Source organism: Streptomyces sp. SudanB5_2050 (assembly GCF_964272335.1).
Lineage (GTDB): Bacteria > Actinomycetota > Actinomycetes > Streptomycetales > Streptomycetaceae > Streptomyces > Streptomyces rochei.
In genome coordinates this window covers 7100007-7155764 of sequence record NZ_OZ186760.1, presented here as the reverse complement: position 1 = coordinate 7155764, position 55758 = coordinate 7100007, and the positions used below count along the sequence as shown (strand labels likewise).

At 74.1% G+C, this 55758-nt stretch carries 53 protein-coding genes (2 of these 53 running past the window's edge); 26 read left to right on the top strand and 27 right to left on the bottom strand.

What is annotated here, in order from left to right:
• From ACFZP7_RS31420 to ACFZP7_RS31385, 8 genes are all read left to right on the top strand, one after another.
• Window positions 1-755: the 3' portion of a substrate-binding domain-containing protein gene (locus tag ACFZP7_RS31420; protein ID WP_385637338.1), read on the top strand. It extends 328 nt beyond the left edge of the window; 755 of the gene's 1083 nt are visible here — the last part of the coding sequence; its start codon lies beyond the left edge, outside the window; its stop codon occupies window positions 753-755.
• A gap of 126 nt (window positions 756-881) precedes the next feature.
• Window positions 882-2213, top strand: a complete 1332-nt coding sequence (locus ACFZP7_RS31415; protein WP_031015765.1) for an ABC transporter substrate-binding protein — start codon at window positions 882-884, stop codon at window positions 2211-2213.
• A 25-nt stretch (window positions 2214-2238) separates the two neighbouring features.
• Entirely contained in the window at window positions 2239-3225 is a 987-nt protein-coding gene (locus tag ACFZP7_RS31410; protein ID WP_385637336.1) for a carbohydrate ABC transporter permease, read from the top strand.
• On the top strand, window positions 3222-4085 hold the full coding sequence (locus ACFZP7_RS31405; protein WP_019327837.1) for a carbohydrate ABC transporter permease: 864 nt from the start codon (window positions 3222-3224) through the stop codon (window positions 4083-4085). Before ACFZP7_RS31410 ends, ACFZP7_RS31405 begins: the two co-directional genes overlap by 4 nt.
• The gene (locus ACFZP7_RS31400; RefSeq protein WP_030975920.1) at window positions 4082-5113 is read left to right on the top strand and encodes a hydroxyacid dehydrogenase; all 1032 of its coding nucleotides are present in this window, start codon (window positions 4082-4084) and stop codon (window positions 5111-5113) included. The genes ACFZP7_RS31405 and ACFZP7_RS31400 overlap by 4 nt, the downstream gene beginning before the upstream one ends.
• Window positions 5110-7008: a DUF2264 domain-containing protein gene (locus ACFZP7_RS31395; protein ID WP_385637333.1), complete on the top strand. Its 1899-nt coding sequence runs from the start codon at window positions 5110-5112 to the stop codon at window positions 7006-7008. Before ACFZP7_RS31400 ends, ACFZP7_RS31395 begins: the two co-directional genes overlap by 4 nt.
• Before the next feature lie 140 nt (window positions 7009-7148).
• Window positions 7149-7376 (top strand): hypothetical protein, encoded by a 228-nt coding sequence (locus ACFZP7_RS31390; protein WP_385637330.1) that lies wholly within the window; start codon window positions 7149-7151, stop codon window positions 7374-7376.
• A gap of 137 nt (window positions 7377-7513) precedes the next feature.
• Window positions 7514-9793 carry a catalase gene (locus tag ACFZP7_RS31385; protein WP_385637328.1) on the top strand — a complete coding sequence of 760 codons (2280 nt, stop codon included), beginning with the start codon at window positions 7514-7516 and terminating at the stop codon, window positions 9791-9793.
• A gap of 57 nt (window positions 9794-9850) precedes the next feature.
• Here ACFZP7_RS31385 and ACFZP7_RS31380 read toward each other — a convergent pair whose 3' ends face one another.
• Both ACFZP7_RS31380 and ACFZP7_RS31375 read right to left on the bottom strand, forming a co-directional pair.
• Window positions 9851-10732 (bottom strand): YegS/Rv2252/BmrU family lipid kinase, encoded by an 882-nt coding sequence (locus tag ACFZP7_RS31380; RefSeq protein ID WP_031015777.1) that lies wholly within the window; start codon window positions 10730-10732, stop codon window positions 9851-9853.
• A gap of 41 nt (window positions 10733-10773) precedes the next feature.
• On the bottom strand, window positions 10774-12411 hold the full coding sequence (locus ACFZP7_RS31375) for an FAD-binding oxidoreductase (protein ID WP_385637326.1): 1638 nt from the start codon (window positions 12409-12411) through the stop codon (window positions 10774-10776).
• A gap of 70 nt (window positions 12412-12481) precedes the next feature.
• Between ACFZP7_RS31375 and ACFZP7_RS31370 the strand changes: the two genes are divergently transcribed.
• Together ACFZP7_RS31370 and ACFZP7_RS31365 are read left to right on the top strand one after the other, a co-directional pair.
• The gene (locus ACFZP7_RS31370) at window positions 12482-13099 is read left to right on the top strand and encodes a TetR/AcrR family transcriptional regulator (RefSeq protein ID WP_385637324.1); all 618 of its coding nucleotides are present in this window, start codon (window positions 12482-12484) and stop codon (window positions 13097-13099) included.
• Window positions 13096-14682, top strand: coding sequence for a glycerol-3-phosphate dehydrogenase/oxidase (locus ACFZP7_RS31365; protein ID WP_385637321.1), 1587 nt, complete (start codon window positions 13096-13098; stop codon window positions 14680-14682). Before ACFZP7_RS31370 ends, ACFZP7_RS31365 begins: the two co-directional genes overlap by 4 nt.
• A gap of 354 nt (window positions 14683-15036) precedes the next feature.
• On the opposite strand, the gene ACFZP7_RS31360 is transcribed toward ACFZP7_RS31365, so the two are convergent.
• Window positions 15037-15291, bottom strand: a complete 255-nt coding sequence (locus ACFZP7_RS31360; RefSeq protein WP_030975901.1) for a hypothetical protein — start codon at window positions 15289-15291, stop codon at window positions 15037-15039.
• A 188-nt stretch (window positions 15292-15479) separates the two neighbouring features.
• Here ACFZP7_RS31360 and ACFZP7_RS31355 point away from each other — a divergent pair, with 188 nt between their 5' ends.
• Window positions 15480-15845: an STAS domain-containing protein gene (locus tag ACFZP7_RS31355; protein WP_030975899.1), complete on the top strand. Its 366-nt coding sequence runs from the start codon at window positions 15480-15482 to the stop codon at window positions 15843-15845.
• An 18-nt stretch (window positions 15846-15863) separates the two neighbouring features.
• On the opposite strand, the gene ACFZP7_RS31350 is transcribed toward ACFZP7_RS31355, so the two are convergent.
• Both ACFZP7_RS31350 and ACFZP7_RS31345 read right to left on the bottom strand, forming a co-directional pair.
• A complete protein-coding gene (locus ACFZP7_RS31350) occupies window positions 15864-16292 on the bottom strand; it encodes an ATP-binding protein (protein WP_031015787.1) in 429 nt (142 codons plus the stop codon).
• Window positions 16293-16486: 194 nt separating this feature from the next.
• Window positions 16487-17833: an endo-1,4-beta-xylanase gene (locus tag ACFZP7_RS31345; RefSeq protein ID WP_385637319.1), complete on the bottom strand. Its 1347-nt coding sequence runs from the start codon at window positions 17831-17833 to the stop codon at window positions 16487-16489.
• Between the two features lie 237 nt (window positions 17834-18070).
• Between ACFZP7_RS31345 and ACFZP7_RS31340 the strand changes: the two genes are divergently transcribed.
• Together ACFZP7_RS31340 and ACFZP7_RS31335 are read left to right on the top strand one after the other, a co-directional pair.
• Window positions 18071-20632, top strand: coding sequence for a SpoIIE family protein phosphatase (locus ACFZP7_RS31340; RefSeq protein ID WP_385637316.1), 2562 nt, complete (start codon window positions 18071-18073; stop codon window positions 20630-20632).
• A gap of 88 nt (window positions 20633-20720) precedes the next feature.
• A complete protein-coding gene (locus ACFZP7_RS31335; protein ID WP_385637313.1) occupies window positions 20721-23471 on the top strand; it encodes a SpoIIE family protein phosphatase in 2751 nt (916 codons plus the stop codon).
• A gap of 128 nt (window positions 23472-23599) precedes the next feature.
• Here the strand turns inward: ACFZP7_RS31335 and ACFZP7_RS31330 are convergent, their stop codons facing one another.
• Window positions 23600-23773: a CsbD family protein gene (locus ACFZP7_RS31330; protein ID WP_019327822.1), complete on the bottom strand. Its 174-nt coding sequence runs from the start codon at window positions 23771-23773 to the stop codon at window positions 23600-23602.
• A gap of 152 nt (window positions 23774-23925) precedes the next feature.
• On the opposite strand from ACFZP7_RS31330, the gene ACFZP7_RS31325 reads away from it, so the two are divergent.
• Window positions 23926-24072, top strand: a complete 147-nt coding sequence (locus ACFZP7_RS31325; RefSeq protein WP_019327821.1) for a hypothetical protein — start codon at window positions 23926-23928, stop codon at window positions 24070-24072.
• A gap of 3 nt (window positions 24073-24075) precedes the next feature.
• On the opposite strand, the gene ACFZP7_RS31320 is transcribed toward ACFZP7_RS31325, so the two are convergent.
• Entirely contained in the window at window positions 24076-25545 is a 1470-nt protein-coding gene (locus ACFZP7_RS31320) for an MFS transporter (RefSeq protein ID WP_062131188.1), read from the bottom strand.
• A 211-nt stretch (window positions 25546-25756) separates the two neighbouring features.
• Here ACFZP7_RS31320 and ACFZP7_RS31315 point away from each other — a divergent pair, with 211 nt between their 5' ends.
• Window positions 25757-27121, top strand: coding sequence for an FAD-dependent oxidoreductase (locus ACFZP7_RS31315; RefSeq protein WP_031015794.1), 1365 nt, complete (start codon window positions 25757-25759; stop codon window positions 27119-27121).
• 93 nt (window positions 27122-27214) lie between these two features.
• Here ACFZP7_RS31315 and ACFZP7_RS31310 read toward each other — a convergent pair whose 3' ends face one another.
• The 4 genes from ACFZP7_RS31310 to ACFZP7_RS31295 are packed head-to-tail and all read right to left on the bottom strand — an operon-like array spanning window position 27215 to window position 29401.
• Complete coding sequence (locus ACFZP7_RS31310; protein WP_031015796.1) at window positions 27215-27589, bottom strand: hypothetical protein; 375 nt, start codon at window positions 27587-27589, stop codon at window positions 27215-27217.
• 53 nt (window positions 27590-27642) lie between these two features.
• Window positions 27643-28167, bottom strand: a complete 525-nt coding sequence (locus ACFZP7_RS31305; RefSeq protein WP_019327817.1) for a roadblock/LC7 domain-containing protein — start codon at window positions 28165-28167, stop codon at window positions 27643-27645.
• A gap of 38 nt (window positions 28168-28205) precedes the next feature.
• The gene (locus ACFZP7_RS31300) at window positions 28206-28982 is read right to left on the bottom strand and encodes a hypothetical protein (protein ID WP_019327816.1); all 777 of its coding nucleotides are present in this window, start codon (window positions 28980-28982) and stop codon (window positions 28206-28208) included.
• A 23-nt stretch (window positions 28983-29005) separates the two neighbouring features.
• A complete protein-coding gene (locus ACFZP7_RS31295; protein ID WP_019327815.1) occupies window positions 29006-29401 on the bottom strand; it encodes a hypothetical protein in 396 nt (131 codons plus the stop codon).
• A gap of 233 nt (window positions 29402-29634) precedes the next feature.
• On the opposite strand from ACFZP7_RS31295, the gene ACFZP7_RS31290 reads away from it, so the two are divergent.
• Complete coding sequence (locus tag ACFZP7_RS31290; protein ID WP_385637307.1) at window positions 29635-30720, top strand: YihY/virulence factor BrkB family protein; 1086 nt, start codon at window positions 29635-29637, stop codon at window positions 30718-30720.
• Between the two features lie 54 nt (window positions 30721-30774).
• Here ACFZP7_RS31290 and ACFZP7_RS31285 read toward each other — a convergent pair whose 3' ends face one another.
• Window positions 30775-31569: an SDR family NAD(P)-dependent oxidoreductase gene (locus tag ACFZP7_RS31285; protein ID WP_385637305.1), complete on the bottom strand. Its 795-nt coding sequence runs from the start codon at window positions 31567-31569 to the stop codon at window positions 30775-30777.
• Between the two features lie 194 nt (window positions 31570-31763).
• Here ACFZP7_RS31285 and ACFZP7_RS31280 point away from each other — a divergent pair, with 194 nt between their 5' ends.
• The 4 genes from ACFZP7_RS31280 (at window position 31764) to ACFZP7_RS31265 (ending at window position 36755) form a co-directional block, all read left to right on the top strand.
• On the top strand, window positions 31764-32906 hold the full coding sequence (locus tag ACFZP7_RS31280) for a hypothetical protein (protein ID WP_385637303.1): 1143 nt from the start codon (window positions 31764-31766) through the stop codon (window positions 32904-32906).
• A 141-nt stretch (window positions 32907-33047) separates the two neighbouring features.
• Complete coding sequence (locus ACFZP7_RS31275) at window positions 33048-33611, top strand: (2Fe-2S)-binding protein (RefSeq protein WP_210952833.1); 564 nt, start codon at window positions 33048-33050, stop codon at window positions 33609-33611.
• Window positions 33608-34600, top strand: coding sequence for a xanthine dehydrogenase family protein subunit M (locus ACFZP7_RS31270; RefSeq protein ID WP_030975881.1), 993 nt, complete (start codon window positions 33608-33610; stop codon window positions 34598-34600). The genes ACFZP7_RS31275 and ACFZP7_RS31270 overlap by 4 nt, the downstream gene beginning before the upstream one ends.
• 25 nt (window positions 34601-34625) lie before the next feature.
• The gene (locus ACFZP7_RS31265) at window positions 34626-36755 is read left to right on the top strand and encodes a xanthine dehydrogenase family protein molybdopterin-binding subunit (protein ID WP_385637300.1); all 2130 of its coding nucleotides are present in this window, start codon (window positions 34626-34628) and stop codon (window positions 36753-36755) included.
• A gap of 73 nt (window positions 36756-36828) precedes the next feature.
• Here ACFZP7_RS31265 and ACFZP7_RS31260 read toward each other — a convergent pair whose 3' ends face one another.
• The gene (locus tag ACFZP7_RS31260) at window positions 36829-38241 is read right to left on the bottom strand and encodes a hypothetical protein (RefSeq protein WP_385637297.1); all 1413 of its coding nucleotides are present in this window, start codon (window positions 38239-38241) and stop codon (window positions 36829-36831) included.
• A gap of 208 nt (window positions 38242-38449) precedes the next feature.
• On the opposite strand from ACFZP7_RS31260, the gene ACFZP7_RS31255 reads away from it, so the two are divergent.
• The 3 genes from ACFZP7_RS31255 to tgmB all read left to right on the top strand — a co-directional run bounded on the left by ACFZP7_RS31255 (window position 38450) and on the right by tgmB (window position 40089).
• Window positions 38450-38773: a DUF1232 domain-containing protein gene (locus ACFZP7_RS31255; RefSeq protein ID WP_019327808.1), complete on the top strand. Its 324-nt coding sequence runs from the start codon at window positions 38450-38452 to the stop codon at window positions 38771-38773.
• A 121-nt stretch (window positions 38774-38894) separates the two neighbouring features.
• The gene (gene tgmA, locus ACFZP7_RS31250) at window positions 38895-39086 is read left to right on the top strand and encodes a putative ATP-grasp-modified RiPP (protein WP_019327807.1); all 192 of its coding nucleotides are present in this window, start codon (window positions 38895-38897) and stop codon (window positions 39084-39086) included.
• A gap of 16 nt (window positions 39087-39102) precedes the next feature.
• Complete coding sequence (tgmB, locus tag ACFZP7_RS31245; RefSeq protein ID WP_385637294.1) at window positions 39103-40089, top strand: ATP-grasp ribosomal peptide maturase; 987 nt, start codon at window positions 39103-39105, stop codon at window positions 40087-40089.
• A gap of 28 nt (window positions 40090-40117) precedes the next feature.
• Here tgmB and ACFZP7_RS31240 read toward each other — a convergent pair whose 3' ends face one another.
• Together ACFZP7_RS31240 and ACFZP7_RS31235 are read right to left on the bottom strand one after the other, a co-directional pair.
• Complete coding sequence (locus ACFZP7_RS31240) at window positions 40118-40333, bottom strand: hypothetical protein (RefSeq protein ID WP_003978167.1); 216 nt, start codon at window positions 40331-40333, stop codon at window positions 40118-40120.
• Between the two features lie 107 nt (window positions 40334-40440).
• Window positions 40441-40962, bottom strand: a complete 522-nt coding sequence (locus tag ACFZP7_RS31235; RefSeq protein ID WP_385637292.1) for a hypothetical protein — start codon at window positions 40960-40962, stop codon at window positions 40441-40443.
• A 205-nt stretch (window positions 40963-41167) separates the two neighbouring features.
• Between ACFZP7_RS31235 and ACFZP7_RS31230 the strand changes: the two genes are divergently transcribed.
• A complete protein-coding gene (locus tag ACFZP7_RS31230; RefSeq protein ID WP_385637289.1) occupies window positions 41168-42136 on the top strand; it encodes a GlxA family transcriptional regulator in 969 nt (322 codons plus the stop codon).
• Window positions 42137-42209: 73 nt separating this feature from the next.
• Here ACFZP7_RS31230 and ACFZP7_RS31225 read toward each other — a convergent pair whose 3' ends face one another.
• The 4 genes from ACFZP7_RS31225 to ACFZP7_RS31210 all read right to left on the bottom strand — a co-directional run bounded on the left by ACFZP7_RS31225 (window position 42210) and on the right by ACFZP7_RS31210 (window position 45819).
• Complete coding sequence (locus ACFZP7_RS31225) at window positions 42210-42473, bottom strand: DUF5133 domain-containing protein (RefSeq protein ID WP_031015812.1); 264 nt, start codon at window positions 42471-42473, stop codon at window positions 42210-42212.
• A 189-nt stretch (window positions 42474-42662) separates the two neighbouring features.
• The gene (locus tag ACFZP7_RS31220) at window positions 42663-44432 is read right to left on the bottom strand and encodes an ABC transporter ATP-binding protein (RefSeq protein ID WP_019327802.1); all 1770 of its coding nucleotides are present in this window, start codon (window positions 44430-44432) and stop codon (window positions 42663-42665) included.
• Between the two features lie 235 nt (window positions 44433-44667).
• Window positions 44668-45216: a hypothetical protein gene (locus tag ACFZP7_RS31215; RefSeq protein ID WP_019327801.1), complete on the bottom strand. Its 549-nt coding sequence runs from the start codon at window positions 45214-45216 to the stop codon at window positions 44668-44670.
• Between the two features lie 27 nt (window positions 45217-45243).
• Complete coding sequence (locus ACFZP7_RS31210) at window positions 45244-45819, bottom strand: ATP-binding protein (RefSeq protein WP_385637286.1); 576 nt, start codon at window positions 45817-45819, stop codon at window positions 45244-45246.
• A gap of 179 nt (window positions 45820-45998) precedes the next feature.
• Here ACFZP7_RS31210 and ACFZP7_RS31205 point away from each other — a divergent pair, with 179 nt between their 5' ends.
• Both ACFZP7_RS31205 and ACFZP7_RS31200 read left to right on the top strand, forming a co-directional pair.
• Window positions 45999-46226, top strand: coding sequence for a DUF397 domain-containing protein (locus tag ACFZP7_RS31205; RefSeq protein ID WP_031015816.1), 228 nt, complete (start codon window positions 45999-46001; stop codon window positions 46224-46226).
• Between the two features lie 153 nt (window positions 46227-46379).
• Entirely contained in the window at window positions 46380-47303 is a 924-nt protein-coding gene (locus tag ACFZP7_RS31200; protein ID WP_385637283.1) for a helix-turn-helix domain-containing protein, read from the top strand.
• A 105-nt stretch (window positions 47304-47408) separates the two neighbouring features.
• On the opposite strand, the gene ACFZP7_RS31195 is transcribed toward ACFZP7_RS31200, so the two are convergent.
• The 8 genes from ACFZP7_RS31195 to ACFZP7_RS31160 form a co-directional block, all read right to left on the bottom strand.
• Window positions 47409-48227 carry an SAM-dependent methyltransferase gene (locus ACFZP7_RS31195; RefSeq protein WP_031015817.1) on the bottom strand — a complete coding sequence of 273 codons (819 nt, stop codon included), beginning with the start codon at window positions 48225-48227 and terminating at the stop codon, window positions 47409-47411.
• A gap of 147 nt (window positions 48228-48374) precedes the next feature.
• Window positions 48375-49655, bottom strand: a complete 1281-nt coding sequence (locus ACFZP7_RS31190; protein ID WP_019327796.1) for an ABC transporter substrate-binding protein — start codon at window positions 49653-49655, stop codon at window positions 48375-48377.
• Entirely contained in the window at window positions 49652-50824 is a 1173-nt protein-coding gene (locus ACFZP7_RS31185) for a branched-chain amino acid ABC transporter permease (protein ID WP_385637280.1), read from the bottom strand. The genes ACFZP7_RS31190 and ACFZP7_RS31185 overlap by 4 nt, the downstream gene beginning before the upstream one ends.
• Window positions 50817-51716, bottom strand: a complete 900-nt coding sequence (locus ACFZP7_RS31180) for a branched-chain amino acid ABC transporter permease (protein ID WP_019327793.1) — start codon at window positions 51714-51716, stop codon at window positions 50817-50819. Before ACFZP7_RS31180 ends, ACFZP7_RS31185 begins: the two co-directional genes overlap by 8 nt.
• Window positions 51713-52510 carry an ABC transporter ATP-binding protein gene (locus tag ACFZP7_RS31175; protein ID WP_019327792.1) on the bottom strand — a complete coding sequence of 266 codons (798 nt, stop codon included), beginning with the start codon at window positions 52508-52510 and terminating at the stop codon, window positions 51713-51715. Before ACFZP7_RS31175 ends, ACFZP7_RS31180 begins: the two co-directional genes overlap by 4 nt.
• Window positions 52507-53307, bottom strand: coding sequence for an ABC transporter ATP-binding protein (locus ACFZP7_RS31170; RefSeq protein ID WP_019327791.1), 801 nt, complete (start codon window positions 53305-53307; stop codon window positions 52507-52509). Before ACFZP7_RS31170 ends, ACFZP7_RS31175 begins: the two co-directional genes overlap by 4 nt.
• A 556-nt stretch (window positions 53308-53863) precedes the next feature.
• Window positions 53864-55156 carry a PucR family transcriptional regulator gene (locus ACFZP7_RS31165; protein WP_385637276.1) on the bottom strand — a complete coding sequence of 431 codons (1293 nt, stop codon included), beginning with the start codon at window positions 55154-55156 and terminating at the stop codon, window positions 53864-53866.
• 193 nt (window positions 55157-55349) lie between these two features.
• On the bottom strand, window positions 55350-55758 hold the final stretch of the coding sequence (locus tag ACFZP7_RS31160) for a LuxR C-terminal-related transcriptional regulator (RefSeq protein WP_385637273.1). Its footprint extends 2648 nt past the window's final position; 409 of the gene's 3057 nt are visible here — the last part of the coding sequence; its start codon lies beyond the right edge, outside the window; the stop codon is at window positions 55350-55352.

The following is a 55758-nucleotide window of genomic DNA, read 5'->3' as shown; positions in this document are numbered from 1 at the left end:
ACATCGCGCCCCAGGCGGCGGGTGCCGAACGCCCGCTGGTCGAGCGGGCCCTCGCGGACGGCGCCCGGGGCCTGCTGCTCGCGCCCCGGTGGAACAGCCTGGCCGTCGAGGAGGCCGACCACGGGTGGCTGTCCGGGCTGGAGGTGCCGACGGTGCTCATGGAACGCCGGCCGCGACGCGGCAGCGCACCGCACGTGCTGGACTCGGTCTGCTCGGACCACTGGTACGGCGCGCACCTCGCGGTGGAGCACTTGGTGGGACTCGGTCACCGACGCGTCGTCTTCGCGACCCGGGACGACAGCCCGACCGCCCGCACCCTGCGGTCCGCGCTGGCCGAGATCGCGGACGCGCACCCGCTGGTGGAGGAGTGGGCGTGGGCGCTGAGCACCCCGGAGTCGGGTCCGGAGGGGCCGTACACGGCGGACGAGACCGCCGAACTGCCGGTGCTGCTGAGCAGGACGGGGGCGAGCGCGGTCGTGCTGCACGGTGACGTGGACGCGCTGATGATCGTGCAGCGGCTGGCGGCCGAGGGCGTGCGGGTGCCGCAGGACTGCTCGGTCGTGGCGTACGACGACGTGGTGGCCGGGCTCGCGACGCCCCCGCTGACGGCCGTGTCCCCGCCCCGGGCCGAGGTCGGCCGGGTCGCCGCCGAGCTGCTGCTGCGGCGTCTGCGGGAGAGCGCGCCCGGGCCCACGCGCCGCGTCGAGCTGCTGCCCCGGCTGATGGTGCGGGGATCGACCGCCCCACGGGAATGAGCGTTTGAGCGTTTCATTTTCTTCTGATCGATCTATTGACCGTTTGTGGCGGAGCCTTCAGGATTCCCGTGTCCCGAACAGTCGGGTCCGCACCGACGCGGGCCCGCAGGAGCCGCGGGAGGCGCCATGCCCGGACGACCCAGCCGTCGCTCCGTGCTCGCCGCGATGGCCGCCGTACCCCTGACAGGAGCCGTGAGCGCCTGCAGCGGGGGGAACGCCGCATCGTCGGCCCGCACGGGCACCACCACGCGCATCACCTTCTGGTCCGCCCTGCGCGGCAGCCAGGAGGTGGTCGACGCCTTCAACCGCACGCACCGCACCGTGCAGGTGGAGTTCCAGCAGATCCCCTCCGGCGGGCAGGGCGGCTACGCCAAGCTCAGCAACGCCGCCCGGGCCGGCAACGCGCCCGACGTCGCCACCATCGAGTACCCGCAGGTGCCCGGGTACGCCATCGACGGCGTCGCCCGGGACATCACCGACCTGGTCGGCGACGGCCTGCGCCGCAAGCTGCTGCCCCAGGCCCTCGGCCTGACCACCTTCGAGGGCAGGGTGTTCAGCGTGCCGCTGGACGTCGAGCCCATGGTCATGCACTACCGGGCCGACCTCTTCGACCGCTACGGGCTCCGGCCCGCGCGCACCTGGGACGAGTTCGCCGAGCAGGCCGCGGCCGTGCGCCGCAAGGCCCCCGACCGCCGGCTGGTGCTGTTCCCCACCGACGGGATGACGCAGTTCGCCTGCTACGCCTGGCAGGCGGGCGCCCGGTGGTTCGACACCTCGAAGGGCGCCTGGAACGTCTCCCTCGCCGACGCGCCGTCCCGGCGGGTCGCGGACTACTGGCAGGGCCTGATCGACCGGGACGACGTCTTCATGAACGCCGTCGAGAGCCGCCAGTCCGACGCGCAGATCGGCAACGGCCTGGTGCTGACCCGGCTCAGCGGCGCCTGGGACGCGGGCGCGCAGATGAACGCGCGGCCGGGGCAGAAGGGCCAGTGGCGGATCGCGCCGATGCCGCAGTGGGACACCGGCAGCCCCTCCGTCGGCACGCACGGCGGCTCCACCTTCGCCGTCACCGCGGACAGCAGGCACCCCGAGGCCGCCATGGAGTTCATCGAGTGGCAGGTCTCCCACCCCGACGCCCTGCGGGCCCGGCTGTCCAGCGGCACCAGCAGCCAGTACCCGGCCGCCCCCGGCCTGGTCTCCGTCGGCCGCGACGCCTTCGACCGGTCGTACTACGGCGGGCAGGACATCTACACCCTGTTCGAGCGGGAGGCGGAGAAGATCGGCGAGCAGTGGCTGTGGGGACCGCGGATGAGCGCCACCCAGAAGGTCATGCAGGACTCCTTCGCCCGCGTCAGCGGCGGCCAGGGCTCCCTCGTCGAGTCGTTGCGCACCGCCCAGGAGGGCACCATGCCCGACCTCAAGGCCCTCGGCCTGTCCACCACCCAGCACAGCACCTGAGCCGACGAAAGGCAGGTGACACCCCATGACCACGACCATCCGCACCCGGGTGCCGGCCGGCGCCTCCCCCGCCGCCGCGGCCCCCTCCGCGTCGGGCCCGCGTGCCCGCAGAGCGGCCAGGCGCCGTCAACTGACCGCGGCGTGCGTCCTGATGACGCCGTTCTTCGTCCTGCTGGTCACCGTCTTCCTGATACCCGTCGGCACGGCGGTCTACCTGAGCTTCTTCAGCGACGACCAGCCCGGCCTCGGCTTCGGCCCCGAGCGCAGGGTCTTCGTGGGGCTGCGGTCCTACGCGGCCGTGCTCACCGACCCGACCTTCCTCGGCGGGCTCGGCACGGTCGCCCTGTACTGCCTGATCTACATCCCGCTCATGGTCGTCGGCGCGCTCGCGCTCGCCCTGCTGCTGGACTCCGGCGTGGTCCGGCTGCGCGCCTTCGCCCAGCTCGGGCTGTTCCTGCCGCACGCGGTGCCCGGCATCATCGCGGCGCTGATCTGGCTGTACCTGTACACGCCCGGCATCAGCCCGGTCATCGAACTGTTCGCGCAGGCGGACGTCACCATCGACTTCCTCGGCGTGCACACGGTGGTCCCCTCCATCGTGAACATCGCGCTGTGGAGCAACCTCGGCTACAACATGGTGGTCTTCTACGCCGCCCTGCAGGCGGTGCCGCGCGAGGTGATCGAGGCGTCCGTGGTGGACGGCGCGGGGCCGGTGCGCACCGCGCTCCAGGTCAAGACGCCGCTGGTGCGCGCCTCCATCGTGATGGTCTCCATCTTCACCCTGATCTGGGCGCTCCAGCTCTTCACCGAACCGATGCTGCTCAGCCAGTCGTCACCGATGATCAGTTCGCGGTTCTCGCCGAGCATGTACATCTACGACGCGGCCTTCACCCGCAACAACTACGGCCTCGCGGCGGCCGCCTCGGTCGTCCTGCTCGTCTGCACCATCGCCCTGTCCTACGGCGTCACCCGCTTCACCAGTCGCGCCGACGTCTCCCGGGAGGCCCGATGAGCGCCGCCGACAGCTCCCTGCTCCGCCCCGGACTGCTGGGCCGGGCCACGGTCAACGTGGTCGTGGCGATCTCCGTGCTCTACACCCTGCTCCCGGTCCTGTGGCTGGTGCTCGCCTCCGCCAAGACCCGGGACGCGCTCTTCAGCAGCGACCTGCTCTCGCTGAGCGACTTCTCCTTCGCACGCAACCTCCAGGACCTGTTCGCCATGGACGGCGGACTGTACGGCCGCTGGTACGTCAACAGCCTGCTGTACGCGGTGGTGGGCGCGGCGATCGGCGCACTGGTGAGCGTGGCCTGCGGCTACGCCTTCGACAAGTACGGCTTCCGGCACAAGGAGAAGCTGTTCGGCCTGGTCCTGGCGGCGGTCATGGTGCCGCAGACGGTCCTCGCGCTGCCGCTGTACCTGATGGCGTCCGAGGCCGGCCTGGTCAACACCTTCTGGGCGGTCTTCATCCCGGTGCTGTTCAACCCGTTCGGCGTCTACCTCGGGCGGATCTTCGCGCGGGGTTACGTGCCCGACGAGGTGCTGGAGGCGGCGCGGGTGGACGGGGCCGGCGAGCTGACCACGTACTTCCGGGTGGCGCTCAGGATGCTCGGGCCCGGCCTGGTGACGGTCTTCCTCTTCCAGCTGACCGCGATCTGGAACAACTTCTTCCTGCCCATGGTGATGCTGTCCGACCAGGACCTGTATCCCGTCAGTCTCGGCCTGTACCAGTGGAACAGCGCGGCGTCCGTCTCGCCCGAGTACTACCCCGTGGTCATCATGGGGTCCCTGCTCGCCGTACTGCCGCTCATCCTCGCCTTCGTCCTGCTCCAGCGCTTCTGGCGGAGCGGGCTGACCGCCGGAGCCGTCAAGTGACCTCGCACTCCCCCGGTCCCGGATTCCGGCCCCGTGCCGCCGTGGCCATGTCCCGGGACGCCGCCTCGGCCGTCCTCGACCCGCAGTCCCTCGGCGCCTTCCGCCGGGTCTGCGACCTCGCGCCGTTCCCGGTGCTGGACGACCTGTCCACGCCCCGGGCCAGGTCGGTGCTGGCCGATGTGGACCTGCTGGTCACCGGCTGGGGCTGTCCGCGGCTGGACGAGGACGTACTGCGGGCCGCCCCGCGGCTGCGGGCCGTGGTGCACACGGCGGGCAGCGTCCGCGGGCACGTCACCGAGGCCTGCTGGGAGCGCGGGATCGAGGTCTCCTCGGCCGCGGCCGCCAACGCGCTGCCGGTGGCCGAGTACACGCTCGCCATGATCCTGCTCACCGGCAAGCGGGTACTGGAACGGGCCCGCGACTACCGGGTCTCCCGGGAGCGCGGCAACTGGCTGCGCACCCCGCGCGGCGTCGGCAACTACCGGCGTACGGTCGGCATCCTGTCCGCCTCGCTGATCGGCCGCAGGGTCGTCGAGCTGCTGCGCCCGCACGACGTCGACGTCCTCCTGCACGACCCGTACGTCGACGGGACGGACGCCTCCGCGCTCGGCGTCGAACTGGTGACGCTGCCCGAGCTGTTCGCGCGCTGCGACACCGTCAGCGTGCACACCCCGCTGCTGCCCACCACCCGCGGCCTGGTCGGCCGGTCCCTGATCGACGCGATGCGGCCCGACGCCGTGCTGGTCAACACCTCCCGGGGCGCGGTCGTCGACCAGGACGCGCTCACGGACGCGGTCACCCAGGGCCGCATCCGGGCGGTGCTGGACGTCACCGACCCCGAGGTGCTGCCCCCGGACCATCCGCTGTGGGACTGCGACAACGCGCTGATCACCCCGCACCTCGCCGGCTCCGAGGGCAACGAGTGGCGCCGCCTGGCCGACCTCGCCCTCGCCGAGACCACCCGCTGGGCGTCCGGCGCCGGTTTCCTCCATCCCGTACGACGCGAAAGGCTGGCGTTCCTGGCATGAGCATCCCGTTCGAACTGCCCACCGAGGACCGTGCGCCGAGCCCGTACACCGGGTACACCCGCGCCCACTGGGAGGCCGTCGCGGACGGACTGCTGTGGGCCGCGTGGCGCTGGAGCTCCCCCGGCCGCGCCCTGCTGGACCTGCCGGGGCGTCCGTCCCGCTCGGGTGTGCGCTCCGACGGGCTGGAGGGCTTCGCCCGCACCTTCCTCGCGGCGGCCTTCCGGGTCGCCGGCGCCGACGGCGACGACCCGCACGGCTGGCTGGACCGCTACGCGCGCGGTCTCGACTCGGGCACCCGCACCCCCGGCCGCGAGGACACCGAGTCCTGGCCGCTGATCCTCGACCACGACGTGCAGGGCCAGCCGATGGTCGAGTCCGCGTCGGTCGCGCTGGGGCTGCGGCTGACCGCGCCCTGGCTGTGGAAGAACCTCGACGCCGGGGTGCAGGACCGCGTGGAGGAGTGGCTGCGCGGGGCGCTCAGGCACGTGCCGGCGCCGAACAACTGGTACCTGTTCCCGTACACGGTGGCCGGGTTCCTGGAGTCGGTCGGCCGCGGCGACGCGGAGACGGCGGCGGCGCGCGGGCGGGCGCTGGAGCTGATGGAGGGCTGGTACCGGGGCGGGGGCTGGTACGCCGACGGCGACGGCCGCGCCTTCGACCACTACAACGGCTGGGCGCTGCACCTGTATCCGGTGCTGGACGCCCATCTGGCGGGCGACACCGGCGAGGACGCCGCCCGGTTCGGTGAGCGGCTGCGCGCCCATCTGGAGGGCTTCGCCCTGATGTTCGGCGCGGACGGCGCGCCGCTGCACTACGGCCGTTCGCTCTCCTACCGCTTCGCCGCGTCCGCCGCCGTGGGGCTCGGCGCGGTCACCGGGCACACACCGCTGTCGCCGGGCGTCTCGCGACGGCTGGTGAGCGGCAGTCTGCGGTACTTCCTGGAGCACGGCGCGCTGACCGACGACGGGCTGCTCTCGCTGGGCTGGCACGGGGCCCACGAGGCCACCCTCCAGCCGTACTCGGGCCCGGCCTCCCCGTACTGGGCGTCGAAGGCGTTCGTCTCGCTCCTGGCCCCGGCCGGCCACCCGCTGTGGACGGCCACCGAGGAGGCGGCCCCGGTGGAGGAGGCGGACCGCGTGCTGGCCCTGCCCGGCCCCGGGCTGCTGCTCCAGGCGACGCGCGCCGACGGGATCGTACGGCTGCACAATCACGGCAGCGACCACGTCCGGCCGCACGAGGGCGAGGTGGCCGCCGAGGACGACCCGCACTACGGCCGGCAGGCGTACTCGACCCGGACCGGCCCCACCGCCGTGACCAACGTGGCGGACAACCACCTCTCCGTCCGGGTGAACGGCCGCGGCAGCGTGCGGCGCCGTGTCCACCCGCTCGGCGCGGGCCAGGGCGACGGCTGGGGCTGGGCGGCGTCCTGGCACCGGCCGGTGTTCGCCGGCGGCCCCCCGATGGTGCCGGGGCTGCGGGTGGAGAGCGTGACGGTGGCACGGGGGCCGTACGAGCTGCGGGTGCACCGGGTGGTCGGGGCGCCGCCCGGCGCCCGCCTGACGCACACCGGATGGGCCACCGGCCCGGAGGAGCCCCTGGTGTCCGCGCTGCACGGACTGCACGGCTGGGACGGTGAGCCCGAGACGGTGCGCGCCCCGCAGGGCACCGCGTACACGGCCTGGGCCGAGCTGCCCCGGCTGTCCGGCGCGGCCGGCGGCACCTCCCTGCACGTCTGCCTGGCCGCGCTCAGCGGCGAACCGGGGCCCGGCCCCCTCGCCGAGGCCGTCACCGAGGTGGTGCCCGGTGAGGAGGGCGTCGAGGTGGTCTGGGCGGACGGCGGGGGGCGCACCCGCGTCTCCTTCGACCCCGTCGGGGTGACGCACACGGCTGAGTGAAGCGCCTTCGGGCCGATCCGACGCACGGGGCCCCGACCGGCACGGCCGGTCGGGGCCCTCCCTCGTGCGCGCGGCTGAAGTGGCGGACCGACCCGGGCCCGGTGACGCTGGTACGGCACCGGTGAGAAGGAGTCCGACTCATGCGCAAGTCCCCGTGGGCCGTCGTCGCGGCCCTGGCCCTGCCGGTCCTGGGCGCGGCTCCCGCCGACGCCGCGATGACCCGTACCCCGCACCTCCCGGCCGACGTGACGGCGAGCGAGTGCATCCAGGGCGGCGGACTGATCGTCGTCTCGGTCGACCAGTCGGGGACGGGCTCCTTCACGAAACGCTGTCAGGGCGGCGTGCACGACGGGGAGTCCGTCACCTGAGACGTCCGCGTCCGTTCCCCCGCGCCCATGCCTTGAGTCCCGCTCGCTGGGTACGCGGTCACGGCCCACCACGGCAGTCGGTACCCGAACACGACCGGCCGCGTGCAGCGGCCCGCCCAGAACGGAGAAAAAGGCTGATGAGCGAGGCCAATCCCCTCAAGCGAGTAGCCCACAAGGTCACCGAGAGCCTGACGGGCGAGGGTGGCGGACCGGCGGACGGCGTCCCCGGCAAGCCCGGCCCCAAGTCGCCGCCCGTCGCCGAGCCCACCGAACCCAGGGAGCCGCTGCCCCCGAAGCCGGACCAGAGCGGCCCGGACACCGTGTCGCCGACCGGCCAGCCCACGGGCGCCGACCAGGCCCGGGTGGCGCAGTCCGGCAGCTATCTGACGAACGCCCAGGGCACGCGGCTGTACGACACCGACCACTCGCTGAAGGCGGGACCGCGCGGCCCCGTGCTGCTGCAGGACCACCACCTGCGCGAGAAGATCATGCACTTCGACCACGAGCGCATCCCGGAGCGGGTGGTGCACGCCCGCGGCGCCGGCGCGCACGGCGTCTTCCAGAGCTACGGCACGGCCGCCTCGGTGACCAAGGCGGCGTTCCTCGCCGAGGACGTGGAGACGCCGGTGTTCACGCGGTTCTCCACGGTGGTCGGTTCACGGGGGTCGTCGGACACCGTGCGGGACACCCGCGGTTTCGCGACGAAGTTCTACACCAGCGAGGGCGTCTTCGACCTGGTCGGCAACAACATCCCGGTCTTCTTCATCCAGGACGCCATCAAGTTCCCGGACGTCGTCCACGCCGCCAAGCCGCACCCCGACCGGGAGATCCCGCAGGCGCAGAGCGCGCACGACACCTTCTGGGACTTCGTCTCGCTGCACACCGAGGCGACCCACCACACCATCTTCTTCATGGGCGACCGCGGCATCCCGCGCTCGTACCGGATGATGGAGGGCTTCGGCGTCCACACCTTCCGGCTGGTCAACGCGGCGGGCGAGACGACGCTGGTGAAGTTCCACTGGAAGCCGAAGCTGGGCGTGCACTCCCTGGTCTGGGACGAGGCGCAGCTCATCAACGGCGTCGACCCGGACTTCCACCGCCGGGACCTGGCGGACGCCATCGAGGCGGGCGCGTACCCGCAGTGGGAGCTGGGCATCCAGACCTTCCCCGACAATCCGGAGCAGACCTTCGAGGGCATCGACCTGCTCGACCCGACCAACCTCGTGCCGGAGGAGCTGGCTCCGGTGCAGCCGGTGGGGCTGCTGACGCTGAACCGCAACCCGTCCAACTTCTTCGCCGAGACCGAGCAGGTCGCCTTCCACGTGGGGCACCTCGTGCCCGGCATCGACGTCACGGACGACCCGCTGCTCGCGGGCCGGCTCTTCTCGTACCTGGACACGCAGATCACCCGGCTCGGCGGTCCCAACTTCCCGCAGCTGCCCATCAACCGCCCGCAGGCGCCGGTCAACGACATGCTCCGCGACGGCATGCACCAGACGGCGGTGCACCGGGGGGTGGCGCCCTACCGGCCCAACTCCCTGGACGGCGGCTGCCCGTTCACGGCCGGCGCGGCCGAGGGCGCGTACATCGAGGCGCCGGTGCCGGTGCCGGAGGCGACGAAGGTGCGTGAGGCGCCGGAGTCGTTCGCGGACCACTTCAGCCAGCCGCGGCGGTTCTGGCTGAGCATGAGTTCGGTGGAGCGCGAGCACATCATCGGCGCGTACACCTTCGAGCTGGGCAAGTGCTACGAGCAGTCCATCAGGGAGCGGACGCTTCAGGTGCTGGCCAACATCGACCCGGAACTGTGCGCCGGTGTCGCCGAGGGCCTGGGGCTGCCCGCCCCGCAGCCGACGGTGCCGCTGGCGGACGTCGAGCCGAGCCCGGCGCTGTCGCAGGTCGGCCGCACCTGGCCCACCGAGGGCAGGGTGATCGGCATCGTGACCGGCGGGGCGGACCTGGAGGGCGTGAACGCGGTGCGGCAGGCGGTGCTGAACGCCGGAATGGTGCCGCTGGTGGTGGCGCCGACCGGCGGGACCCTCGGGTCGGGCGACGCCGCGCTGACCGTGCAGCGCAGCTATGTCACCGCGCGCTCCGTGGAGTTCGACGCGGTGCTGATCGCGGGGGCGCCGGACATGGGCGGCGACGCGTACACCCCGCGCGACTACAAGTCGGGCCCGGCGCCCGCGCGGCCGGCGACGACCGACCCGCGGGTGAGCCTGCTGGTGTCGGAGGCGTTCCGGCACGGCAAGGCGATCGGTGTCTGGGCGGGCGGCGAGGTCGCGCTGGAGGCGTCCGGGGTGCCCGCCGACGCACCGGGCGTGGTCGTCGCCGACTCCGGCACGGCGGCCCTGGAGCAGGTCACCGGGTTGCTGGGCGCGCACCGGGTGTGGGAACGGTTCACCACGCCCCGGGGCTGAGAGAGCGGCATCCCGCCGGGCCGGTCACCGAGGACGGTGGCCGGCCCGGCGGCCCGTTCAGCACAGGACGCGCAGCGCGCCGGGCAGCACCCTGGCCGTGACCGGGACGAGGGCCTCGACCTCGCCGTCCGCGCCGTACGGCACGGCCCGGTCGGCCTCGATGCGGACCTCCCGGCCGCGCACGACGCGGACCTGGGGACGGCGGACGTGGGCGCCCGACGCCAGCTCGTTCATGAGGGCGAAGAACAGCAGCCGGGGCGCGTGGTGGATCATCACGACGTCCAGCAGGCCGTCGTCGACCCGGGCGGAGGGGGCTATGCGGCGGTCGAAGCCGTAGTAGCCGGAGTTGGCGGCCACCGTGGTGTAGCCGGTGAACGCGTGCTCCTCGCCGTCCACGGTGACGCGGTAGCGGGTCGGACGCCAGCCGGTGACGGCGCGCAGGGCGCCCGCGTAGTAGGAGGCGGCACCGCGCAGCAGGCGGGTGTCGTTGGCGTGCCGGTTGGCGAGCGCGTCGACACCCGCGTAGACGCTGCCGAGCACGACGGTGCGGTCGTGGACCGCCGAGGTCACCTCGATGGTGTCGACGGGGCGCGGCTCGCCCCGCAGCAGCACCTCGGCGAGCGCGGCGGGCTCGGTGGGCAGGCCCAGGGCGCGCGCGAAGTCGTTGCCGCGGCCGGCCGGGACGAGCCCGAGCGTCGCCCCGGTGCCGCTGAGGGCGCCGCCGATGCCGCCGGCCATGCCGTCGCCGCCGACGGCGAGCACCACCCGGCCGTCCTCCCCGGCCCGCCGGGCGATCTCCCGGGCGTGGCCGAGGCTGCGGCTGTACTCGGTCTCCAGCCCGGCGCCCGCCTCCCGCAGCAGCCGGGCCACCCCCAGCAGCGCCGCGGCCGAGGTGGCGCCGCCCGCGGTGGGGTTGACGACGGCGGTGAACTGACGCATCGATGTGCCTCCGGGCTGACGAGTGGTGCCGGACAGTTGTCTCACGGGTGGGGGTGCGCCGACGTGCGGGGTCCGTTCCCGGGCAGCAGGACACCCGGGCTGAGCACTCCCGCCGGGTCCAGGCTCCGCTTGACGGCGTCCAGCGCCCTGACCCCGAGGGGGCCCGCCTCCCGGACGTACCAGTCGCGGTGGTCGGTGCCGACGCCGTGGTGGTGGGTGATGGTGCCGCCCGCCGCGAGGATCGCCTCGTTGGCGGCGTGCTTGGCCCGCGTCCAGTGGGCCACGGCGTCCTCGCCCTGCGCCGAGACGACCGTGAAGTACAGGGAGGCGCCGTTCTCGTAGACGTGCGAGATGTGGCACATGACCAGGGGCGGGGTGCCGGCCTCGGTGAGGGTGCCGGTGAGCGCGTCGCGGACGGCGGTGTACAGGGCGGGGACCCGGGACCAGTAGGTCGCGGTCTCCAGGGTCTCGGCGAGCGCCCCGGCGTCGAGCAGCGAGTCGCGCAGGTACGGCGCCGAGTAGCGGCCGTGGGCCCAGCGCTCCCCCGGTTCCTCCCCGGCGAAGGTGCCGCCGCACGCGCGCAGGACGGCGGCGGCGCCCTCGCGGCGGTGCGCGGTGTCCTCCTCGGTGCCCTCGAAGCCGACGACCGCGAGGCAGCCGGCGTCCTGCCGTCGCAGGGAGGCGCCGATGGCGTCGGGCTGGGCGAGGCCGATCAGCGTCTCCGTCTCGTCCGACAGCCGCAGCACCGTCGGGCGCGGTCCGTCCTGGGCGAGGCGGCGCAGGGCGGCGGCGCCGGCGTCGAAGGAGGCGAAGCGCCAGCCCTCGTAGCGGCGGACCCGCGGCAGGGGGCACACGCGCACGGTGACCGACGTGATGACGCCGAAGGCGCCCTCGGAGCCCAGGACGAGCTGGCGCAGGTCGGGTCCGGCGGCGGAGCGCGGGGCGCGGCCGGTGTCGAGGGTGCCCTCGGGGGTGGCGAGGGTGAGGCCGAGGACCATCTCGTCGAAGCGTCCGTAGCCGGCCGAGGCCTGACCGCTGGAGCGGGTGGCGGCGAAGCCGCCGATGGTGGCCCACTCGTAGGACTGGGGGAAGTGGCCGAGGGTGTAGCCCCGTTCGGCGAGCAGCGCCTCCGCTTCGGGGGCGCGCAGGCCGGGTTGCAGGGTGGCGGTGCGGGAGACCTCGTCCAGGTCGAGCAGGCGGTTCATGTGCCGCAGGTCGAGGGCGACGAAGCCGGCGGTCGCGGACCCGCCTTCGGGGGCGAGGCCGCCGACGACGGAGGTGCCGCCGCCGAAGGGGACGAGGGCCAGGCGGTGCCGGACGCAGGCCGCCAGCACGGCGAGCACCTGGTCGTGGTCGTCCGGGAGCACGACGGCGGCCGGGGTGTCGGCGGTGTCGCCGGCCCGCATGCGCAGCAGGTCGGGGGTGGACTTGCCGCGGGTGTGGCGCAGGCGGGTCTCGGCGTCCGTGCGCACCCGGTCCGGGCGGTCGCCGACGGCTCCCTCCAGGGCACGGCGGACGGTTGCGTCCAGCGGCGAGGCGGGGACGCCGATCTCCTCCAGCGGGAGGGCGGCGGCTCCCCGGGGTGCTACGCCGAGCAGGTCGCGCAGCAGTCCGCTCACCGTGTAGGGCAGCGGCGTCGCCCGGGCCGGGTCCCCCCAGCCGTTCCACAGCATGTCCATGGCCTGTCGTCCTCACGGTCGGTGCGGGGCATGCCGGTTGCGCAGCCCCAGGGGCGTTACACTGTTACACATGACGCCTAACCGTCACAATGACTCGGGCCGACCCAACGCCTCGGACAACGACACCGTGCTGGACGCCGTGCGCGACTGCGTGCTGGCCGTCGGGGTCCGCCGCACGACGATGACCGACGTGGCCCGCCGCGCCGGCGTCTCCCGGATGACGCTGTACCGGCGCTGGCCGGACGTGCGGACGCTGGTCGGCGATCTGATGACCCGCGAGTGGATCGCGGTGGCCACCGGGGCCATCCCCGAACCGCGGCCCGGCCTGGACACCCGCTCCCGCGTCGTCGAGGGGCTGGTCACCGGGGTCGAGGGGTTCCGCGCGCACCCGCTCTTCCGCAAGATCGTCGACGTCGATCCCGAGCTGCTGCTCCCCTACGTCCTGGACCGGCGCGGGGCGAGCCAGGAGGCGCTGCTGGAGCTGCTGGCCGGCGCGCTGGCCGAGGGCCACGCCGACGGTTCGGTGCGCCCGGGCCACACCGGACGGCAGGCACGGTCCGTGCTGCTGGTCGTCCAGTCCTTCGCCCTGTCGCTGCGCACCATGACCGACGAGGACGACGACGAACTGACCCCCGCGGCCTTCCTGGGGGAACTGCGCACCGTTCTGGAGAGGACCCTCACCCCATGAGCCCGACCAGCAGCAGCCCCGCCGCCGGGGCCTCCCTGTCCGCCGCCCGGCGCTCGCGCGAGCTGACCGAGGCGCTGGGCGGCCCCGTCGTGGACGTCCTGGTCGTCGGGCTCGGCGCGACGGGCGCCGGCGTCGCCCTGGACGCGGCGGCCCGCGGTCTGAGCGTGGTCGCCGTGGACTCCCACGACCTGGCCTTCGGCACCTCCCGCTGGAGCTCCAAGCTCATCCACGGCGGTCTGCGCTATCTGGCCTCCGCGCACCTGGACGTGGCCCACGAGAGCGCGGTCGAGCGCGGGGTGCTCATGGAGCGCACGGCTCCGCACCTGGTGCACGCCCAGCCGTTCGTGCTGCCGCTGACGCCGCTGGTCTCACGGAGCCAGGCCGCGCTGGCGTGGGCCGGGTTCCGGGCCGGTGACACCCTGCGGCTGGCGGCACGCACCGCGCGGGCCACGCTGCCCGCGCCGCGCCGGCTGTCCGCGGTGGAGACCCACCATCTGGCCCCGGCCCTGCGCTCCGACCGGCTGCGCGGCGGGCTGCTGTCCTGGGACGGCCGGCTCACCGACGACGCCCGCCTGGTGACCGCGCTCGCCCGGACCGCCGCCGCGCGCGGCGCCCGGATACTGACCCGCGTGCGGGCGCTGGAGCTGACCGCCTCCGGAGCCCGGATACGCGACGAACTGACCGGGGAGGAGGGCGAGATCCGCGCCCGCGCGGTGATCAACGCCTCCGGCGTCTGGGCCGGTGACCTGGTGGAGGGCATCCGGGTCCGCCCCTCCCGCGGCACCCACCTGGTCCTGCGCTCCGACCGGCTCGGGCCGCTGCCCGCGGGCCTGCACGTGCCGGTGCCCGGGGAGACCAACCGCTTCGTCCTGGTGCTGCCCCAGGGCGACGGGCGGGTCTACGTCGGTCTGACCGACGAGCCCGTGGAAGGGGAGGTCCCGGACGTTCCCGAGGTGCCCGAGACGGACGTCGGCTTCCTGCTGGACGTGCTGGGTTCCGTGCTGGACGCGCCGGTCCACCGCGAGGACGTGGTGGGCGCCTTCGCGGGGCTGCGCCCCCTGCTGGACACGGGGCCCGCCGACCGGTCCGACGGCGGGCCCCGCACGGCGGACATCTCCCGCCGCCACGCGGTCCTCACCTCGCCGGAGGGCGTGGTCACCGTGGTCGGCGGCAAGCTGACCACGTACCGGCGCATGGCCGAGGACGCCGTGGACGCCGCCGTCGCCGCCCGCCGCCTGGGCGCCGGCCCGTCCCCCACCGCCGCGCTGCCGCTGGTCGGCGCCGCCGCACCGCGGGCCCTGGCCGCGCTGCGCGCACCGCGCCGCCTGGTCCGCCGCTACGGCACCGAGGCACCGGCCGTCCACGCCCTCGCCGCCCGCGACCCCCGGCTCGGCGAGCGGGTCCTGCCGGACCACCCCGTCACCGGGGCCGAGATCCTCTGGGCCCTGCGGCACGAGGGCGCCCTCGACGAGGCCGACCTCCTGGACCGCCGCACCCGCATCGGCCTGGTCCCCGAGGACCGCGCGGAGGCCCTGGACGCCGTACGCGCGCTGGTGGTCGAGGCGCTGCCGGGACGGGTGTGACACCCGGACCACGACCAGGGACACCCGCCGCCCCACCACCGCAACAAGCCCGGCCGCACCACCGCCACGAGCCCGGCGGCACCACCGCCACGAGCCCGGCGGCACCACCGCCACGAGCCCGGCGGCACCACCGCCACGAGCCGGCGCCACGTCACCGCCACGAGCCCGGCACCTCGTCACCGCACCCGAGCCCGGCGGCCGGAGCAGCGCGGCCGGCCCGCGGCCCGAGCCGCGTCCGGGGTGCCCGCCCACGGCGCCCCGCCCATGAGGAAGCCCCGCACCCGACCCGGTGCGGGGCCTCACGCTGACGTGCCGGCACCGTCGAACGGTTCCCGAGGCGCGCCTCACCGCCGGTCAGGCACCCGGGCCTCCGTCCTGGACGGCCTTGCGGACCTTCGCCTCGATCTTGTGCCGGGACTGGCCACCTTCCTTCACGTACTCCGTCATCGCGGTCTGCGCGTCCCGGTCCAGGTCGCGCCAGGCCCGCACGGCGGTCTCGTAGGTCTCCGACTGCCGCGGGGTCCACTGATGCTGCGTGGGAGGCCCGTACGAGTCCCGCAGCGTCTCGACCCGATGGCGGGCCTGATCGGCCGCGCGACGCTTGTGCACGAGCTCCTCGAATGTGTGAGCTACCACACCTCGACCGTAGTCAGTGGAACGCCCTCGCGCGCGCCGAGCCAGGTCCGGCGCCTTTCGCACGGTCCGCGGGTGTGCCCAAGTGACCCACCCGGACCCCCGGGGGCCTTAACATCGACCCACCGACGACGGGCCGGGCATATGCGGGAGTGGGGAGAGACGTGGCGGACATAGAGGGAGCGGCGGTTCCGGAGCGGCTGCTGATCACCCGTACCACCAGGGGCGACGGCGTCGACGTCGTCGTCCTCGCCGGGGAGGTCGATCTCGACGGCAGCGGTCAGCTCCGCGATGTCCTGCTCTCCTCCGTGCAGACGGCGTCGGGCACGGTGGTCGACCTCTCGGAGGTGGGCTTCCTGGACTCCAGCGGCATCAACGTGCTCATCTCCGCCCACCAGGCCGCCGAGGCCCGCGGCGTCTGGTTCCGGCTGGCCGCGCCCCAGCACCCGGTCGAGCGGGTACTGCGCCTGGTGGGCGTAGACACCCTGATCGCCTGCTTCCCGACCGTCGAGCGGGCCCTGGCCGCCTGAGCCGGGGCCGGGCCCGCCTCAGCGCAGCGGCAGCCGGGCGTAGACCGTCTTTCCCGTCGCGTGCGGCTTGGTGATGACCTCGTCGCACAGCCGCGTCACGATCTCCAGACCGTGCCCGCCGACCCGGAGCGGATCGCGGGGCAGGAACGTGGGATAGCCCTCCCCCGTGTCCGACACCGCGATCTCCACGCCGCCGTCGACCAGGGTCAGCGCCAGCCGGCAGGGCCCGGGCGCGTGCCGCAGGGCGTTCGTCACCAGTTCGCCGGCGACCAGGCGGGCGGCGTCCAGGAACCCGTCGGGCGGCTCCACCCCCCGCGCCCCGAGCCGCTCGACGAAGCGGTGCACCACGTCGCGGGAGGCCGGAATCATCGCCGATCCGCCCCGGAACTCCACCACCGAGGACAGGACCGAGGCGTCCGCCGCGTCGGGTCTGTGCGCGGGAGTCATACCGAGCCTCACCGTCCGGTCCGGGGCCGGGTAGGGAGAGCGCTGACCCCGGCCCCTCACGATACGCACCGGGACGCCCGGCACCGGCTCTTTGTCCCAACTTCCGCCGGACGCGCCGTCTTTTGGCGGACGGCGGGCGGCACCGGACCGCCGCGCAGACCCCGGCTCGACGGCGGTCCGGTGCGCCCGGCGGGTCAGGACGCGGTGCAGCCGCCGACGACGGGGGCGGCGTCACTGCCGTTCTTGGACACCGTGAACCCGAAGCTGGTGGACGCGCCGGCCGCCAGCGTGCCGTTCCAACTGGGCCGCGCCGTCATGACGTTGCCGCTCCAGGACGGTGTGGCGTTCCAGGTGGCCTGCACCTGCTGCGGCGCGGCGAAGGTGACGGTGGCCGCCCAGGAGCTGATCGGCTCGCTGCCCGCGGTGACGGTGATCTGGCCGTTGTAGCCGCTGTTCCAGTCCGCGGTCCTGGTGTAGGTGGCCGTGCAGGTCGCCGTGCCCTCGCCCGGTTCACCGCCGCCGCCGTCACCGCCGAGGGCGGCCAGGACGGCGTCGTAGGCGGGCTTGGCGACGTAGTTCCCGTCGAAGAGCAGCGGGGTGCCGCCGCTGCGCCAGGAGTACTTGTCGGTGACGCCCCACACGGTGATGCCGGTGCAGCGGTCCACGGCGAGGCAGGCGTCGACCACCCGCGCGTAGGCGTCGGCCTGGGCGGTGCCGGAGCCCTCGATGTCCAGTTCGGTGATCTGCACGTCGACGCCGAGGTCGGCGAAGCGCTGGAGATTGGCCCGCAGGTCGGCGGGGACCGGGGAGTTGCTGTTGAAGTGGCCCTGGAAGCCGACACAGTCGATGGGCACGCCGCGCGCCTTGAAGTCCTTGACCATGGCGTAGACGGCGGTGCTCTTCGCGTTGACGCCGTCGGTGTTGTAGTCGTTGTAGCAGAGCTTGGCCGCGGGGTCGGCGGCGCGGGCGGTGCGGAACGCCTCCTCGATGTAGCCGTCGCCCAGCTTGTCCTGGAAGGGCGAGCTGCGCCGGGCGCCGCTGCCGCCGTCCTGGAACGCCTCGTTGACGACGTCCCAGCTGTGGATCTGTCCCTTGTAGCGCCCCATGACCTGGTTGATGTGGTCGTTCATGGCGCCGCGCAGGTCGGCCGCGCCCAGGGCGCCCACCCAGGAGGGCAGTTGGGAGTGCCAGACGAGGGTGTGGCCGCGGACGTCCATGCCCTGGGCCCGAGCGTGGTCGACGACCCGGTCGGCGGCCGAGAAGGTGAAGGTGCCGCGGCTGGGCTCGGTGGCGTCCCACTTCATCTCGTTCTCGGGCGTGGCCGAGTTGAACTCGCGGTCCAGGGTGGCGGCGTAGTCGGCCTCGCCGAGGTGGCCCGCCGCGACGGCGGTGCCGAAGTAGCGGCCCTGGGCCGCCGCAGCGGAGCCGAGCGTGTCGGCGGCCTCGGCGGCCTCGGCGGAGTGCGCCGCGGCCGTCAGTGCCGCCGCGGCGACGAGACCGGCGGTGGCCGCTCTCGACAGACGGAGCAAGGTCATGCGCATGTCATCCCGTTCCTCGTATCGGTGTGCGGGAGCCGTTCGGAGCCGCCCGGAGAAGCCGCAGGACCCCGAAAGTTTCGGAACACTTTCCGAATGTCGCGGAGGAGGTTACGGACTCGCGTCGCCCCGGTCAACGCCCGTCGCGGTCACCCGTGCGGCCCGAGGGAGTGCGCGACCCGGACGGGGTGGCGCATTCTTGCTGTGTCGCCCGCGTGACGGCGCACGGACGAGGTGGAGCCGATGAGTGCAGGCGCCGAGGACGCAGGCCGGATGCCAGGGAGGCTGACGGCCGCGCTCATCGACGCCTGCGCGCGGGCGATCGGCGCGGCCGACGGCTACGCGGGCGGGATCTACCTGCCCTCCCGCACGCCCGGCGTGCTGCGGCTCGCCGTCCTCGCCGGACTGCCGGGACCGCTCTTCCGCCCCTGGTGGCGGGTGCACGCCGACAGTCCCTTCCCGGTGGCCGACGCCTACCGGCTGGGCACACGGGTGGTGCTGCCCGACGCGACGGAGACGATGCGCCGTTACCCGCAGTTCGCGGCCGGCCTGCCCTTCCCCTTCGGCTCCCTGTACGTACCCGTGCCGGGTGCCTCGCGGACCTACGGGGTGCTGGCCGTCCTGCGCCCGGCTGCCTCCGACACCGCCGAGGTGACGGCCGGCGTGGACCGGGCGGAGGCGGCGGCGCGGGATCTGGGCGCGGTCCTGGACCGGTCGGCCGCGTCGGGCGCGCCGGACCCCCCGCCGGCCGTCTGGGACGGGGAACCGCTGTGCCTGCGGCCCCCGCCCGCCGCCCGGCACCCGCAGCACGCCGGGAGCTTCGCCTGGGACCCCGCCACCGGCGCCGTCACCGTCGACGAACCGCTGCGCGCCCTGCTCGGCCTGGCGGACCACGCCCGGGAAGCCGGCGCCGCGCTCGACGCGCTCACCGGCGCGCTGGCCCCCGACGACGGGCACCGGATCGCCGCGGCGCTGCGCCAGACGGCCGCCGGCGGGCCGCCCCCGCTGCCCCTCTACGTACGCGCCGCGGACGGCGCGCTGCGCCTGGTGGAACTGTGGAAACCGCAGTCGGCGCCCCCCGCCGGCGGCCCGGTACGCGGCGTCGTGCGCGATCCGTCCGGCGGTGCCGTGGCGGACGCCGCCGCCGATCTGCTGCCGGACGGCGTCTTCTGCGTGGACCGGCTGGGCACCATCGTCTACGCCAATCCGCGCGCCGCCCGGCTGCTGGGCCTGCCCCGGTCCCGGCTGCTGGGCCACACCCTGTGGGAGGCCCTGCCGTGGCTGGACCAGGCCGACTACGAGGACCATCTGCGCGGCGCCCTGCTCTCCCCCGACCCGGTCCACTTCCACGTCCGGCGTCCGCCCGACGACAGCCGCCGGGCCACCCCGCGGCCCTACGAGGGGGACTGGCTCGCGGTCTCCGTGCACCCGGGGCGGGACCTCCTGACGGGAACGCTCCGTCCGGCCAACCGGGTGGCCGACGCGTCCGCCGGCCTCACTCCCGAGCACGGCGCCCCGCCCGGGGCACCCGCGACCGGCGCCCCCGCACCCGCCGACGCCACCGTCACGCCGCCCGTGTACCGGCCCATCGTCCTCGCCGTGGCCCTGACCGAGGCGGTCACCGCCCGCCAGGTGGCCGCCGTGGTCGTACGGGAACTGCTGCCGGCGTTCGGCGGCCGCCGCCTCGCCCTCTACCTGCTCCAGGACCGGCACCTGTACCTGGCGTGGGAGACGGGCTTCCCGCCGGGCTTCCTCGCGCCCTTCGAGGGCGTGCCGCTGGACGCCCGGCTGCCCGGGGTCGAGACGCTCACCAGCGGCCGTCCGCTCTTCTTCGACTCGATGCAGGCGCTGGCCGCCGCCTACCCCGGCATCCCGCTCGACGCCACGGAGGGCGCCCGCGCCTTCCTGCCGCTGATCGCCTCCGGCCGCCGGGTCGGCTCCTGCATCCTCGGCTTCGACCGGGCCCGCGGCTTCGGCACCGAGGAGCGGGCGGTGCTGACCGCCCTCGCCGGGGTGATCGCCCAGGCGATGGAGCGGGCCAGACGCTACGAGTCCGAGACCGCGCTCGCCCGCGGGCTGCAGCGCGCCCTGCTCCCCCGCCGGCTCCCCGCACATCCGCTGCTGGCGACCGCCGGGCGCTACCTGCCGGGCACCCAGGGGATGGACGTGGGCGGGGACTGGTACGACGTGGTGGCCTCCGGCGACGGCATGGCCCTGGTCATCGGCGACGTCCAGGGGCACGGGGTGCAGGCGGCGGCCACCATGGGGCAACTGCGCAGTGCGGTGCGCGCCTTCGCCCTCGGGGACCGGTCCCCGGACGAGGTCCTCGGTGGCGTCAACCACCTGCTGACCGATCTGGACCCGGGCCTGTTCGCGAGCTGCTGCTACATCCGGCTCGATCCGGCCACCGGGCGGGCCCGCGCGGCCCGCGCCGGGCACCCGCCGCCGCTGCTGCGCCACCCGGACGGACGCACCGTGACGCTGGACCTGCCCGGCGGGATGGTGCTCGGCGTCGACCCGGGCACGCCGTATCCGCTGACCGAGTTCCGTCTCGAGCCCGGCGCCGTCCTCGCCCTGTACACCGACGGGCTGGTGGAGCGGCCCGGAACCGACATCGACGACGGCATCACCGCCCTCGGGCTGGCGCTGGCCAGGGAGGGCGCGCCCGCGGCGGGGCCGGACGGCCGCTCGCTCGAAGGTCTCGCCGACCGGCTCACCGGCACCTCGCGCCACACCACGGACCGCCCCGACGACATCGCCCTGCTGCTCGCCGCCCGCCGCCCGCGCCACCGAGGACCCCGGTGAGCACGGGTGCGGGCCCGCTGCCGCCGGGCGCCCCCGCCGCCCGGGGCGCCCCTCGCCTCCCGGGGCCGGGCAGTGTAGACATGGGCACATGGTCCGACTGATGGGTCGATCGGGAGAGCGGTCACCCCGTCGTCCCAGCGGTTCGCTCGCCCGGGTCCGGCGAGAGGCGGACCGGTCACGGCGCGGGGCGGGCGCGGGACGGCGAGGACGCGCGGCGGCGCTGCGTTCCGCGCTGTCCGGACGCAGTGTCGCCGCCCAGGTCTTCGCCCTGAACGTGTTCATCGTGCTGCTGCTGGTGGTGGCGGCGGCGGTGGCGCTGGTCCTCCAGGTGCGGCACGACAGCGAGGTGGAGGCCCGCAACCGGTCCGTGGCCGTGGCCTCGACCTTCGCCAACTCCCCCGGTATCCGCGAGGCGCTGCGCGGCCCCGATCCGACGGCCGTGCTCCAGCCCCGGGCCGAGGCCACGCGCCGGGCGACGGGCGTGGACTTCGTCGTCGTGATGAACACCGACGGCATCCGCTACACCCATCCCAAGCCCGACCGCATCGGCAAGGAGTTCGTGGGCGACATCGCCCCCGCCCTGGCCGGGGAGACGGTGACCGAGGAGATCGAGGGGACCATCGGCCCGCTGGTCCAGGCCGTGGTGCCGGTCGAGACGCACGACGGCGAGGTGGTGGGCCTGGTCTCGGCCGGCATCACGACGGAGAACGTGGGCGGCGCCGCCGACCGGCAGCTGCCGCTGGTGCTGATCGTCGCGGGTGTCGGACTGGTCCTGGCGACCGCGGGGACCGCGCTGGTCAGCCGGCGACTGCTGCGCCAGACGCACGGCCTGGGCCCGCACGAGATGACCCGGATGTACGAACATCACGACGCGGTGCTGCACAGCGTCCGCGAGGGCGTGCTCATCGTCGGTCCGGAGGGCCGCCTGCTGCTCGCCAACGACGAGGCGCAGCGCCTGCTCGACCTGCCCGAGGACGCCGAGGGGCGCCAGGTCCGCGACCTGCGGCTCCCGGCGGACACCGCCGAGCTGCTGTCGTCCGGACGGGTCGCCACGGACGAGGTGCACCTGGTCAAGGACCGGCTGCTGGCGGTCAACCAGCGGCCCACGGACGTACGCGGCGGCCCCGCCGGCAGCGTCGCCACGCTCCGGGACTCCACAGAGCTGCGGGCCCTGTCCGGACGGGCCGAGTCGGCCCGCGAGCGCCTGGACATCCTGTACGCCGCCGGTGTGGGCATCGGCACCAGCCTGGACGTCACCCGGACCGCCGAGGAACTGGCGGAACTGGCGGTGCCCCGGTTCGCGGACTTCGTGAGCGTGGACCTGTTCGACGCCGTGCTGGCCGGCGGGCAGCCGGGAAGCGCGACGCCGCTGAGCCGGGTCGCGCTCAGCGGCGTCAGCGACGAGGCCCCGCTCTACCCCGTGGGCCGCCAGCTCCGCTTCGTGGCCTCCTCGCCGCAGGGCCGTTCGCTGAACACCGGCCGGCCCGTGCTCGAACCCCGCCTGGGCGATGCCCCGGGCTGGCGGGCACAGGACCTCGAACGCTCCGCGCAGGTGCTGGAGTACGGCGTCCACTCGCTGATCACGGTGCCGCTGCGCGCGGGCACCCTGGTGCTCGGCGTGGTCAGCTTCTGGCGTTCGGTCAAGCCCGAGCCGTTCGACGAGGACGAGCTGGCGCTCGCCGAGGAACTGGTGGCCCGGGCCGCGGTCTCCATCGACAACGCGCGCCGCTACACCCGCGAGCACAGCATGGCGGTGACCCTCCAGCGCAGCCTGCTGCCCCGCCGGATGCCCGAGCAGAACGCCCTGGACATCGCCTACCGGTACCTGCCCGCCCAGGCCGGGGTGGGCGGCGACTGGTTCGACGTGCTGCCGCTGTCGGGGGCGCGGGTGGCCCTCGTGGTGGGCGACGTCGTCGGCCACGGGCTGCACGCCGCGGCCACCATGGGGCGGCTGCGGACGGCGGTCCTCAACTTCACCTCGCTCGACCTGCCGCCCGACGAACTGCTCGGCCTCCTGGACGAGCTGGTCGGCCGCATCGACCAGGACGAGGCGGCCGACGACAGCGCCCCGGTCACCGGCGCGACCTGCCTCTACGCCATCTACGACCCCGTCTCCGGCGTCTGTGTGCTGGCCCGGGCCGGGCATCCGCCGCCCGCGCTGATCCGGCCCGACGGCACCGTGGAGTTCCCCGAGGTGCCCGCCGGACCCCCGCTGGGCCTGGGCGGCCTGCCCTTCGAGACGACGGAGCTGCGTCTGACCGAGGGAAGCCGACTGGTGCTGTACACCGACGGGCTGGTGGAGACCCGGGAGCACGACATCGACGTCGGCCTGGAACATCTGCGCCAGGCGCTGGAGACGGCCGGGGACTCACCGGAGGAGACCTGCCGGGCCGCCCTCGACGCCCGGCTCCCGGACCGGCCGGGCGACGACATCGCCCTGCTCGTGGCCCGCACCCGCACGCTCGGCCCCGACCGGGTCGCCGAGTGGCAGGTGCCGAACGACCCGGCGGCGGTCGGGGAGATCCGCTCGGAGGTGACCCGGCGACTGGCCGACTGGGGGCTGGACGAGCTGGCGTTCACGACCGAGCTGATCCTCAGCGAGCTGGTCACCAACGCCATCCGGTACGGCGGCGAGACCGTCCAGGTCCGGGTGGTGCGGGACCGGAGCCTGATCTGCGAGGTGTTCGACAGCAGCAGCACCTCGCCGCACCTGCGCTACGCCGCCATGACCGACGAGGGCGGGCGCGGGCTCTTCCTCGTCGCGCAGCTCGCCGAGCGCTGGGGCACGCGGTACACGCCGGCGGGCAAGGTGATCTGGGCGGAGCAGCCGATCCCCTGACCGGACCCGGCCGCCGGCCGAAGGCGGTCGCGTCAAGGCACGGCGCGGGCCGCGGACCCGGTCGTTTACCGGTTCCGCGGCCCGCGCGCGTCTCTTCCGCCGTCAGTGCCGGAAGAAGTGTTCCGCCGTCAGTGCCGGAACACGTCCTTGCCCTTCTCCTTGGCCTGCCGGGCGTCGCCCTTGGACTGCTCGGCGCGGCCCTCGGCCGTCATGCGCTCGTTGCCGACGGCCCGGCCGACCGCCTCCTTGGCCTTCCCCTTGGCCTGTTCCGTCTTGGCCTTGGACTTCTCGTTGCCGGCCACAGTGACTCACCTCTCGGTGTTCGCTCGGTTCGTTTGCGTGGGTCCTGTCCTGAGGGTGGCCCGGAAGAGCCGGGTCAAACCGTCCCGGGTGACCGGGCGCCGACGGGGTAGGTGGTCGGACGGGAACACCGTCGTCGTTTCGGAGGAACGTCATGGCCGGAGTACTGGACCGGATCAAGCAGTTCGCGCGCAGCCCGCAGGGCCGCCGGGCGGCCGAGCAGGTGCGCCGCGCCGCCTCCGACCCGCGCCGCCGCGCGCAGGCCCAGCAGATGCTGCGGAAGTTCGGCAAGCGGCGCTAGGTCTCAGCCCTGGCCCGCGTGGGTGTGGCTGTGGGTCCTCTCCGGCGGGCAGCGCCCGGCGTCCCCGGAGCGGTCCCGTCGCCAGTCGAGGACCGCCACGGTCAGCGCGCACAGCATCGCGGCGACGCCGCAGCCGACCGACAGGGCCACCGCCTCGCGGTAGTCGTCGTGGGTGGCGTTCAGCGTCAGGTAGAAGAGTCCGGGCAGGGCGGCGGTGCCGACGGCGCCGCCCAGCCGCTGCCCCGTCTGGAGGGCGCCGCCGGCCGCGCCGGCCATGTGCACCGGCACGTCCCGCAGCGTCATCGTGATGTTCGGGGAGATGACACAGCCGCTGCCCAGTCCGCCGATCAGCAGGGCCGGGGCGGCGAGCCAGGGCGCCGGGCCGGCCGGCGCCAGCCACAGCACCAGCGCCGTGGCGCCCAGTCCCACCATGACGGCGACCAGTCCCCACACCGTCAGCAGCCGGCCCAGCCGGTCCACCAGCCGGCCCGCGACGGCCGCGGCGGTCGCGGACCCCACGGCGAACGGGGTCACCGCCAGTCCCGACATCAGCGGCGAGTAGCCGAAGCCGTTCTGGAAGAAGAGCGCGAACACCAGCCACACGCCGCTGAAGCCGACGAAGTACAGGGCGGCCAGCCCCGCGCCGGTGGCGTAGCCCCGGGTCTCGGTGAGCAGTCCGGGATCGAGCAGCGGCTCGCCGTCGCGGCGGGCCACGCGCCGTTCCCAGCGCACGAAGGCGGCCAGGATCAGCAGCCCGGCCGGGAACAGCCACCACACCTCGGCCACCCCGCCGCCCTCGGCGAGGACCAGCGGCAGCATCACGGCCAGGATGCCGGCGCCCAGCAGCGTCACTCCCACGGGGTCGAGCCGGCCCCGGCCGCCCGGTGCGACCCGGGGCAGCAGGCGGAGGCCGAGGACGAAGGCGAGGGCGCCGACCGGCACGTTGACGTAGAAGATCCACCGCCAGCCCTCCGGGCCGGCCAGGGCGAGGATCAGTCCGCCGACGACCGGCCCCACCGCGCTGGAGACGCCGACCGTGGCGCCGAAGAGCCCGAAGGCGCGTCCGCGCTCCGCGCCCCGGAAGAGCTGCTGGATGAGCGCCGAGTTCTGCGGCGCGATGCTGCCCGCGGCGACGCCCTGGGCGAGCCGGGCGACGACCAGCAGCTCGATACCGGGGGCGGCCCCGGCGGCGGCGCTGCAGACGACGAAGGCGGCCAGGGCCACGAGGAAGACGCGCCGCCGGCCGAACGCGTCGCCGATCCGCCCGGCGGTGACCAGGGTCAGGGCGAACGCGAGGGCGTAGCCGGACACCACCCACTGCACGGACGCCGCCGAGGCATGCAGTTCCCGTTGCATGGAGGGCAGGGCCACGGCGACGATCGTGACGTCCAGCAGGGTCATGAACCCGGCGACCAGGGTCACCCACAGGGCCCGCCACCGGTTCGGATCCGGTCGGTCGTCCGGACGGTGCACGGGAACTCCCCTCACGAGGTGGACGCGGTCGCCTGCCTCCCGCCTGCGTCACCCGTGACCGGGGCTTCAAACCCGGAGGGCAAAGTCACACCATGAGATCCCATAAGTTCGCCTTATGGGCTCATAGACCGGACCCGCGTACCCACTTAGGCTTGCCTTAGCTTAGGCTTCCCCGAGAGTCGATCTGTCACCGCTCGAAGGGAACCTGAACATGCCCCGCCCTCTGCGGGTAGCCATCGTCGGATCCGGCCCGGCCGGGATCTACGCCGCCGACGCCCTGCTCAAGTCCGAGGTGGCCGCCGACCCCGGTGTGTCCATCGACATCTTCGAGCGCATGCCCGCCCCGTTCGGACTGATCCGGTACGGCGTCGCCCCCGACCACCCGCGGATCAAGGGCATCATCACCGCCCTCCACCAGGTGCTCGACAAGCCGCAGATCCGTCTCTTCGGCAACGTCGACTACCCGACCGACATCAGCCTGGACGATCTGCGCGCCTTCTACGACGGCGTGATCTTCGCCACCGGCGCCACGGCCGACCGGGCGCTGCCGATCCCCGGCATCGACCTCGACGGCTCCTACGGTGCCGCCGAGTTCGTCGCCTGGTACGACGGTCACCCGGACTTCCCGCGCACCTGGCCGCTGGAGGCGGAGAAGGTCGCCGTCCTCGGTGTCGGCAACGTCGCCCTGGACATCGCGCGCGTCCTCGCCAAGACCGCCGACGAGCTTCTGCCGACCGAGATCCCGCCGAACGTCTACGAGGGCCTGAAGGCCAACAAGGCGATGGAGATCCACGTCTTCGGCCGCCGCGGCCCGGCGCAGGCGAAGTTCAGCCCGATGGAGCTGCGGGAGCTGGACCACTCCCCCAACATCGAGGTCATCGTCGACCCCGAGGACATCGACTACGACGAGGGCTCGATCGCGACCCGGCGCGGCAACAAGCAGGCCGACATGGTCGCCAAGACCCTGGAGAACTGGGCGATCCGCGACGTCGGCGACCGCCCGCACAAGCTGTTCCTGCACTTCTTCGAGTCGCCCACCGAGATCCTCGGCGAGGACGGCAAGGTCGTCGGCCTGCGCACCGAGCGCACCGCGCTGGACGGCACCGGCAACGTCAAGGGCACCGGCGAGTTCAAGGACTGGGACGTCCAGGCCGTCTACCGGGCCGTGGGCTACCTGTCCGACCAGCTGCCCAAGCTGCCCTGGGACATCGACTCGGGCACCGTCCCGGACGAGGGCGGACGCGTCATCCAGGAGTCCGGCGAGCACCTGCGGTCGACGTACGTCACCGGCTGGATCCGCCGCGGCCCGGTCGGCCTGATCGGCCACACCAAGGGCGACGCCAACGAGACGGTCGCCAACCTGCTGGAGGACTACGCCGGCGGCCGGCTGCAGACGCCCGCCTCGCCCGACCCGGAGGCCGTGGACGCCTTCCTGGCCGAGCGGAACGTCCGCTTCACCACCTGGGAGGGCTGGTACAAGCTGGACGCCGCGGAGAAGGCGCTGGGTGAGCCGCAGGGACGTGAGCGCGTCAAGCTCGTCGAGCGTGAGGACATGCTCCGGGAGAGCGGCGCCTGAGCGGACCGCACCGGCGCGGGCGCGGGCCCGGGACGAGCTCCTGTCTCGTCCCGGGCCCGCGCCCGTCCGGGCCGGTGTGCCGCGCGTGCGGGCTCAGACCTCCAGTTCGCTCTCGATCCGGCGCAGCTGGTGGCGGGCCATCGCCAGGTTGGCGCGGCTCCCGTCGAGCACCAGGTAGAGGAAGAGCCCGTTGCCGCCGCGGCCCTTGAGCAGGCGGATCAGGTGGTACTGGCTGTTCAGGGTGATCAGGATGTCCTCGATCTCCTCCTTCAGCCCGAGGAGTTCCATGGTGCGCAGCTTGGCCCGCACGACGTCGGTGTTGCCGGCGGCGGCCACCTCCAGGTTGAACTCCTTGCTGCCGCCGAGGGTGCCGAGCGCCATACCGCTGGTGTAGTCGACCAGCGCGGCGGCCGACGCCCCGTCGATGGCACTGAGGCATTCCTTGAGCGAGGTCTCCAGGTTGGCCATGGTGAGTTCCTTTCCGGACGCGATCTGTGCGTGTTCGGTACGTGATCGGTTGATCAGGTCGGCCGACGGTGGCCGCCGGCCTGGGGACTGGGCAGGTGGGCGGGCCGCTGCGGGGTGCGGACCGGCAGGGTTCCGATGGGGCGGCCCGCTTCCGGGGCCGGGGTGACGACGCGCTCGGCGGAGGCGGTGCCGACGCCGTCCCGGCCGATGTGGGCACCGACCAGTTCCCCGATCCGCGCCCCGCTGCGCCGGCCCTCCAGGTGCAGCCGTCCGACGTTGACCCGCCCGTCGGCGAGCAGGGTGAGCACGACGGCCGGACCCGCGGCGTAGGTGGCGACGTAGCCGTCCGTCCCGCGCAGCAGCAGCTCGCGGAAGCCGCCGCGCCCGGTGGCGTCGGCCATGCGGTGGGCGACCCCGAGGGCGGCGGCGGTGAGGGCCGCGAGCCCCTCGGGTTCGGTGCCCGGCGCGTCGTGGGCCAGGACGAGCCCGTCGACGGTGGCGGCGAGCGATCCGGTCAGCTGGGGTACGCGGTTGCGCAGCCCCCGCAGTTCGTCCAGGACGTCGCTCTCGACGGCCATGAGCAGTCTCCTTTCGGCACGCTGTCGGCGCGCGCGGATCACAGGGCCTCCAGGGCGTCACGGAGCCGCCGCAGCAGGGCGGTGTCCGGGTCGTCCCACACGACCCCGCCCGGCTCGGGTGCCGCGGCGGCCGGAGCGGGAGCGGGCGGGGCGGCGGTGACGAGACCGGCGGCGGCCAGGCGGCGCAGCTCGACGAGGGTGTGGTACGTGCGGCAGGCGAGCGCGGAGGCTATCTCGGCGGCCGTGCGGACGCCGTCGACCTGCGTCAGGGTCCTGCTGCGTCGCACCGGAAGACCGGCGGCGCGGGCGTCGCGCACCCGGGTGAGCGGGGCGGTGTCGATGGCGGCGTCCGGCCAGATGCGGTCCAGCAGGGCGCGTCGGCGTCCGGTCTCCCGGACGACGACGTCCACGGGCACGGATCTGACCGCGCCGAGCCAGTGCACGGCGCCGGGCCGGAAGCGGTGTGCGCGCGTGTCGTGGGCGAGCACGAAGTACGCGGCGTCGAAGAGCGCGCCCAGATGGCAGACCTCCAGCGCGCCGGCGGTGAGCCGGCCGCTGTCCACGAGCCGGTGGCCGACCCGGTGCTGGGTGCCGCCCCGGTCGACCGCGTCCCACCAGCCGTCCGGCGGCACGGCGCCGCTGCGGGTGAGCAGGGCGCCGAGGTCCGGTGTGAAGGCGGACTCCACGTGCACCACGCGGCCCGCCGACAGATAGACGATGCCCCGGTCGCCCGACAGGGCCCCGGTCGCCCCCTCGGCCGCGAGGGCGCCGAGCGCCGCCGAGGTCGTCTCGTGCGCGGCCCATGCCGTCGTCACCCTCGTCACTCTCGCCACCCTCGTCACCCGAGCACCAGACGTTCCGCCAGCTCGGCCAGCCGGATGCGGGCCAGCGCGAGATTGCCGTCGTTGCGGTCGAGCCACAGGTGGAGGAAGACGGTGCTGTCGAAGGGCGTGCTGACGAAGCGGAGCAGGTGGTAGGCGTCGCCGGTGGTGGCGATCAGGTCCTCGACCGCCGGTTCCTTGTCCGTCTCGGCGGCGCCGCCGGCGCCCAGGGAGGCGTTCTCCGCGACGTGCCGGGCCAGTTCGGCGGTCTGGGCCGCGGTCGCCTCCCAGTCGCCGCCCGGCGCGTCGCCGACGGCGCCCAGTGCGAGCCCGCTGATCCAGTCGACCAGCGACGCGCCCCGCGCGCCGGGCAGCCGGATGGCTTCCACCAGACTCTCGTCGATTCCGGGCACGCCGGATCCCCTCCCCTGCACGGCTGTACCGCGAACGTGACGCCGAGACTACGGAAAGTGCACGCATCCGGTGAGCGCTTTGGCATTTTCCAGAGGAACGTGCGCGCGCTGCGGCATACTGCGGTGTTTCGGCCGTGCTCGGGGCTTGCGGTGCGGCTTCGGGCGGCCCGCGCTCCGGCGCGCGTTCCGCGTCCCAGGGGCTTGGGCGGGCCGTCGCGGGCAACCCGGGGGGCATGGCCCGACTTCACCTTCCCCACCTCGGGAAGCACAAGGACGACACCGACGACACGGGGGGCTCGGCCGCCCGCGCGCCCGGGAGCACGGAGTCCGGCGACTACGGTCCGGACCCCTCCGCCGAGCGCGCCGCGCCCGACTCCCCCACCGAGCTGCCGAAGCGCTCGTGGTCCGCGCTGCTGCGGCGCGTGGTCGCCGAGTTCAAGGACGACGAGCTGACCGACCGCGCCGCGGCCCTGACCTACTACGGGATCCTCTCGCTCTTCCCGGCGCTGCTGGTGCTGGTCTCGCTGCTGGGCATCGCCGGGCGGTCCGCCACCCAGGAGGTGCTGGACAACATCCAGAAGCTCGCGCCCGGTTCCGCGCGGGACGTCATCACCGACGCCGTGGAACAGTTGCAGGCCAAGGCGGGCCTCGGCTCGGTGCTGGCGGTGGTGGGTCTGGTCGGCGCGATCTGGTCGGCGTCCGGTTACGTGGCCGCGTTCATCCGGGCCGCCAACGCCGTCTACGACGTGCCCGAGGGACGCCCGGTGTGGAAGGTCCTGCCGCTGCGGGTTGCCCTGACCGTGGTGCTGCTGGTGCTCGCCGTGGTCAGCGCGCTCATCGTCGTGTTCACCGGCAGCCTCGCCCAGCAGGTCGGCACCGCGCTCGGGGTCGGCGACACCGCGATGACGGTGTGGTCGATCGCCAAGTGGCCGGTGCTGGTCGTGCTCGTCACCCTGATGATCGCGATCCTGTACTGGGCCACCCCGAACGCCCGGGTCAAGGGCTTCAAGTGGATCTCGCCGGGCAGTGTGCTGGCCCTGCTGGTCTGGCTGGTCGCCTCGGCCGGCTTCGCCTTCTACGTGGCGAACTTCGGCTCGTACAACAAGACGTACGGCACTCTGGCGGGCGTCATCATCTTCCTGGTGTGGCTGTGGGTGACGAACCTGGCCATCCTCTTCGGCCTGGAGTTCGACGCCGAGCTGGCCCGGCAGCGGGTGATCGACGGCGGCCACCCGGCCGACCGGGAGCCGTACGTGGAGCCGCGCGACACGCGTGCCTGGGACGAGACCGACCGGCGGCGGGCGGCGCCGGACGAGTGACGCGGCCCGGCCCGGGAGCCGTCGGGGCGGCGCGCGTCCGGGCCGCGGCAGGGCCTACGGGAGGATCGAGTCGATGTAGCCCCCGTCGACACGGACGGCCGCCCCGGTGGTGGCGGACGCCAGGGGCGAGCTGAGGTAGACCACCAGGTTGGCGATCTCCTCCGGCTCGATCAGCCGCTGGAGCAGCGACTGCGGGCGGTGCTCGCGCATGAAGACGCGCTGGGCCTCCTCCCAGGGCAGGTCCCGGTCGACGAGCTGGTACACGAACTCCTCGACGCCCTCGGTGCGGGTGGGTCCGGCGATGACGCAGTTGACCGTGACGCCGCTGCCGGCCGCCTCCTTGGCGAAGCCGCGGCCCACTGCCAGCAGAGCGGTCTTGGAGACCCCGTAGTGGATCATCTCGGCCGGGACGACGACGGCCGAGTCACTCGCGATGTACAGCACCCGGCCCCAGCCGCGTTCCCTCATCCGGGGGAGATGGGCGCGCGTCAGCCTGACGCCGGCGAGGACGTTGATCTCGAAGTAGCGGCGCCACTCGTCGTCGCTGATCTCCAGCGCGGGCGTGGCCCCGAAGACACCGAGGTTGTTCACCAGGACGTCGACGTCGGGCATCGCCTCCAGGGCCCGCCGCGCGCCCTCCTCGGTGCCGAGGTCGGCCGCCACCGGCACGAACGTGCCGTCCGGCACCTCGGCCCGCAGTCCGGCGACGCTCTCCTCCAGACGGCCGGCGTCGCGGCCGTTGACGCCCACCGTGGCCCCTGCCCGGGCCAGTCCGGCGGCGATCGCCGCTCCGATGCCCTGCGAGGAGCCGGTCACCAGTGCGGTCCGTCCGCCGAGGTCGAGGTTCATCAGATCGCTCCCTGTCGTGCCGTACGGTCGGTCGCCGTGCTCCTGTCCAGCCTCGCCCACGGCCCGCCCGGGCCCCCGCCGACGGCACCGTGCGCCACGCCGCGCCCCGCCCGGTCGGCGGACCCCGGGTGCTCTCCGCTGACCTGCGGCGACGATACTTGCCTACGTCCGTGCCCCTGCTTCCCGATGGACTCATGCCGACTTCTGCCACCGCCCGCCCCTCGACTCCGCCCACGCTGTGGTCCGCTCGCGGCCGCCATGTCGGATCCGCGGCACAGGACACCGTCCGGCACCACCTCCAGCGGCTGAAGGACGGCCACGTCATCGACGACTGGCTGGAACTTCCCGACGAGGGGTCGCAGGAGCCCACGGGCGTCCGGACCTTCGAGGCGCGGTGGAAGGTCGCGGAGTCCGTCACCGTGCGGGCCAGACTGACCCTCGCGGCCCCCTCGGCCGGGAGTCAGGAGTGGACGCTGCTGGCGGAGGCCGAAGCGGCCTGGGACCTCGCCTGGCCCTCCCCCGCGACCGTGTTCTGGCCGGACGACCCGGACGTCACCTGGGACCGGGACATCGCGACGGGACTGCGGCTGCGGGGCATCAACACGCTGCCCGACGACGACAAGGCCGTACGCCGGCTGCTGAAGGAGGCGGGGCGCGGGGCGTGGAACATCCACGTCGTCGTGCACGAGGCGATGACCCCCGACCACCGGGGCCGGGTGCCGCTGGCGGACCGGTTGCCGCCCGGCCTGCGGCACCGCGTGGTCGAGCACCGCGCCGCCCCGCAGCAACTGCGCGTGGTGAACTGGGCCCTGGAGGACTTCGGCGTCCAGCTGCCGCGCGGCGGCGCCGTGGTGCTGCCCGGCACGCCGGCGCCGGAGGGCTACGAGGCCCGGGACTTCTCGGTGCGCACCGTCTTCCTAGACGGTTCCGAGCCCACCGCCCTGATCACCGCGGTCACCTCGTTCGCCGGGCTGGCGAGGCCGCTCACCGCGGACGCGGAGGCGGCCCTGACCGCCCTGCGGGAGGACTGGCGGCTGCTGACCATGGCCGAGGAACTGGACCGCGAGCGCAAGCTGGTGGCCATGTACGCGGAGGCGCTGGAGGCCATGACGCAGTCCCGCGACCTGTACCGGGAGGCGGCCGAACGCGCGGCCGAGGCGCTGGCCGCCTACCGGGAGTCCGCCGGTGCGGGCCCGGCCGAGCCGGCACCGTCCGAGGCGCCGGTCTCCCCCTTCCGGGGGCTGACCCGCACGCTGGAACGGTTCAAGGGCGCCCGCGCCCAGCGCCCAGGGTCCGACGGCGCCACCGGCGACGAGCCGCCCCGGCCCGGCGGCTGACAGCACGGCCCCCACCGCTGCGCCGCCCGGTCGCCCCCGTCGCCCCGGGGCCCGGTGAGGGCACCCTCACGTGTCAGGTGCCGCAAGGTGGATACGCGGACGGCACAGCCGCACGGCCCGTCCCGGAAGGTCACCGACGCCATGGACAGCCAGCACGAGGGCACCGCCCACGCCGCACCGCCACCGACGTCCCGGTCGGACACCACGCTCCGCGTCAACGGCAAGCCGCACACCCTCACCGTCGACCACCGCCGCGTCCTGCTGGACCTCCTGCGGGAGGACCTCGGCCTGGCGGGCGCGAAGAAGGGCTGCGACCACGGCCAGTGCGGCGCCTGCACGGTCCTGGTGGACGGACGGCGGGTCAACAGCTGCCTGCTGTTCGCCGTCGCCCTGGACGGCTGCGAGATCACCACCGTCGAGGGCCTGGCCGGGGACGGCGAGGAGCTGCACCCGGTGCAGCGGGCGTTCCTGGACCGCGACGCCTTCCAGTGCGGGTACTGCACCCCGGGCCAGATCTGCTCGGCGGTCGGCGTGCTCGCCGAGGCGGCGGCCGGGCACCCGTCCCGCGTCACCGACCCGCGGGCCCCCTCCGGCGCTCCCGTTCCGCTGGGCCCCGAGGAGATCCGGGAGCGGATGAGCGGCAACCTGTGCCGGTGCGGTGCCTATCCGCGCATCGCCGAGGCGGTCGAGGACGTGATCCCGTGAAGCCCTTCGCCTATGTGCGGGCCGGCAGCGTCCAGGAGGCCACCGACGCGTTCGCCGCCCATCCCGGCGCCCGCTACCTGGGCGGCGGCACCAACCTCGTCGACCTGATGAAGCTGGGGGTCGAGGCGCCCACCGCGCTCGTCGACGTCACCCGGCTGCCGCTGGACGCGGTCGAGGAGCTGCCCGACGGTGCGCTGCGCGTCGGCGCGACGGTCCGCAACAGCGACCTCGCGGCCCACCCCGCCGTCCGCGACCGCTGGCCCGCGCTGTCCCAGGCGCTGCTGGCGGGCGCCTCGGGGCAGCTGCGCAACGCCGCCACCACCGGCGGGAACCTGCTGCAGCGCACCCGCTGCCCCTACTTCCAGGACCTGTCCAAGCCCTGCAACAAACGCGAGCCCGGCACCGGTTGCGGCGCGCTGCGCGGCGTGCACCGCGACCACGCGGTGCTCGGCCACTCGGAGCAGTGCATCGCCACCCACCCCTCGGACATGGCGGTGGCGCTCGCCGCCCTGGACGCGCGGGTCGAGCTGCGCGGGCCCGAGGGCGCCCGGAGCGTGCCCGCCGCCGACTTCCACCGCCTGCCCGGCGTGCACCCGGAGCGGGACACGGAGATCCACCCCGGTGAGCTGATCACCGGTGTCGTCCTGCCCGCGGCCACCGCGGGGCTGCCTTCCGCGTACCGCAAGGCCCGCGACCGGGCGTCGTACGCCTTCGCGCTGGCGTCCGTCGCCGCCGTGCTGCACCTGCGGGACGGGGTGGTGGAGCGCGCCGGGATCGCTTTCGGCGCGCTGGCGCACCGGCCCTGGCGGGCGCGGCGGGCCGAGGACGCGCTGGTGGGCGCCGCGCCGACGACGGCGGCTTTCGAGCACGCCGTCGACCTGGAACTGGCCGCAGCCGAACCGCTGCGGGACAACGCCTACAAGGTGCCGCTGGCCCGCCGGCTGGCCCTGGACGTACTGGGCCGGCTCGCCCCGCCCTCCACCACCTGAACCCGGCGTCCACGAGGAGGACTCCATGACCGGCACCGAGACCGTCCTGGGCGCTCCGGCCGAGCGCCGGGAGGGGCGGGAGAAGGTCACCGGCACCGCCCGCTACGCCGCCGAGTTCGACGTGCCCGGCCGTGCGCAGGGCTGGCCCGTGCCCGCCGCCGTCGCGCGGGGCCGGGTGACCGGCGTCGACGCGGCGCCCGCGCTGGCCCTGCCGGGCGTCGTGGCCGTGCTCACCCACGAGAACGCGCCGCGGCTCGCCGATCCCGAGGACCCCACCCTGGCGCTCCTGCAGAACCCGCACGTCCCGCACCGGGGCTGGTTCGTGGGCCTGGTGGTCGGCGAGACCCTGGAGGCGGCGCGGGCCGGCGCCGCGGCCGTACGGGTCACGTACGAGGCGGAGGACTTCGATGTGACGCTCACCGCCGACCACCCCGGGGCGTACGTCCCCGACTCGGCCAACGGCGGGTTCCCGGCCGTCACCGAGCACGGCGACCCCGACGCCGCCTACGCCTCGTCGCCGACCCGGGTGGACGTCGAGTACCGGGTCCCGCCGCTGCACAACCATCCGATGGAGCCGCACGCCAGTACGGCGTGGTGGGAGGGCGACCGGCTGACGGTGCACTCCTCCAGCCAGGGCACCACCGCCGTACGCGCGGAACTGGCCCGCGTGTTCGAGCTGCCCGAGGACCGGATCACGGTCTTCGCCGAGCACGTGGGCGGCGGCTTCGGCTCCAAGGGCACGCCCCGGCCCGACGTGGTGCTGGCCGCGACGGCGGCGCGCGCGACGGGCCGCCCGGTGACGGTGGCGCTGCCGCGCCGCTTTCTGCCCACCGTCGTCGGGCACCGGGCGCCGACCCTGCACCGGCTGCGGCTCGGCGCCGACGCCGACGGCCGGATCGCCTCCCTGACGCACGAGGTGACGACACACACCTCCCGGGTGAAGGAGTTCGTGGAGCAGGCCGCCGTCCCGGCCCGCGTCATGTACGCCGCCGGCGCCCTGCGCACCGCGCACCGTGTCGCCCCGCTGGACGTGCCCACGCCGTCCTGGATGCGCGCTCCCGGGGAGTGCCCCGGCATGTACGCGCTCGAGTCCGCGATGGACGAACTGGCCACCGGCCTCGGCATCGATCCGGTGGAGCTGCGGATCCGCAACGAGCCTGAGACCGAACCGGACAGCGGCAAGCCCTTCAGCAGCCGGCACCTGGTGGAGTGTCTGCGCGAGGGGGCCCGCCGGTTCGGCTGGCAGGAGCGTGACCCGCGCCCCGGGGCGCGCGCCGACGGGCCGCTGCTGATCGGCAGCGGGGTGGCCGCGGCCACGTATCCGGTGCTGGTCTCCCCGTGTGCCGCCTCGGCCCGGGCCCTGCCTGACGGCGGTTTCCTGGTCCGGGTCAACGCCACCGACATCGGCACGGGCGCCCGCACGGTCTGCGCGCAGATCGCGGCGGACGCGCTCGGCGTGCCCCTGGAGCGGGTCCGGATCGAGGTCGCCGACAGCGGTATCGGCTTCGCACCGATGGCCGGCGGCTCCTCCGGCACCGCGTCCTGGGGCTGGGCCGTGCACGAGGCGTGCGCACGGCTGGTCGCCCGGCTCGCCGAGCACTCGGGCCCGCTGCCGGACGACGGCGTCCTCGCCGAGGCCGACACCTCCGGCACCGCGGACGCCGTGAGCCCCTACGCCCGGCACGCGTTCGGCGCGCACTTCGCCGAGGTCACCGTGGACACGGTCACCGGTGAGGTACGGGTGACGCGGCTGCTGGGGGTGTTCGCGGCGGGGCGCATCCTCAACGCCCGTACGGCGCGCTCCCAGTTCGTGGGCGGCATGACGATGGGGCTGGGCATGGCGCTGACCGAGGACAGCACGGTCGACCCGGCGTTCGGCGACTTCACCGAGTCCGACCTGGCCTCCTACCACGTGCCGGCCCACGCCGACGTCCCGTCCGTCGAGGCGTACTGGGTCGACGAGGACGACGCCCACCTCAACCCCATGGGCAGCAAGGGGATCGGCGAGATCGGCATCGTGGGCTCCGCCGCGGCCGTCGGCAACGCCGTCCACCACGCCACCGGCATCCGCTTCCGGGAGCTGCCGCTGACCCCGGACCGGGTGCTCGCGGCCCTGCTGGAGCACGAGCACCCGGCCGGCACGCTGGGCGTGTGAACGGCTCGTCCCGGGGTTCGCGCCGGACACCGGCGCGAACCCCGGGACGTGTGTACGGCGGTGACCGACCCGGTCAGTCCGCGACGCGGCTCGCCCGGGGCACCGGGCGGGCCGTCCGGCGCCCGGCGGGTACCTGCGAGGCCACCCGCACACACAGGGCGGTCAGCGCGACCAGGGACGCCGCCACCGCGACCGCGACCGCGATCCAGCTGGGCGCCAGGGTGAGGTCGACGGTCCGGGAGACCCGCGACGAGGGGGTGGCGCTGCCGTAGAGCGTGGCCGCGGCCAGCGCCGCCGGCACGACGACCGCCGCCGCGATCAACGGGACGGCGGGCCGCACGGTCAGCAGCAGGGCCAGCAGCAGGCACAGCGCGGAGAGGCCGAGGGCGACTCCGTAGGCGCGCGGTGAGGCCCCGTCCTGGTGCAGCGGGAAGTACGCCACGCCGCATCCCGCCAGGACGGCGACCGTGAGCCACACCGGCCAGGCCGGACCCCGGTCGGCCCGGCGCGCGGCCCGGTCGCGGTCGCGCCGGGCGCGTTCCTCGTCGTGGGCGTCGTCGCGCGCCGCGCGGTCCGCGTCGCGGTCGCGTCCCCGGCGGCCCGGTCGGAAGCCGCGGCGGCGGTCGCGGCCCCGTCGGTCGCCCGCCGCGGGCGCGTCGGCCGCTTCGCCCGGGCGGGCGGAGGGCACCGGTCCGTCGTCCTCGGCGCCGCCCTCCAGGGCCGCCCGCAGACGCCGGGCGTCGGGCCGGTCCGGCCGAACCCGGCCGTCCTCGGCGAGGCGACCGATCAGCTGCACCAGTTCCTCGACGGGCCGGCCGGTCGCGGCGGCCCGGACGGCCTCCTGACCGCAGTGCGGCTCCAGCGGGGTGCGGTGCAGCAGTTCCATCAGCCGGGTCACGTCCTCCACCGAGCGGCACTCGGCCGCGGCCCGGATCGCCTCGTCCGCGCTGTCCGGGTGGCGCGGGGGCCGGGTCAGCAGGCCGACCAGCCGGGTGACGTCCTCCACCGAGCGGTTCACGCCGACGGCACGGAGCGCGTCGATCGTGGCCTGTGCGTACTGGGGGGACCCCTCCAGCATCGTGATGAGGTCGACGACCTCCTCCAGCGGCCGGTCGGCCACGGCCGCGCGCACCAGGTCCCCGACGGGGTCGCCGTACTCGCGCGCCGCCTCGTCCCGGACGCCGCGGTCCTGGTCGTAGGGGTCGGGATCGGCGGGGAAGGGCTCGTCGGCGAAGGCGTCCTCCACGAACGCGTCCTCTTCGAACGGGTCCTCGGTGGCGTGGTACTCCCCGGCGGGTTCCGCGTCCTCCTCGGACGCGGGTGGGCGGACGGGCGAGGGACGGGCCGCCGGTGACCCTGTGTCGGGCCGCGCCTGCGGCGGCCGCACCTGGTGGGTGCCCGTGGCCGTGGTCGTCTCCCCGGTGGGCAGGTCCAGGGCGGATATGGCGTACTCGGGCGAACGGGGTGATGAAGAGCCGGTGGTCATGATCTCTCCGTGTGGTGGGGGTGCGGCCGCCCTGCGTCCCCGACATGCGACACGCGCTGTGTGTGCTGCCCATTACTAAGCACGTCCGACGCGGAGTGCCACCGGAGTGGGCCACAGGGATGAGAGGCCCGTTCCCGGTGACTTGGCACGGCCGCGACCGGGCATCCGCAAGGCGAGGCGCGTGCCGCGCGCCGGGAGGAGGACCGGGGTGGACACGACCACAGTGGTGATCGTCGCGGCGGTGGCGCTCGCGGCGGCCGTCCTCGCGGCGGCGGTCGCCGTGCTGGTACGGCTGGTCCGCACCCGACGGGATCTCAGGCGGGCCGGGCTCCCCACCGGTCCCCGGTGGGTCTTCTGGGGCGCCGTCCTCTACTTGGTACTGCCGGCCGACCTGGTGCCGGACCCGGTCTACCTGGACGACGTGGGTGTGCTCCTGCTCGCTCTGCGCTCCGCCCGCGGCACGCTCGGCGCCCGGCGGGACGCCGGGGACCGGCGGCGGGAGGCCGGTCCACGCGGCGACTACGCAGCGTGAGGAAACCATTCACCCGTTCGATTCGTATAAGTCTCTGGAAGCCGAAGGAAGTCGGCGGACCGGGCGGCGGCGCGCACACGAGCCGCCGGCCGGTCGGCACAGCACCGACCAGGGAGAGACGATGAAACCGTTCGCGCTCAACTACGCACGTCCGGCAGTGGAGTTGGAAGCCGCCACTCCCTATGTCTACGACTCCGGGCTGCAGTTGAACGTGCTTCTGGACGGGCGGGTGGCCGCCGGCGACCACGCGCTGCTGAGAGAGCTGGGGACCACGACCTCCACCGCAGGGTCGAAGACTCACTTCGACGACTGAACACGGGCAGTCGCACATGACCGTGCTGATCCTGACCTGTGAAGAGGACGTCACCGCCGACATGGTGGTCGTGCACCTCAACGCGGCAGGGGTGCCGGTGGTCCGGCTGGACCCCGCGGACCTCACCGCTTCCGTCGCGCTCTCCGGTGAGTTCGCGCACGGCTCGTTCCGGGGCCACCTCTCCTCGGGGGGCCGCCTGGTGAGCATCGGCGGGCTGCGGTCCGTGTGGGTGCGCAGGCCGGGGGGTGCCGCCGCCCGGGCCGCCGAGCCCTCGGCGTGGCTGACCGAGGAGTCCGGGCAGGCGCTGTACGGCATGCTCCGCGACTGCGGGGCGCGCTGGATGAACGAGCCGGACGCCGCGCACCGGGCGCGCTACAAGCCCTGGCAGCTGCGCCTCGCCCAGCAGTGCGGACTGCCGGTGCCCGCGACGCTGATCACCACGTTCCCGCGGGCGGCGCGGGAGTTCGCCGAGCGTTATCCGGACCTGGTGGTCAAGCCCGTCTCGGGCTCCCATCCGCAGGACCCGCCCCTGGCGGTGCCGACCAGCAGGGTCCCCCCCGAGGCCGACTTCTCCGCCGTCGCCCACGGACCGACGCTGCTGCAGCGCCGGATCGCCAAGCGTGCCGACATCCGGGTCACCGCCGTCGGCGAGGAACTGCTGGCCGCGCGGAAGACGACCCTCGCGGGACCGGACCCGGAGGTGGTCGACGTGCGCTTCACGCGGTCCCCCGAGCCGTGGCGGCCCGCCGAGGTCCCGCCGCGCGTCGCCGAGTCCGTCCGCGCCTACCTCCGGGCGGCGCACCTGGCCTACGGCGCCTTCGACTTCGCGGAGGACGGCGACGGCACCTGGTGGTTCCTGGAGTGCAATCAGTCGGGGCAGTTCGGCTTCGTCGAGGTGGACACCGGCCAGCCCATCGCCCGTACCATCGCCGAGTGGCTGGCGCGGCCCGCCGCCGGGGCGCCGGCGGACGCGGGCGGTGCGGACACGGCGGCCGTCGGGTGAGGCCGGGCCCCCGGGTGCGGGCCGTCCGTCAGTGCGGGCGCGGACCGGGCAGCAGGGCGGTGCGCTGCCAGCCGGCGCCCGGAGAGGGCTGTCGCTCGGCACCGGGCAGATGGCCGGGTGCCCGCAGCGGACGCATGACCACCTCGAGCTCCCTGCTCACGCGCTCGGCATCCCGTCGCACCTGCTCGGGGACGTCACCGCGTTCGGCGACGAGTCGGTCGTAGATGGGGGAATCCTGGAACACCCGTCAACGTGCCTTTCGTGTCGTCCGCCCCCGTACGGAGGCGCGACTGAGCAGTCTAGGCGTCCATCGGTCCGGGGGTGCGGATTCCCCTCGAAGGCGACGTTCTCTCAGGCGCCGGTGGTGGAGCCCGGCCGGACGATCATGAGGACCGTCACCGTCGCCCACAGGAGGTTGAACAGGCCGGTGAACATGGCGAGCCGGGCGGTCCTGGCGCGCTCGACGGGCTGCCGGCCGGTCAGGTCCTCCAGCAGTTCCTCCTGGCGCGGCAGGACGAAGGCGAGCAGGATGCCGGCCGCGGCCGCGGTCAGGGTGATGGACGCGATGAGCCACGCGTCGCCGAGGACTCCCATCGCCGCCGCGGTGGCGAAGCCGAGGACCGGCACCGCGACACCCAGACCGGAGTAGACGCGGCAGATGCGGTGCAGCAGCCGGACGGTGCTCATGTCGTCCTGGGCGGCACCGGCACCGGCACCGGCACCGGCAGCACCGTCTCCTCCCCCAGCGGTACCGACCGGAACGGCCACCGCCACCCGGCGGACGGCCTGCGGGAACATGCTGGCCGCGACGGTGACGGGCCCGATGGCGAGGATCGCGGCCAGGACGTGGAGGGACAGCAGGAACTTGGTCATCGGTCGGGGCTCCGGGAGGCAGGCGGATCGGTGGGGTGGAAGCCACGTTAGGAAGCCGACGCGTGATCGCCCAGAGGCCGGAACGACAGCATTCAACGGGTTCTCGCCAACGCCCCCACCAGGGCGGTGCCCGCCGCCCCGGCCCGCTTCCCGCCGCCGAGCAGGACCTTCTCCGCCCGGCGGGACACCGCCTATCGTGGCGGCCATGCACGCGGTGGCGATCCTGGTCCTCGACGACGTGGTGCCCTTCGACATGGCGGCGCCCATGCAGGCGTTCGACTGGGCGCGGCTGCCCGACGGGCGCGCCCCGTACCGCGTCCGCATGTGCGCGGAGTCGCCCGAGGTGCGCACCCAGGGGCTGACGCTCCGCGTCGAGCACGGGCTGGAGGCGCTGGAGACGGCGGACACGATCATCGTGCCGGGCCGTTCCGAGGAGTCGGGACCGCCCTCCGGGCGGGTCCTGGCGGCGCTGCGGGAGGCGGCCGGCGCGGGTACCCGGATCGCCTCGGTGTGCGTGGGCGCCTTCGTCCTGGCCGAGGCGGGGCTGCTGGACGGGCTGCGGGCCACCACGCACTGGATCGCCGCGGACGAACTGGCCCGCCGCCACCCGGAGGTGGAGGTGGCGCCCGATGTGCTCTACGTCGACAACGGGCAGATCCTCACCTCGGCGGGCGCCGCCGCCGGGCTCGACATGTGCCTGCACATGATCCGTCGGGACCTCGGCTCGGCCGTCGCCGCGCACACCGCCCGGATGTGCGTCGTCCCGCTGGAACGGGAGGGCGGCCAGGCCCAGTTCATCGTGCACCGGCAGCCGCCCGTACCGCGGGGCTCGGACCTGGAGCCGCTGCTGGAGTGGCTGGAGGACAACCTGGCCGGGGAGGTCACCCTCGGGGCGATGGCCGCGCGCTCGGGCATGAGCGAGCGCACCCTGAGCCGCCGCTTCCGCGAGCAGACGGGCACCACACCGCTGCAGTGGCTGCTGCGGGCGCGGGTGCGACGGGCCCAGTACCTTCTGGAGAACGGCGACCACTCGATCGAACGCATCGCGCGGCAGGCCGGGTTCGGCTCCCCCACGGCCTTCCGGGAACGCTTCCGGCGGGTGGTGGGGACGACGCCGCACGCCTATCGCGCGGCCTTCCTCGACAGGTCCGCCGCGACGGCACCGCACGCGTAGGCCCGCCCCGGGGGCCGGCCCGGCGTGCGCAGCCGTACCCCGGCCCCCGGGGCGGGCCCGGGGTACGGCTGTCTCAGACGGCCAGCGACAGGCCGCTCTCCCCGTCCGGATGCGCCACGCGAGCCGTGTCCGGCGTCCGTTCCTTGGCGAGCAGCAGCGCGTCGGCCTTGGCCACGGCCTCGTGGATGGTCGTCGTCGCCATCATCACGCAGAGCGTGTAACTGACGTCCGCCAGCTCACGCGCCGTCGCCGGCCTCTCCCTCTCCGCCTGAGCGATCCGCAGAGACGCGTACCGCGTCAACAACTCCCTGACGACCTTCGGGTCCGGTTCGAGCACGAAGCGCCCCTCTCTCGATTTGCGCTCCGTATGCCCGAACCCGGACGAAACATTCGCACCATGCGCGCCGCCACCCGCAATTGACGAAAATGCGTCGTTTACTGTCCGACCTACGACGAAAATGAGCGGCTATTCAACCAAAAAGGGACAGAACTTCTTCCCCTTCGATCGCATCCTCAGCTTGAGCGATCAGGCGACCTGCCCGCCGTGCAGCGCGGCGTACGCCCCCGCCCTGCCGAGCAGCTCCTCGTGCGTACCCGTCTCCAGAATGCGTCCCTCGCCCATCACCACGATCCGGTCCGCGCCGCGGACGGTGGAGAGCCGGTGGGCGACGACGAAGGTCGTCCGGCCGCGCAGCAGCCGGGCCAGGGCCTGTTGGACGAGGGCCTCCGAGCGGGTGTCCAGGGCCGAGGTGGCCTCGTCGAGGACGAGTACCCTCGGGTCCCGGATCAGGGCGCGGGCGATGGCCAGTCGCTGACGCTGACCACCCGACAGCCGCGCCCCGTGCTCCCCGACGAGGGTGTCGAGGCCCTGGGGCAGCCGGTCGACGAACTCCAGCGCGTTGGCGTCGCGCAGTGCCGCGCGCACCGCCTCCTCGTCGGCGTCGTCCATCCCGTAGGCGACGTTCTCCCGGACGGTGCCGTCGAAGAGGATCGACTCCTGCGGCACGACCGACACGAAGCGCCGGTAGGTGCGCAGGTCGAGGGTGTTCATGTCGTGGCCGTCGAGCAGCAGCCGGCCGGAGGTGGGCCGCAGGAAGCCGATCACGAGGTTGAGCACCGTGGACTTGCCGGCACCGGACGCCCCCACCAGGGCGATCGTCTCCCCGGGAGCGACGGTGAGCGAGAAGTCGCTCACGGCCGGCCGGGCGTCGCCGTCGAAGGAGTGCCCGACCCCCTCGAAGGTGACGGCCCCGCGCAGGGCGGCGAGTTCCGCCTTGCCCTCGTTGTCCTCCAGTTCGGGCGCCTGGAGCACCTCGCCGACCGAACGCACGGACTCCAGGCCCTTGGTGATGACCGGCGCCAGGCCGGCCAGCGTCGTCGTGGAGTTGGTGAGGGTGGTCAGGAACGCGCTGAGCATGACGACGTCGCCGGCGGTGACGCCCCAGACGTCGTAGTACGAGACCAGCGCGGCGCCGGCGAGCACCAGCACGCCGACGACGTTGAGCACCACCCAGGACAGCGAGCCGAAGCGGCCGTTGACCAGGTCCAGGCGCATACCGGAGGTCAGCAGGCGGTCCAGGGTGCCGTCCATGCGGCGCAGCGCCTTGCGCTCCAGGCCGTGGGCGCGGGTGACCGGGATCAGCCGGGTCATCTCGGTGACCCTGGACGACAGCGTCTCGACCTCGTGGCGGAAGTGTTCGTTGTGGGTGCGCAGCCGGGCCCGGAGCCGGGCCACGAGGAGGGAGGCCGCGGGGACGACGACGAGGAAGACCGGCAGGAACTCCGGCGTGCGGACCGCGATGATCACGAGGCCGCCGGCGAGCACGGTGAACGCCCCCAGTCCCGTCTCGGCGGTCTGCTGGACCATCTGCTCGACCGTCTCGACGTCCCGGACGACCTTGGCCTGGAGCACCCCGGCGCTGACGCGCGAGTGGTAGCCGATGGAGAGCTGCTGCATCCGCGTGCACAGCGCCGAGCGCAGGGCGGTGCCCATGCGGCGCACGCTGCCGTAGAGCAGACGGACGTACAGCAGGTGCAGCGGGTAGTTGACGACCAGGATGAACATGATGATCCCGGTGCTGGTCCACAGGTCGCCGATCGGGCCGTGCTGGACGACGGTGTCGATGATGGACGCGGTGATGAGGGGCAGCAGCCAGACGGGGCTGTGCTTGACGGTGAAGACGGCGACCGCGCCGGCCAGGCGGTGACGGTCGGCGCGGAAGAGGTAGACGAGCGTGCGTATCGGGTGTTCGCCCCGGTAGCGGTGGTCGAGCGGCTTTTCGAGCGGCGACGCCATCGGCGTGGTCCTCCTGGTGACCGAGGGGGGCAAGCGCTTTCTTCCCGCGCTTTCCTACCCCGCCGCTCCCCGGAGCGCCACCTCGTCCCGAGGGCCGGTACGCACCGGCCCTCGCCACCCGTCACTCCGCCCGGCCGCTCCACCGATCCGCCGATCCGACGCCCCGACGCCCCGACGCCCCGACGCCCCGACAGGAAGGAGACCCGCGCCTTCTCCCCCGCGGAGGGCGCGGGTCTCAGTCTCCGAGTGTGCGGGCGAGTTCGGTGGTGGCCCGCGTGATCTCGCTGTCGTCGTCGGCGAGCAGCCGCTTCAGCTCGCCCCGCCGGGCGCGCACGGCCTGCCGCGCCGCCCGCTCCCAGGCCACCGGGTTCTCCCGGTGGTTGAGCAGCTTGGGATAGACCGTGGCGGTGGTCTCCCACTGCCGCGCGTCGGCGATGTTCTTGAGCAACTGGATGATCTGGGCGCGGCAGTTCACCTGGGGCCGCTGGGCCAGCTCCCACAGGAAGGGAACGGTCGCGGCCGTCGCCTGCTCGACGACGAACCCGTACTGGCAGATGCGTTTCCGCAGATCCGCGAGGGCGGCCCGGGCGGTCTCCGGGTCACCTCCGGCGACCTTGCGCAGCAGCCGGGGGATGGCCGCGGCCGACCCGCTGGAGTCCTGGATCTCCCCCCAGGGCACTCCGTCCAGGCCCGCGAGCGGGGCGGCGGCCCGGGGCAGGCCGGGCGGCTGGGTCTGCGTCTCGGTGCGCCGGGTGCTCGGTTCGGGTGTCGGAGCGCTGCGCATGGTGTGGGGCCCTCCGCGGCAGTCGGGTCAGGGAAGGTGGCGGGTGGTCAGGGTGGCCCAGACGGTCTTTCCCGCCGGGGGCCTCGGGGTCCAGCCCCAGTCGTCGGCGAGTGCGTCGACGATGCACAGACCGCGTCCGTGCTCGCGCAGTGCGGAGCCGTCGGACGGGGTGGGCACGGGCTCGCCGTCCCCGGGGTCGGAGACCGTCAGCGTCAGGTGGCCGGGCTCCAGGGAGAGCCCCAGCCTGATCTCGGGCGCGCCGGCCGCGGCCGAGGGCACCGCGTGCGCCACGGCGTTGGCCGCCAGCTCGGTGACCACGAGGACGGCGTCGTCGGCGTGCCGGTCCAGGGACCAGCCGCTCAGGGTCTCCCGGGTGAAGACCCGGGCCCGGGCGAAGCCTTCGGCGCTGCACGCGATCCGCAGCATGGCGGACGCCGGACGGGCGCCCGGCACCTGCGACCGCGCGGCCGGAGCGGCGAACGGCCGTGCCCTCCGGTCGGCGTCCGCCCCCGTGTGCGGGAGCCCGCCGAACCGGCTCGCCGCGCCTGCCTCCGACGCGGGTTCGCCGGGCGACCGGAGCTTGGTATGCGCAGGTGACGACACGGCATCTCCCTGATGCGACGTCAGGACGGGGCGCCGGAAGAGGGGTTGACGCCACGGCTATTATCCACGCTGACAGCGCTCGCGTGCAATTGCACGAGAAATTGCGCGAAAAAAATCGGATGGGGGCGCAAGGGGACCGAGGGACCCCGGTCGCTCCCCCGAACGGCAAGGAGACCGCGGTGCCACCAGTGCGCAACGGAGTGCAGGCCAGTTCGCTGGAAGCCTGCTGGAAGAAGAGTCGGCACAGCAACGCCGAGGGCAACTGCGTCGAGGTCGCTCTGGTGGACGGCGGCATAGCGATGCGCAACTCCCGTGATCCGGACGGCCCCGCGCTCGTCTACACCCCGGCCGAGGTGGCCGCCTTCCTCGCCGGCGCCAAGGAGGGCGAGTTCGACCATCTGCTGTGAGGCGGGCCGCGACCACGGCGGCGGAGCGCCCGTGGAGGCTGGGCTTCCGCTCAAACGGAGGCCAACTACCCGATTTCCACGGGCAGATGCGGTGGGCACGGGCCGGATGAGATAGTGTGGTTTCTCAAGTCTGCCGGTCTGCTGGGAGTCAGGATGTCCGCCGCCGCGTCGCCCCGCATCTCCCGTCTCGAACCCTATCTGGACCGGGCCGAGCCGGCGCCCACTCTGCTGAAGATGCTCGTCGGCGTGCAGCTCGCGGGCTTCCGCGAGGACGCCGGCCTCTCCCAGGAACAGGCCGCGCGCGAGCTGGGGTTCAGCGCGGCGAAGCTCTCGCGCATCGAGTCGGGCAAGGGCCGCAGGCCGCCGACGGAGAAGGACGTCCGGGCCCTGCTGGAGCGGTACGGCACCGACGCGTACGAGGCTTCGGTCCTGCTCAAACTGCTCCAGCGCGCCGGTGAACCGGGCTGGTGGCAGCGGTACGACAAGCGTCTGATGCCCGAGTGGTTCGACCGCCTGGTCGGCCTCCAGGAGGCAGCGGCGACCATCCGTACCTTCGAGATCCAGTACGTCCCGGGCCTGCTCCAGACGGCGGCCTACACCCGGGCCGTGGTCGAGCGCGGCCTGCCCAACGCGCCCGAGAGCGAGGTCCGGCGCCGGGTCGAGCTGCGCATGCGCCGTGCGGAGCTGCTGCACCGCGCCGACGCCCCGCAGTTGTGGGCGATCATCGACGAGTCCGTACTGCTGCGCGTCCTGGGCAGCCGCGACGTCATGCGGGAGCAGCTGGGGCATCTCGTCGAGATGGCGCAGAAGCCAGAAGTGACGCTGCAGATCGTGCCGCTGGACGTGACGAACGCCTCGGCGCCCGCGATCCCGGTCACCTATCTGCGCTTCGGCGGCACCGACCTGCCCGACGTGGTGTACCTGGAGCACATCCGGAGCGCCAACTTCCTCGAGGACCAGGACGAGACCGAGGAGTACCGGGTCGCGCTGGACCGGCTGGCGGACGAGGCGCTGACGCCGCGCGCGTCACTCGACCTGCTGCGCGAGACGGCACGGCAGCGTTACTCGGAGAAGTAGCACCGCGGGGCACCCGGGCAGCGCCGCCGCCGGAACACGGAGCACCGAGGAGGCACGAATAGGACTGGGCCGCGCCCACGGCGCGGCCCTCGGTCCATCTCGTGCCTAGCGTATGCGGCCCAGTCCGCCGAACTCGATCCACTCGTCGGTGAGCTGGCGGGGCGCCACGTCGGTGTCCGGGCGCCAGGTGGAGACCTCGACCAGGCCCGGCTCCAGGATCTCCATCCCCTCGAAGAGGGCCTCGACGTCCTTCGGCTCACGGACTCGGCCCCAGTGCCCCTGCGTGGCCTGGTCCATGAAGTCCGTGACGAACTTCCGCACCTCGGGATCCTCGCTCACCAGCTGGCACATCACCGCGTAACTTCCGGGCACCAGACGCTCGGTGACCCGGCGGACCACCGCCATCGGGCCGTCGGTGTCGCTGTCCGGGATGCAGTGGAACACCGAGTTGAACAGCACGGCGACCGGCTGCGAGAAGTCGATCAGGCGCTGGGTGTCCGGGTGGGAGAAGATCTCCTCCGTCGAGCGCATGTCGGCGTGGATGACGGCGGTCCGGTCGTTCTGGTCGAGCAGCGCGCGGCCGTGGACCAGGACCATCGGGTCGTTGTCCACGTAGACGACGCGGGACTCGGGGGCGACGCGCTGGGCGATCTGGTGCACGTTGTCCTGCGTGGGCAGGCCGGAGCCGTGGTCCAGGAACTGGCGGATGCCGTACTCCTGGGCGAGGGTGCGCACGACCCGCTGCAGGAAGCGCCGGTTGTTCAGCGCCAGCCGGCGGGTGCTGGGGACGACCTTGTCGAGTTCACCGACGGCGGCCCGGTCGGCCGCGTAGTTGTCCTTGCCGCCCAGGTAATAGTCGTACATCCGTGCGGCTGTGGGCACGTTGGCGTCGATCTCCGTGGACAGCTGCTTGTCGGCTTGCATCGTTCCCCCAGCTCCGTACGGGCGCCAACTGGACTGGCATGACAGAGAGTACATCCTAGAGACCCGGTGGTCAGGCAAACCAGGGGGTGGATGAGGCGGCCGTCAAAACGTCTGCGGCGCAGGCGAGTTGACGGCCGCAGCTCCCGGTCAGCCGCGTGCGGCCAGGTACGCGTCGACGCCGGGTGCCTCGTGGGCGTCCTCCACGCCGACGAGGCCGCCGACCGCCTTGGCGGCGGGCTTGAGGACGTAGGTGGACCGGCTGGCCGGCTCGGTCACGAAGGTGAAGTTCTGCGGGGTGCCGAGGCCGGTGTCGGCGTTCTTCTGCGAGCGGTGCGCCTTCACCACGGCCTCGCGGGTCAGGCTGCCGCCCTCGCACGCCTTCTTCAGGTCGGCGCCGATCAGCTGCGCGGCGTTGTACCCGGAGAGCACCCCGGAGTCGACCGGCTCGCCGGGGTACTTCTTGGTGTAGGAGGCGACCATCTTCTTGACGCCCGGCAGGTCGGAACTGACCGCGGGTGCGGCGCTGACGACGTGGACCATGGCCTCCAGGGCGGGCGCCGCGGGAGTCTTCATCAGCTGCGGGGAGTAGCCGGGAGCGCTGGAGACGATCGGCACCCGCAGGCCCCGGGCGGCGGCCACGCCGGCGAGGGAGGCGGTCTGGGCGGGTCCCGCGCTGATCAGGACGGCCTTCACCCCGGCGTTGCTGAGCGCGGAGACCTGCGCGGTCAGGTCGGTGTCCGTCGCCTTGATCTTCTGGCCGACCACCTTCATCCCGGCCTGTTCGGCGGCCCACTCGGAGCCCTCCAGCGCGTTGGCGCCGTAGTCGCCCTCGAAGTACACGTGGCCGATCGTGTCGCCCTTGGCGATCTTCTTGGTGCGGGTCAGGAAGTCGACCGCGGCGATCATGTCGATGTCGTAGGTGGTGCCGAGGACCTGGACGGCGTCCTTGCCGAGCAGGGAGGCGGCCCAGGCCTGCGGGAAGGTCAGCATCCCGTCCCGCTCGATGTCGTCGAGCAGCGCGGCCACCACGGGCGAGCCGATGACCTGGGGCAGGGCGACGACGTCCGGTGAGATGTCGGCGTAGGCGGTCACCGCCTTCTGCACGTCGTAGCCGTGGTCCTTGACGACGATCTCGACCTGGCGTCCGCAGATGCCGCCCGCCGCGTTGGTCTCGTCGGCCCACATCTGCTGGGCCTGCACGATGGACTTGCCGAGGGTGGCGTAGGGGCCGGTGAGGTCGGTCAGCGCGCCGAGCTTGATGTGCTTCTCGCTGACTCCCGGGCCTGCCTTGACGCCGTCGGCGGCGTCGCCGCCGCCTCCGCTCTCCGCCTTGGAGCTGCAGGCGGTGCCCGCGAGCAGCACGGCGGCCAGTGCCGCGGCCAGGGCGGCGGTCCGGGTGGTGCGGGGCCTTGGGTGCGTGACGTTCACGGGGTGTGCTCCTTGGCTCGTGCGGTGGTGGCGGTGTCGCCGGCGGTGTCGGTTACGGCGGAGGGTGCGCCGGACGAGGGTCCGGTGCCGGGCGGACCGGTGACCGGCGGCCGGCGCCGCAGGCGGGCGCGGGTCCGGCGGGCCAGTCCGTGCAGGCCGTCGGGGGCGTAGAGGAGGATCACGACGATGGCGGCGCCGTACAGGTAGCGGGACGCCTCGGTCGGTCCGATCGAGCCGTCGCCCGAGCCGGGCGTCGCCACCAGCGGCAACTGGTCGGCGTAGCGCGTCATCAGCAGCGGCAGCGCGGTGACGAAGACGGCTCCGGCGGTGGCCCCGGCCACCGAGCCGAGACCGCCGATGACGATCATGGCGAGGTAGTCGACGGAGAGGAGGAGGGAGAAGTAGTCGGGCACGACGCGGCGGAAGGAGAGCGCCAGCAGGACGCCGGCGAGGCCCGCGTACATCGAGGAGACGACGAACGCCGACGAGCGGTAGCGCGCCACGGGCACGCCCATCACGGACGCCGCGGTCTCGCTGTCGCGCAGCGCCGCCAGGGCGCGGCCGGGGCGCCCGCGCAGCACACCGCGCGCGGTGAACCAGGTGAGGGCGAACAGGGCGAGGCCGAGGTACCAGAGCCGTTCCTCGGCGCCGAACGGCACGCCCAGGACCGTCAGCTCCGGGTCGGTCTCGGCGAAGGTGAAGCCGCCCAGCTCCAGCGGCGGCACCGAGCGGCCGTTGAAGCCGCCGGTCACGGAGTCCGCGGTGAGCAGGACGTGGTGGCCGAGGAAGACCAGGGCGAGGGTGGCCACGCCGAGGTAGACGCCCTTGACCCGCCCGGCGACGGGGCTGAACAGGCCGCCCGCGGCCCCGGCGAGCAGCACGGCGAGGACGGCGGCGACGGCCGGCGGCAGTCCCGGCCCGGGTTCGCCCGCGAGCCAGACGTAGCCGTAGGCGCCGACGGCGAGGAAGAAGGCGTGGCCGAGGGAGAGCTGGCCCGCGGTGCCGCTGAGCAGGCTGAGCCCGACGGCGCCGATGGCCGCGGCCATGGAGAACAGGCCGATGCGCAGCCAGAACGCGTCGAGGTAGAAGGGCACCGCGCACAGGAGGAGGGCGGGCAGCAGGAACGTCGCGGCCCCGCGCAGGCGGCCGCTCTTGAGGAGGTCAGACACGGGCCGCTCCCTTCGCCGCGAAGAGTCCGGCGGGGCGCACCAGCAGGACCAGCACCATGACGGCGTACGGGGCCACGTCGCCGAAGCCCTCGCCCAGGACGTGCAGGTCGGACTGGTAGCCGGCGACGAACGCCTCGGTCAGGCCGATGAGCATGCTGCCGACCAGGGCGCCGACCGGGGAGGCCATGCCGCCGAGGATGGCGGCCGGGAACGCCTTGAGGGCGATCTGCCCGGTGGTGCGCTCCAGTCCCGGGGCCGGGAAGGCGACCAGGAAGACCGCGGCGAGCGCGGCGAGTCCGCCGGCCAGGCACCAGGCGACGGTGCGCACCCGGGTCAGGCGTACGCCCATGAGGGCGGCGGCCTCGCGGTCCTCGGCCGCCGCGCGCAGCGACAGCCCCCAGGGCGTGTACCGGAAGAGGGCGAAGGCACCGCCGATGGCCACCGCGGACACCAGGATCGCGGCGATGCGGCTGTCGGCGACGGTCACCGGTCCGAGGTCGGTCACCGAGTTACCCCAGGGGTCGCCGAGCGGCAGCAGGTCGCCGCCGATGCGCCGGGCCAGGTCGGTGACGAGCACGATGTCGATGCCGATGGTGACGATGGTCTGTACATGGGCGGCGTGCGGATCGGTGCCGCCGACCCGCTGCAGCACCAGCCGGTCCAGCGCCGCGGCCACGGCGGCCGTCACGACGACGGCGAGGGCGAGCGCCCCGGCGAAGCCGAGGTCGTCGTGGAGGACGGCGACGAGGTAGCCGCCGAGCAGCAGCAGCGAGCCGTGGGTGAAGCTCAGGACGCCGGAGGCCTTGAAGATGGTGACGAAGCCGAGGGCGATCAGAGCGTAGACGGAGCCCAGGGCCAGCCCGTTGAGCAGGGCGTCGAGAAAGCCGGTCATGCCGCGTCCTCCCCGGTGGTGTCGGTGCCGAGGTAGGCGCGGAGCACCTCGGGGTCGCGCCGGACCTCGTCGGGGGTGCCGTGGGCGATGGCCTTGCCGAAGTCGAGGACGGTGACCTCGTCGGCGAGGCGCATGACCAGGCCCATGTCGTGCTCGACCAGCACGAGCGACAGGCCGAGTTCGGCGCGGATCTCCCGGACGACCTCGGTCATCCGGACGCGTTCGGCGGCGTTCATGCCGGCCACGGGTTCGTCGAGCAGCAGTACACGGGGCTCCAGACAGAGGGCACGGGCGAGTTCGACCCGCTTGCGGTCGCCGTACGACAGCAGGGCGACGGGTGAGTCGAAGAGGGCGCCCAGGCCGGTGAGTTCGGCGATCTCGCGGGCCTTGGCGAGATGTGCGCGCTGTTCGCGCACGGCGCTCGGCAGGCGCAGGGCGCTGGCGGCGAAGCCGGCGCGGGACAGGGCGTGGCGGCCGAGCATCAGGTTGTCGGCGACGGTGCCCTGGGTGGTGACGATGTTCTGGAAGGTGCGGGCCACCCCGAGCGCGGCGATCCGGTGCGGGGCGAGCCGGGTCAGTTCGGTGTCGCCGAGCCGTACGGTGCCGGCGGCCGGCCGGTACAGGCCCGACAGGACGTTGAAGCAGGTGGACTTGCCCGCGCCGTTGGGGCCGATGACGGCGTGCACGGTGCCCGGGGCGACGGTGAAGGAGACGTCGTCGAGGGCGACGAGTCCGGCGAAGCGCACGGTCACGTCGCGGACCTCGAGCGCGGGGGGTGCGGCGGTGCGGGTCACGCGGCCCCCTTGCCGTCGGTGTCCTCGGCGGTGTCGCCGGTGTCGCCCAGGTAGAGGCGGCGTACGGCGTCCGTCCGGGCGAGTTCGTCCGCGGCGCCGGACAGCCGGACCTCGCCGACCTCCAGGACGAAGGCGTGCTCGGCCAGGGACAGCGCCATGCCGGCGTTCTGTTCGACGAGGAGTACGGCGGTGCCCTGGGCGTTGATCTCGCGAACCACCTCGGCGATGCGGTTCACCATCAGCGGGGCGAGGCCGAGCGAGGGCTCGTCGAGGAGGAGCAGGCGCGGCGCGGCCATCAGGGCGCGCCCGATGGCCAGCATCTGCTGCTCGCCCCCGGAGAGCAGGCCGGCCGCCTGGCGGGTGCGCTCGGCGAGCCGCGGGAAGAGGGTGAAGACGCGGTCGCGTGCCTCGCGGACCTGGGCCGGGGCGCGCCGGTTCAGGCCGAGTCCCCCGGCCCGCAGGTTCTCGTCGACGCTGAGTCCCGCGAACACCCGCCTGCCCTCGGGCACCTGTACGACTCCGGCGCGCACGGCGGCGACCGGGTCCCGCCCGTCCAGCTCCGTGTCGCCGTAGCGGACGCGGCCGGCCGTGATCGCGCCGCGGTGCAGGCGCAGGGTGCCCGACACGGCCCGCAGCAGGGTGGTCTTGCCGGCGCCGTTGGCACCGAGCAGCGCGACGACGCCGCCGTGCGGGACGGTCAGGGACACGGAACGGAGGGCGGACAGTGCGCGCCCGTACGTCACGTCGAGGCTCTCGACGTGCAGGGCGGGCTCGCCGTCCGGTGGTGCTGAGGGCATCGCGGCTCCTTGGGACCGTGCCGGGGCGGCACGGTGACGGGTGAAGGGGGGAGCTCACGACAGCACGGGCCCGGGTGCCCGTACAGGGGTTCAGGCCCGGGTCGCTGCGGTGTCCCAGTCCGGGGATGGAGAGTCTGTGCGGGTGCCCAGACCGAGGCGCCGGCGGGGCAGGGGCGAAGAACCGCACGTGGCGGGTGTGGGGGTCGGCCCACACGGAGATCGGAGCGCGGGCGGGCCGCTCGTACGGCGTCGGCCTCCGCAGGCGGTGCGGGGCCGCGCGCCCTCGGCCCGACCTCGACGCCTTTCCGCGCCGGTCACCGGTGCGGGGACGGGCGTGGGGAGGGTCGGTGCGGGTGCTGTGTGCGGGTGCTGTGTGCGGGCAAGGGCCGTGCACGTAGGGCGGGGGGGGCGGGCGCGCGGAGCGCGAGAACTCGCGCACGGGCCCGCGACGCGTGAGGTCACGGATGGGCCCCACCGCATGCGGGGCCGCGTGCGGTGGGGCGGTGTGGTGCGTTGGGGCGCGTGGTGCGTGGGGGCCGCGTGGCTCCCGGGCTCGTCAGGCGCGCAGGACGCGTCGGGCGGTCAGGGCCAGGCTGATCTCGACCAGGTCGGCCGGGCGGGCGAGCGAGCGGCCGGTCAGCTGTTCGCAGCGGCGGAGGCGGTTGAGGACCGTGTTGCGGTGGCAGTAGAGGCGTTCGCCGGCCCGTTGCGCGGAGCCGTCGCAGTCGAGCCAGGTGGTGAGGGTTTCCAGGAGCACCTCGCGATCGGCGGCTTCCAGCCGCAGCAGCGGGCCGAGCACCCGTTCCGCGAGGGCACCGCCGAGTTCGGGGCTGGAGGCGACGAGGGCGGCGGGGAGGTGGTCGGCCAGGCGTACCGTGCCGCCGGTCCGCGGGCATATCTCCAGGGCGGTGTCCGCGCGCCTGCGGGCGTCGCCGACCGAGGCCAGGCCGTCGACCGCGCTGCCGATGCCGATCCGGACACCGGCGACCGGGGTGTCCGGCGCGTCCTCGGGGCCGGCCGGCCCCGGGAGCCCGTCGTCGTCCGCGCCGTCCGCGCCGTCCAGGACGATGCCGTAGTCGACGTCCGTCCCGGCGTGCCAGTGGACGCGGGCACCCGGCGGCAGGACCGCGCGGGCGGCGTCCGAGCGGGCGGGGGGCGCGCCGGTGACGGCGACGACGTAGTACCGGCCGTACTCGGGCAGCCCCAGCGCCTGGGCGGCCTCGGGGAGGTCGGCGATGCGGCTGGTGCCGTCGAGCAGACCGGCCGCCAGCAGCCGGGCCCGGTTCTCCCGGCGGCGGCCGAGCTGCCACTCGGTCTGCCGGTAGGCGTCGGCCACGAGGGTGCAGTGCTCGTCCACGAAGTTCCAGACGTCGGCGGCGACGTGGACCAGGAGGCGCACGTCCTCGGGCGCGGTGCGCGAGGTCTCCTCGACCAGCCGCTGCCACACCAGCGAGCCGCCGAGGCGGAAGGCGTGCAACAGGGCGTCCAGCGGGAGTCCCTGTTCGGCGCGGGCGGCGCCGATCCGCCAGGAGCAGCGACGGGCCGCGTCGCGCGCACCGCGGGGGTCCAGCAGGGAGGTCACACTGTGCCGCAGGGAGCGGTGGGCCTCCTGCCAGGTGGCCGTGGGGTCCTTGGTGAGGGCCGTGCGGTACGCCGGTTCCTGCTCGCGCAACAGGGCGACCAGCCGGTCCGTGAGGTCCGGCAGGTCGTCGAGCAGGGCACGGGCGGCCCGGTGCAGGACCCGCAGGGCGTCGGCGTCCATCAGCGACGCGACGCTCGGTGTCCTCGGGCGCGGAACGGGCGTCAGTCCGGTGCGGATCGCTGCTCGTGACCGTACGGCGTGCTGCATCGCGGTCCTCCCCAGGCCAGGCTTGCGGAGGTGTGCCCCTGCGGCCGGGCCGTCCGCCCGTGCCGGGCATGCCCCCTGACTCGTCCTGCCCCGAAGGATGGCATACCGTCCGGTCGGTCCCTAGGGTTTGCGCACCGGTATTTTCCGGGCGCGAGCGGACGCCCGGGCGTCGGCCCCCGGTCGTCGGGGCCCCTCACATCCGGTCTCCGGCCCTCCGGTCCCCCCGGGTCCGGTCGGCGTGCTCGACCATGCGGGCCAGTTCCAGGCGGGACCGTACGCCGAGCACGGCGAAGACCTTGCGGAGGTGGTAGTCGACGGTGCGGGTGCTCACGGCGAGGGTGAGCGCGACCTCCCGGTTGGTGGCGCCCTCGGCGACGTGCCGCGCGATGCGCAGCTGCTGCGGCGTCAGGCCGGTCAGCGTCCCGGCACCCCCGCCCTGCGGTGCCGCACCCAGCGCCCGCAGTTCCGCGCGGGCCTGCGCCGCCCAGACCCCCGCGCCGCACCGGTCGAACCCGGCCAGGGCGGTGCCGAGGCGGCCGCGGGCCTCACGGGGTCTGCGTCGCCGGCGCAGCCACTTGCCGTACAGCAGCGCGGTGCGCGCC

Coding starts and splice junctions, on each gene's coding strand:
- ACFZP7_RS31165 (WP_385637276.1), bottom strand. CDS start 55,156: ATGCAGCACGCCGTACGGTCACGAGCAGCGATCCGCACCGGACTGACG.
- ACFZP7_RS31305 (WP_019327817.1), bottom strand. CDS start 28,167: ATGGCCGTCGAGAGCGACGTCCTGGACGAACTGCGGGGGCTGCGCAAC.
- ACFZP7_RS31375 (WP_385637326.1), bottom strand. CDS start 12,411: ATGGACATGCTGTGGAACGGCTGGGGGGACCCGGCCCGGGCGACGCCG.
- ACFZP7_RS31230 (WP_385637289.1), top strand. CDS start 41,168: ATGCACGCGGTGGCGATCCTGGTCCTCGACGACGTGGTGCCCTTCGAC.
- ACFZP7_RS31395 (WP_385637333.1), top strand. CDS start 5,110: ATGAGCATCCCGTTCGAACTGCCCACCGAGGACCGTGCGCCGAGCCCG.
- ACFZP7_RS31310 (WP_031015796.1), bottom strand. CDS start 27,589: ATGGCCAACCTGGAGACCTCGCTCAAGGAATGCCTCAGTGCCATCGAC.
- ACFZP7_RS31340 (WP_385637316.1), top strand. CDS start 18,071: ATGAGTGCAGGCGCCGAGGACGCAGGCCGGATGCCAGGGAGGCTGACG.
- ACFZP7_RS31195 (WP_031015817.1), bottom strand. CDS start 48,227: ATGCAAGCCGACAAGCAGCTGTCCACGGAGATCGACGCCAACGTGCCC.
- ACFZP7_RS31410 (WP_385637336.1), top strand. CDS start 2,239: ATGACCACGACCATCCGCACCCGGGTGCCGGCCGGCGCCTCCCCCGCC.
- ACFZP7_RS31200 (WP_385637283.1), top strand. CDS start 46,380: ATGTCCGCCGCCGCGTCGCCCCGCATCTCCCGTCTCGAACCCTATCTG.
- ACFZP7_RS31275 (WP_210952833.1), top strand. CDS start 33,048: ATGGACAGCCAGCACGAGGGCACCGCCCACGCCGCACCGCCACCGACG.
- ACFZP7_RS31285 (WP_385637305.1), bottom strand. CDS start 31,569: ATGAACCTCGACCTCGGCGGACGGACCGCACTGGTGACCGGCTCCTCG.
- ACFZP7_RS31335 (WP_385637313.1), top strand. CDS start 20,721: ATGGTCCGACTGATGGGTCGATCGGGAGAGCGGTCACCCCGTCGTCCC.
- ACFZP7_RS31315 (WP_031015794.1), top strand. CDS start 25,757: ATGCCCCGCCCTCTGCGGGTAGCCATCGTCGGATCCGGCCCGGCCGGG.
- ACFZP7_RS31405 (WP_019327837.1), top strand. CDS start 3,222: ATGAGCGCCGCCGACAGCTCCCTGCTCCGCCCCGGACTGCTGGGCCGG.
- ACFZP7_RS31385 (WP_385637328.1), top strand. CDS start 7,514: ATGAGCGAGGCCAATCCCCTCAAGCGAGTAGCCCACAAGGTCACCGAG.
- ACFZP7_RS31350 (WP_031015787.1), bottom strand. CDS start 16,292: ATGACTCCCGCGCACAGACCCGACGCGGCGGACGCCTCGGTCCTGTCC.
- ACFZP7_RS31280 (WP_385637303.1), top strand. CDS start 31,764: ATGCCGACTTCTGCCACCGCCCGCCCCTCGACTCCGCCCACGCTGTGG.
- ACFZP7_RS31365 (WP_385637321.1), top strand. CDS start 13,096: ATGAGCCCGACCAGCAGCAGCCCCGCCGCCGGGGCCTCCCTGTCCGCC.
- ACFZP7_RS31345 (WP_385637319.1), bottom strand. CDS start 17,833: ATGCGCATGACCTTGCTCCGTCTGTCGAGAGCGGCCACCGCCGGTCTC.
- tgmA (WP_019327807.1), top strand. CDS start 38,895: ATGAAACCGTTCGCGCTCAACTACGCACGTCCGGCAGTGGAGTTGGAA.
- ACFZP7_RS31370 (WP_385637324.1), top strand. CDS start 12,482: ATGACGCCTAACCGTCACAATGACTCGGGCCGACCCAACGCCTCGGAC.
- ACFZP7_RS31235 (WP_385637292.1), bottom strand. CDS start 40,962: ATGACCAAGTTCCTGCTGTCCCTCCACGTCCTGGCCGCGATCCTCGCC.
- ACFZP7_RS31415 (WP_031015765.1), top strand. CDS start 882: ATGCCCGGACGACCCAGCCGTCGCTCCGTGCTCGCCGCGATGGCCGCC.
- ACFZP7_RS31215 (WP_019327801.1), bottom strand. CDS start 45,216: ATGCGCAGCGCTCCGACACCCGAACCGAGCACCCGGCGCACCGAGACG.
- tgmB (WP_385637294.1), top strand. CDS start 39,103: ATGACCGTGCTGATCCTGACCTGTGAAGAGGACGTCACCGCCGACATG.
- ACFZP7_RS31260 (WP_385637297.1), bottom strand. CDS start 38,241: ATGACCACCGGCTCTTCATCACCCCGTTCGCCCGAGTACGCCATATCC.
- ACFZP7_RS31380 (WP_031015777.1), bottom strand. CDS start 10,732: ATGCGTCAGTTCACCGCCGTCGTCAACCCCACCGCGGGCGGCGCCACC.
- ACFZP7_RS31180 (WP_019327793.1), bottom strand. CDS start 51,716: ATGACCGGCTTTCTCGACGCCCTGCTCAACGGGCTGGCCCTGGGCTCC.
- ACFZP7_RS31265 (WP_385637300.1), top strand. CDS start 34,626: ATGACCGGCACCGAGACCGTCCTGGGCGCTCCGGCCGAGCGCCGGGAG.
- ACFZP7_RS31325 (WP_019327821.1), top strand. CDS start 23,926: ATGGCCGGAGTACTGGACCGGATCAAGCAGTTCGCGCGCAGCCCGCAG.
- ACFZP7_RS31390 (WP_385637330.1), top strand. CDS start 7,149: ATGCGCAAGTCCCCGTGGGCCGTCGTCGCGGCCCTGGCCCTGCCGGTC.
- ACFZP7_RS31220 (WP_019327802.1), bottom strand. CDS start 44,432: ATGGCGTCGCCGCTCGAAAAGCCGCTCGACCACCGCTACCGGGGCGAA.
- ACFZP7_RS31170 (WP_019327791.1), bottom strand. CDS start 53,307: ATGCCCTCAGCACCACCGGACGGCGAGCCCGCCCTGCACGTCGAGAGC.
- ACFZP7_RS31290 (WP_385637307.1), top strand. CDS start 29,635: ATGGCCCGACTTCACCTTCCCCACCTCGGGAAGCACAAGGACGACACC.